Source organism: Streptomyces axinellae (assembly GCF_039532135.1).
GTDB classification, from domain to species: Bacteria; Actinomycetota; Actinomycetes; order Streptomycetales; family Streptomycetaceae; genus Streptomyces; species Streptomyces axinellae.
The window spans coordinates 225846-283516 of record NZ_BAAARJ010000009.1 but is presented as its reverse complement, the minus strand read 5'-3'; the positions used below and the strand labels follow the sequence as shown (position 1 = coordinate 283516).

Annotated in this window: 44 protein-coding genes and 5 pseudogenes; 30 read left to right on the top strand and 19 right to left on the bottom strand. The window is 72.0% G+C overall.

Annotated features, from left to right (window positions below; translation table 11 throughout):
* Window positions 1-182: 182 nt before the first annotated feature.
* The 5 genes from ABD339_RS16170 to ABD339_RS16150 all read left to right on the top strand — a co-directional run bounded on the left by ABD339_RS16170 (window position 183) and on the right by ABD339_RS16150 (window position 3980).
* Complete coding sequence (locus ABD339_RS16170; RefSeq protein ID WP_344566572.1) at window positions 183-398, top strand: hypothetical protein; 216 nt, start codon at window positions 183-185, stop codon at window positions 396-398.
* Between the two features lie 60 nt (window positions 399-458).
* Window positions 459-1748: a DUF1266 domain-containing protein gene (locus ABD339_RS16165; protein WP_344566571.1), complete on the top strand. Its 1290-nt coding sequence runs from the start codon at window positions 459-461 to the stop codon at window positions 1746-1748.
* 100 nt (window positions 1749-1848) lie between these two features.
* Window positions 1849-2568, top strand: coding sequence for a hypothetical protein (locus tag ABD339_RS16160; protein WP_344566568.1), 720 nt, complete (start codon window positions 1849-1851; stop codon window positions 2566-2568).
* A gap of 29 nt (window positions 2569-2597) precedes the next feature.
* Window positions 2598-3596, top strand: coding sequence for a hypothetical protein (locus tag ABD339_RS16155; RefSeq protein ID WP_344566566.1), 999 nt, complete (start codon window positions 2598-2600; stop codon window positions 3594-3596).
* Between the two features lie 33 nt (window positions 3597-3629).
* On the top strand, window positions 3630-3980 hold the full coding sequence (locus ABD339_RS16150; protein ID WP_344566564.1) for a hypothetical protein: 351 nt from the start codon (window positions 3630-3632) through the stop codon (window positions 3978-3980).
* Window positions 3981-4013: 33 nt separating this feature from the next.
* On the opposite strand, the gene ABD339_RS16145 is transcribed toward ABD339_RS16150, so the two are convergent.
* The 7 genes from ABD339_RS16145 to ABD339_RS16115 form a co-directional block, all read right to left on the bottom strand.
* Window positions 4014-4862, bottom strand: coding sequence for a M55 family metallopeptidase (locus ABD339_RS16145; protein WP_344566560.1), 849 nt, complete (start codon window positions 4860-4862; stop codon window positions 4014-4016).
* A gap of 1194 nt (window positions 4863-6056) precedes the next feature.
* A complete protein-coding gene (locus ABD339_RS16140; protein ID WP_344566558.1) occupies window positions 6057-6584 on the bottom strand; it encodes a hypothetical protein in 528 nt (175 codons plus the stop codon).
* 40 nt (window positions 6585-6624) lie between these two features.
* Window positions 6625-7353: an alpha/beta fold hydrolase gene (locus ABD339_RS16135; RefSeq protein WP_344566556.1), complete on the bottom strand. Its 729-nt coding sequence runs from the start codon at window positions 7351-7353 to the stop codon at window positions 6625-6627.
* Window positions 7350-8252, bottom strand: a complete 903-nt coding sequence (locus ABD339_RS16130) for a helix-turn-helix domain-containing protein (RefSeq protein ID WP_344566554.1) — start codon at window positions 8250-8252, stop codon at window positions 7350-7352. The genes ABD339_RS16135 and ABD339_RS16130 overlap by 4 nt, the downstream gene beginning before the upstream one ends.
* Before the next feature lie 231 nt (window positions 8253-8483).
* Complete coding sequence (locus ABD339_RS16125) at window positions 8484-9503, bottom strand: GlxA family transcriptional regulator (RefSeq protein ID WP_344566552.1); 1020 nt, start codon at window positions 9501-9503, stop codon at window positions 8484-8486.
* Window positions 9500-10120: a cysteine hydrolase family protein gene (locus ABD339_RS16120; protein WP_344566550.1), complete on the bottom strand. Its 621-nt coding sequence runs from the start codon at window positions 10118-10120 to the stop codon at window positions 9500-9502. The genes ABD339_RS16125 and ABD339_RS16120 overlap by 4 nt, the downstream gene beginning before the upstream one ends.
* A 202-nt stretch (window positions 10121-10322) precedes the next feature.
* Window positions 10323-10805, bottom strand: coding sequence for a hypothetical protein (locus tag ABD339_RS16115; protein WP_344566548.1), 483 nt, complete (start codon window positions 10803-10805; stop codon window positions 10323-10325).
* 209 nt (window positions 10806-11014) lie between these two features.
* Here ABD339_RS16115 and ABD339_RS16110 point away from each other — a divergent pair.
* Window positions 11015-11395 (top strand): annotated as a pseudogene (locus tag ABD339_RS16110) (DegT/DnrJ/EryC1/StrS family aminotransferase); the annotation flags it as partial.
* Between the two features lie 43 nt (window positions 11396-11438).
* Here the strand turns inward: ABD339_RS16110 and ABD339_RS16105 are convergent.
* Window positions 11439-11747: pseudogene (locus ABD339_RS16105) on the bottom strand (glycosyltransferase); the annotation flags it as partial.
* Window positions 11748-12072: 325 nt separating this feature from the next.
* Between ABD339_RS16105 and ABD339_RS16100 the strand changes: the two are divergent.
* The 7 genes and pseudogenes from ABD339_RS16100 to ABD339_RS16070 all read left to right on the top strand — a co-directional run bounded on the left by ABD339_RS16100 (window position 12073) and on the right by ABD339_RS16070 (window position 24813).
* Entirely contained in the window at window positions 12073-13326 is a 1254-nt protein-coding gene (locus tag ABD339_RS16100) for an extracellular solute-binding protein (protein ID WP_344566692.1), read from the top strand.
* A 560-nt stretch (window positions 13327-13886) separates the two neighbouring features.
* Window positions 13887-14738: a carbohydrate ABC transporter permease gene (locus tag ABD339_RS16095; RefSeq protein WP_344566690.1), complete on the top strand. Its 852-nt coding sequence runs from the start codon at window positions 13887-13889 to the stop codon at window positions 14736-14738.
* An 85-nt stretch (window positions 14739-14823) separates the two neighbouring features.
* The gene (locus ABD339_RS16090) at window positions 14824-15681 is read left to right on the top strand and encodes a carbohydrate ABC transporter permease (protein ID WP_344566546.1); all 858 of its coding nucleotides are present in this window, start codon (window positions 14824-14826) and stop codon (window positions 15679-15681) included.
* Window positions 15682-15810: 129 nt separating this feature from the next.
* The gene (locus tag ABD339_RS16085; RefSeq protein ID WP_344566544.1) at window positions 15811-17514 is read left to right on the top strand and encodes a beta-N-acetylhexosaminidase; all 1704 of its coding nucleotides are present in this window, start codon (window positions 15811-15813) and stop codon (window positions 17512-17514) included.
* 357 nt (window positions 17515-17871) lie between these two features.
* Window positions 17872-18807, top strand: coding sequence for an FAD binding domain-containing protein (locus ABD339_RS16080; protein ID WP_425575999.1), 936 nt, complete (start codon window positions 17872-17874; stop codon window positions 18805-18807).
* A 2282-nt stretch (window positions 18808-21089) separates the two neighbouring features.
* A pseudogene (locus ABD339_RS33830) lies at window positions 21090-21869 on the top strand ((2Fe-2S)-binding protein); the annotation flags it as partial.
* A 571-nt stretch (window positions 21870-22440) separates the two neighbouring features.
* Window positions 22441-24813, top strand: a complete 2373-nt coding sequence (locus ABD339_RS16070) for a xanthine dehydrogenase family protein molybdopterin-binding subunit (protein ID WP_344566540.1) — start codon at window positions 22441-22443, stop codon at window positions 24811-24813.
* Window positions 24814-25001: 188 nt separating this feature from the next.
* Here the strand turns inward: ABD339_RS16070 and ABD339_RS16065 are convergent, their stop codons facing one another.
* Entirely contained in the window at window positions 25002-25961 is a 960-nt protein-coding gene (locus ABD339_RS16065; RefSeq protein WP_344566538.1) for an alpha/beta fold hydrolase, read from the bottom strand.
* A gap of 181 nt (window positions 25962-26142) precedes the next feature.
* Here ABD339_RS16065 and ABD339_RS16060 point away from each other — a divergent pair, with 181 nt between their 5' ends.
* Together ABD339_RS16060 and ABD339_RS16055 are read left to right on the top strand one after the other, a co-directional pair.
* Window positions 26143-27627: an FG-GAP-like repeat-containing protein gene (locus ABD339_RS16060; protein WP_344566536.1), complete on the top strand. Its 1485-nt coding sequence runs from the start codon at window positions 26143-26145 to the stop codon at window positions 27625-27627.
* 527 nt (window positions 27628-28154) lie between these two features.
* A pseudogene (locus ABD339_RS16055) lies at window positions 28155-29288 on the top strand (N-acetylmuramoyl-L-alanine amidase); the annotation flags it as partial.
* Between the two features lie 213 nt (window positions 29289-29501).
* Here ABD339_RS16055 and ABD339_RS16050 read toward each other — a convergent pair.
* Window positions 29502-30227 carry a hypothetical protein gene (locus ABD339_RS16050; protein ID WP_344566534.1) on the bottom strand — a complete coding sequence of 242 codons (726 nt, stop codon included), beginning with the start codon at window positions 30225-30227 and terminating at the stop codon, window positions 29502-29504.
* 358 nt (window positions 30228-30585) lie between these two features.
* Between ABD339_RS16050 and ABD339_RS16045 the strand changes: the two genes are divergently transcribed.
* The 6 genes from ABD339_RS16045 (at window position 30586) to ABD339_RS16020 (ending at window position 38052) form a co-directional block, all read left to right on the top strand.
* On the top strand, window positions 30586-31602 hold the full coding sequence (locus tag ABD339_RS16045; protein WP_344566532.1) for a hypothetical protein: 1017 nt from the start codon (window positions 30586-30588) through the stop codon (window positions 31600-31602).
* A 438-nt stretch (window positions 31603-32040) separates the two neighbouring features.
* Window positions 32041-33051 carry a hypothetical protein gene (locus ABD339_RS16040; RefSeq protein ID WP_344566530.1) on the top strand — a complete coding sequence of 337 codons (1011 nt, stop codon included), beginning with the start codon at window positions 32041-32043 and terminating at the stop codon, window positions 33049-33051.
* A gap of 376 nt (window positions 33052-33427) precedes the next feature.
* Window positions 33428-35044: an MFS transporter gene (locus ABD339_RS16035; RefSeq protein ID WP_344566528.1), complete on the top strand. Its 1617-nt coding sequence runs from the start codon at window positions 33428-33430 to the stop codon at window positions 35042-35044.
* 183 nt (window positions 35045-35227) lie between these two features.
* On the top strand, window positions 35228-36133 hold the full coding sequence (locus ABD339_RS16030; RefSeq protein WP_344566526.1) for a LysR family transcriptional regulator: 906 nt from the start codon (window positions 35228-35230) through the stop codon (window positions 36131-36133).
* Between the two features lie 111 nt (window positions 36134-36244).
* A complete protein-coding gene (locus tag ABD339_RS16025) occupies window positions 36245-36853 on the top strand; it encodes a cysteine dioxygenase family protein (protein ID WP_344566524.1) in 609 nt (202 codons plus the stop codon).
* On the top strand, window positions 36853-38052 hold the full coding sequence (locus ABD339_RS16020) for a YeiH family protein (protein WP_344566523.1): 1200 nt from the start codon (window positions 36853-36855) through the stop codon (window positions 38050-38052). The genes ABD339_RS16025 and ABD339_RS16020 overlap by 1 nt, the downstream gene beginning before the upstream one ends.
* Window positions 38053-38163: 111 nt before the next feature.
* Here ABD339_RS16020 and ABD339_RS16015 read toward each other — a convergent pair whose 3' ends face one another.
* Complete coding sequence (locus tag ABD339_RS16015; RefSeq protein ID WP_344566522.1) at window positions 38164-39228, bottom strand: aldo/keto reductase; 1065 nt, start codon at window positions 39226-39228, stop codon at window positions 38164-38166.
* A gap of 115 nt (window positions 39229-39343) precedes the next feature.
* On the opposite strand from ABD339_RS16015, the gene ABD339_RS16010 reads away from it, so the two are divergent.
* The 4 genes from ABD339_RS16010 (at window position 39344) to ABD339_RS15995 (ending at window position 44693) form a co-directional block, all read left to right on the top strand.
* Entirely contained in the window at window positions 39344-40180 is an 837-nt protein-coding gene (locus tag ABD339_RS16010) for a helix-turn-helix domain-containing protein (RefSeq protein ID WP_344566520.1), read from the top strand.
* Between the two features lie 684 nt (window positions 40181-40864).
* Window positions 40865-42676, top strand: coding sequence for a DEAD/DEAH box helicase (locus tag ABD339_RS16005; protein ID WP_344566518.1), 1812 nt, complete (start codon window positions 40865-40867; stop codon window positions 42674-42676).
* A gap of 417 nt (window positions 42677-43093) precedes the next feature.
* Window positions 43094-43747 (top strand): IclR family transcriptional regulator, encoded by a 654-nt coding sequence (locus ABD339_RS16000; RefSeq protein ID WP_344566516.1) that lies wholly within the window; start codon window positions 43094-43096, stop codon window positions 43745-43747.
* 136 nt (window positions 43748-43883) lie between these two features.
* Window positions 43884-44693: a S16 family serine protease gene (locus ABD339_RS15995; RefSeq protein ID WP_344566514.1), complete on the top strand. Its 810-nt coding sequence runs from the start codon at window positions 43884-43886 to the stop codon at window positions 44691-44693.
* A gap of 222 nt (window positions 44694-44915) precedes the next feature.
* On the opposite strand, the gene ABD339_RS15990 is transcribed toward ABD339_RS15995, so the two are convergent.
* The 5 genes from ABD339_RS15990 to ABD339_RS15970 all read right to left on the bottom strand — a co-directional run bounded on the left by ABD339_RS15990 (window position 44916) and on the right by ABD339_RS15970 (window position 49337).
* The gene (locus ABD339_RS15990) at window positions 44916-45923 is read right to left on the bottom strand and encodes a glycine betaine ABC transporter substrate-binding protein (RefSeq protein WP_344566512.1); all 1008 of its coding nucleotides are present in this window, start codon (window positions 45921-45923) and stop codon (window positions 44916-44918) included.
* On the bottom strand, window positions 45920-46801 hold the full coding sequence (locus ABD339_RS15985; RefSeq protein ID WP_344566510.1) for an ABC transporter permease: 882 nt from the start codon (window positions 46799-46801) through the stop codon (window positions 45920-45922). The genes ABD339_RS15990 and ABD339_RS15985 overlap by 4 nt, the downstream gene beginning before the upstream one ends.
* A complete protein-coding gene (locus tag ABD339_RS15980) occupies window positions 46798-48084 on the bottom strand; it encodes a betaine/proline/choline family ABC transporter ATP-binding protein (RefSeq protein ID WP_344566508.1) in 1287 nt (428 codons plus the stop codon). Before ABD339_RS15980 ends, ABD339_RS15985 begins: the two co-directional genes overlap by 4 nt.
* Complete coding sequence (locus ABD339_RS15975) at window positions 48077-48724, bottom strand: ABC transporter permease (RefSeq protein ID WP_344566506.1); 648 nt, start codon at window positions 48722-48724, stop codon at window positions 48077-48079. Before ABD339_RS15975 ends, ABD339_RS15980 begins: the two co-directional genes overlap by 8 nt.
* A 103-nt stretch (window positions 48725-48827) precedes the next feature.
* Window positions 48828-49337: an Lrp/AsnC family transcriptional regulator gene (locus ABD339_RS15970; RefSeq protein WP_344566504.1), complete on the bottom strand. Its 510-nt coding sequence runs from the start codon at window positions 49335-49337 to the stop codon at window positions 48828-48830.
* 150 nt (window positions 49338-49487) lie between these two features.
* On the opposite strand from ABD339_RS15970, the gene hppD reads away from it, so the two are divergent.
* Window positions 49488-50633: a 4-hydroxyphenylpyruvate dioxygenase gene (hppD, locus tag ABD339_RS15965; protein ID WP_344566502.1), complete on the top strand. Its 1146-nt coding sequence runs from the start codon at window positions 49488-49490 to the stop codon at window positions 50631-50633.
* A gap of 381 nt (window positions 50634-51014) precedes the next feature.
* Window positions 51015-52382 (top strand): FAD-binding oxidoreductase, encoded by a 1368-nt coding sequence (locus ABD339_RS15960; RefSeq protein WP_344566500.1) that lies wholly within the window; start codon window positions 51015-51017, stop codon window positions 52380-52382.
* Window positions 52383-52451: 69 nt separating this feature from the next.
* Here the strand turns inward: ABD339_RS15960 and ABD339_RS15955 are convergent, their stop codons facing one another.
* Window positions 52452-52853 (bottom strand): hypothetical protein, encoded by a 402-nt coding sequence (locus ABD339_RS15955; RefSeq protein WP_344566498.1) that lies wholly within the window; start codon window positions 52851-52853, stop codon window positions 52452-52454.
* Window positions 52854-52945: 92 nt separating this feature from the next.
* Window positions 52946-53434: an SsgA family sporulation/cell division regulator gene (locus ABD339_RS15950; protein ID WP_344566496.1), complete on the bottom strand. Its 489-nt coding sequence runs from the start codon at window positions 53432-53434 to the stop codon at window positions 52946-52948.
* A 332-nt stretch (window positions 53435-53766) separates the two neighbouring features.
* On the opposite strand from ABD339_RS15950, the pseudogene ABD339_RS33825 reads away from it, so the two are divergent.
* From ABD339_RS33825 to ABD339_RS15940, 3 genes and pseudogenes are all read left to right on the top strand, one after another.
* A pseudogene (locus ABD339_RS33825) lies at window positions 53767-53853 on the top strand (DUF2510 domain-containing protein); the annotation flags it as partial.
* 72 nt (window positions 53854-53925) lie between these two features.
* The gene (locus ABD339_RS15945) at window positions 53926-55707 is read left to right on the top strand and encodes an RDD family protein (RefSeq protein WP_425576008.1); all 1782 of its coding nucleotides are present in this window, start codon (window positions 53926-53928) and stop codon (window positions 55705-55707) included.
* 134 nt (window positions 55708-55841) lie between these two features.
* The gene (locus ABD339_RS15940; protein ID WP_344566492.1) at window positions 55842-56573 is read left to right on the top strand and encodes an RDD family protein; all 732 of its coding nucleotides are present in this window, start codon (window positions 55842-55844) and stop codon (window positions 56571-56573) included.
* A gap of 82 nt (window positions 56574-56655) precedes the next feature.
* Here the strand turns inward: ABD339_RS15940 and ABD339_RS15935 are convergent, their stop codons facing one another.
* Complete coding sequence (locus tag ABD339_RS15935) at window positions 56656-57000, bottom strand: hypothetical protein (protein WP_344566490.1); 345 nt, start codon at window positions 56998-57000, stop codon at window positions 56656-56658.
* Window positions 57001-57671: the final 671 nt, after the last annotated feature.

The following is a 57671-nucleotide window of genomic DNA, read 5'->3' as shown; positions in this document are numbered from 1 at the left end:
GGATGAGCGAGGCTTCCTCTCTGCGAGAGCACAGCCAAGGCCCGGTCCACGGGCCCGCACCTGCTGTACCGGCGCATGAACTCCGAACAGGGGCATGGCGCTAGCATGCCTCGTGCGCTGATCTGCGCGTTCGGGCATGTGCCCCGCTCCCTGCCCTCCCCCTCCTTGGAGACCGCCGACCGATGTCCAAACTGCTGCGCCGTACTCGCAGGCTGCCCGTTCCGCCCGCGAACCCCTACGGCGCGCATCCCGGCGCGGGGTGGGCACCGCCGGCGCCGTTGCCGGGAACGGTGCCGCGCCGCAAAGGGGTGACGACGGGGCGGGTCTTCGGCACCCTCGTGGGCGGTTTCGCGGCCTATGTGTTCGTTGTGGCGCCGCTTCTCCGCTGGCTGCTGTAAGGCATTCGTCAGCGCGGATCACGTCACCACCACGAGGCACGAAAGGCACGAGGTCACAGGATGGGGCAGGGAACGGGGGAGGCCACCGGGGCGGGCCCGGCGGCAGACCCGACGGGTTCGGCGGCGGGCGGGGGCGAGGCGTGGCAGGCGCCCAGCGAGGTCGAACAGCGGCTCTACGAGGCCAAATCGCGCATGGACTGGGGCGCGTACCTGGACGTGCTGGCCGGCGAGTACCTCTACCACGCCGCCTCGCGCCCCTGGCTGGAGGCGAACCCCGGCAAGGCCCGGCTCACAGCGGTCTGGCGCCCCGAGATACAGGCCCTGTGCGCGGCCGTCTACACGACGGCCATGCTTCCGGCGCCGGTCGAGGACCCGGTGTTCTTCTCCGAGGACCTGGCCTGGTACGCCCGCCAGTGGCAGCCGTCCGACCCGCCGTGGCTGGCCGTCAACCCGGGCTCGCCGTGCGAGGCGTACTTCCCGGCGGGGCGCGCGTACTGCGACCTGTGGCGGCAGCACGCGGACCGCGCGCCCGCCGTCAACGCCGACCTGACGCTGCGCACGCTGTGGCGCGGCGGCCCGCGCACCGGCACCGTCGCGCACGGACTGGCCTGCGGCGCGCTGTTGCGCGTACGGAACGGTATGTACTGGAACGCCATGGCCTGCCACAACCTGGGCTACCGGGACGCGAAGCACTCCCTGGAGCGGTGGTGGAGCATCACCACCCACGAGCAGTGGCGCGAGACCCAGGAAGAACTGCTCCGCAACGAAATGTCCAGCAGCGTATGGGACTTCGCCTTCCGCGTGCGCCGCAGCCTGCACCACGACTTCGGCGGACCGGTGCCCGCCGAGCACTGGCGGGAGGCCGCCGAACGCGTGCTGCGGCGCCAGGCCGCCACGACCATCACGCTCTCTCCCGACGGAGTCACCCGTTCCGAGGGGACGGGCGACGCCGAACTGGAACACCAGGTCGCGGGCGTCAAACGGCTGATCGGCCGCGTGACCCGCTACGAGGCGCGCTTCCGCGCCGACGGACTGCTCGCCGAGGGCGGCTGCGTCACCTCGATCGCGGCCTGGGACTACGGCCGCGCCCCGAACGTCGCCCGCATGGCACTCGGCGCGCGCCTGTGCTCCCTGGAGGAGGCCGAGACCGCCGTTGTCCGCGCGGGGAGAGTGAGCGCGGTCGAATACAAGACGTGGGAGGAGTTCTCCGCCGCCCACATCCTCGGCCGCTGCCTCCACTTCGACGACGAGGAGTTCGGCTCCTGGTACCAGGACGCGCTTGAAGCGCACCGCATCCTGACGACAGACACGTCGAGTCCCTGGCGCACCATTCCGTTTCGCCACGCGTGAGTTCGCGGCCGGACTCGGGAGGTCCCGAACGGCGGGGATACACAGGGCGATTGGCCGGTCACGCTGTTACGGTCATGTGCACGACCGTCGCCTGACTCCCATGGAGCACGCTGTGCAATTCCCCCGCCACGCCCTCTCGCTGGCCGCCCTCGCGGCCGTCTCGTCGCTGGTGCTCACCGGGTGCGGCGGAGGCGACGACGGCGACAAGGACGGCAAGATCGAGGGCGCGCAGTCCTCGAAGGGGACCCCGAAGGAAAGCGTCACCGGTCAAACCGGTGACGGAAAGGGGGAGGGGGAGAAGGGGGAGCGGGGTGACTTCCGGACCTCCGACATCAAGCTCCCCGCCGACATCGACCTCGTCTTCGACTGGCAACAGCCCTCCGACCCCGACAAAGCCGCCGCCCTCTCCGGCGCCGCGGACTACATGCGTGCCCTGCGGCATGGGACGGTGAAGCAGGACCCGAAGGATCCCGTACTGGCCCGGCATACGGTTCCGTTGCAGAGCGCTGAAACGTACGCGACCACCAAAATCAAGATGGACGTTGACGACGGGTACACGCTTACCGGCAAGGAACGGTTTTACCGGGAGAATGTCGGAGACGTGGCCGATGGCAGGTTGGTCGAAGTCTCATTCTGTTCGGACCAAACCGACTTCTTCGGTAAGGAGGTCAAGGGCGGGAAGGTGCTTCGCACGGGTAAGAGTCCGCTGAACTACACGCACCTGAGCCTTGTGATGCAGAAGCCGACCAAGGCCACAGACCCGTGGAAGGCCCGGACTTTGGAGCGGGAGGGGAAGGCGGTGAAGAAGTGCAAGGAGTAGCAGCACGGGGCCTGGCCGCCGGAGTGTGTGTGCTGGGGCTTGTAGCGACAGCGACGCACGCATATGCCTGGGAGCCGAACGGAGATGTCAGCGGAGCTCTGAAAAGTAAGCAAGTAGAGGCAAAGGCATCGCAGAAGATCCATTTCTCCGGCCACACAAAATCCACCGGCACCGGTGGCGGAAATCTCAAGGCCACCGGCGGGAACTGGGCGCCGCCGCCGTGTTGGTATGCGCCCACGTACACCCCCAAAGCGCTCAAGAAGAAGGTCGGCGACTCCCCGTACTCCCTCACCGGCCGTGCCCCGGACAACGGCCGCAAAAAGCAGGAGGTGGACGAGTCGATCAGGCACTACTACAGCTCCGGGGAGTACAAGGACTTCAACCTCAAGAAACAGGGCGACGGCAGCTTCTGGGCGGCCGTGCCCAACCCCAACGAGAAGGACGCCGCCAAGCGCGAGTCCTGCACCGATCTGCCCTTCTGGGTCCCCAACGGCGAGCAGCCGGACAGACCCGACGCGCTCAGCCCTAGAATCCTCGCCGCGCTCGCGTACGAAAGCATCCGCGTACCGGACACAAAGGTGGAGCTGAATCCGTCGCAGCGGCAGACCGTGAACCTGCCCACCTGGGTCTGGCTCGACAAGGGCACCTATCACCCGCTCCATGTGACGGCCACCGCCGATCTCGGCGCCGGACACAGCATCTCGGCGACGACCACCGTGAAACCCGACCGGCTCCGCCTCCAGCCGGGTACCGGGAACGCCGCGCTCCACCCGGCCTCGGGTGAATGCGTCGTCAACGGTGAGGGCGGCATCGGTACGCCGTACTCCAAGGGTAGGGCGAAGGACACTCCGCCCTGCGGTGTCACCTACCAGCGCGCTACCGGGGGGAATGCGACCTACCCCCTCAAAGCGTCCCTCACCTGGAAAGCCTCCTGGCACGGGACCGGTAACGCCGGTAGCGATCTGCCCAGTGGCGAGTACGGTGGCGAACAGGACCTCACCGTCCAGGAGGTCCAGTCCGTCAACTGAGGACGGGCCGTCGATCGAGGATGGAGCAGCGGCATGATGTCCTACAGCCCGGCCCTGGCCCGACTGCGTCCACGGCCGGTCGCCTGGGTGAGAGGACTGTGGGCCGCGCCGCTCGTCGCGTTGCACGTTCTGGCCGGCACGTTCGCCTACTACGCGCTCACCCTCCATCCGCACGGGGAGGGTGACGAGAACACGCTGAGCGGCGTGGGTCTGGCCTGCTTCCTCGCGCTCCTCATCGCCGTTCCCTCCTCGATCCTGACCGGTATCGCCGTCGAGAAGCGGATCCTGGGCCGGTGGTGGTTCGTCTTTCCCGTCTGCTTCTTGGCGGCGTGTGCCGGGCGCTGGGCGTACATCGCGCACACCTACCCCGTGCCGGTGGGGTAGAGGGTCCGCGCCCGCGCCGGGGCCGGACGCGGCTCAGCAGTACGGGGCCTGGCCCGTCAGCGCGTAGGCGACGTTGACGAAGACCCCGAAGAGGCGGAAGAGGCCGGGGAGATCGCCCGTGGCGCGCACCGTGCGGTCGTCCTCGGTGTCCGGCGAGATCGTGACGCCGGGGATGCCGGCCAACTGGGAGGCGACGGAAGCGGACTGCCAGCGCACGGCGAGCGTGTGGGGGGCGGTGTCCGGCGCCGGGCGGGAGCCGGAGGCCGCGTCCCGTACGCCGCCTGCCGTCGCCTCCTCGATCGCGGCGCGGGCCTCCTCCGCCGGGCGCAGGCGCGCGGCGAAGCGGTCCCGGGCGTACTTGACGGGGGCGGTGCGCAGTTCGTGGCCCCACTCGCGGGCCTCGGCGCAGGCCACGTCGTCGCCGGTCAGGGCGACCACGGGGACGCCGAGTGCGGTGGCTGTCGCGTAGGCGAAGCCGATCTCGCCCATGGGGCGGCCATCCAGCCACATGTCCTCGATCTCGTGGCCCATGTAGCTGTGGCTGAGGACGCCGAGCGCGCCGGCGCGCGAGTGGTAGCCCACGCACACGACGGCGTCGAATCCGGCGTCGAGGTCCTGGAGCATCCCCATCGGCTTGGGCTTGCCGCGCACCAACTCCACGCCGGGGTGCAGGTGTTCGACGAGGAGATTGCGCATCGAGCTGTGTGTGTCGTTGACGAGAACCTCGCTCGCACCGCCCGCGAACGCGCCCCGCACGGCGGCGTTGACGTCCTCGGTCATCATCACCCGGCCGCGCTCGTAGTCCCGGCCGCCCATCTGCACGTCCTCCGCGCCGACGAGACCGGTGACGCCCTCCATGTCCGCAGTGATGTAAACCCGCACGCGATGTCCTCCGTACTGCTCATGGCCACTCATGGCCACTCATGACTACTCGTGACCCACTCATTGGCTGCCCATGGCTGCCCATGGCCACCTGCCCATGACTGCTTGCCATGGCTACCCGCGGCGTACACGCCCGACCGGACGCGCACGCTTCCGGACACCCTCTCACCCGGCCCGGAGGGCCGAGTCGATCACCCTGTCCGGCTGGGGGCCCGCCCCGGTGCGGCGGGGCCGGGGCGGGGTGGACGATTCAGGCCGGATTTCCGCGACGTGTTCCCGGTTTCCCCGGATCCCCTCACGGGATATCTCGTACGGCTGGCCTCGCAGGCCGTCTCCCGAAGGGCACAGCGATCTCCCACAACGTGCTCCAGAACGGGTGGCCGGAATCGATAGAGCTGCGGCCTCCTCGGTGTAAGGGGGGAAGAGGGTCAGCGGCCGATCCCGGTCAAGAGCCGCGGTCCGCCGGGGCGGGCCCGTACACGGGGAGGAGCTTCCGCCGACGGCGAGTTGACCAGGGAGGACAGTCCCGAAGGGGCTTCCCTCACGTGGCTGTGGGCGTCCTCGCGCAGCTCCGGGGCGCCCTCGCGGCGGGGTTCCGATGCCCTCGATGCCCCCCCTGCTCCCCGCTCCCGGGACCGGAGGGGAAGTCCGTGTCAGGAAAGTGCGGATCGAATTCGCGAATCGCCGGTCCGGGGCCACAATGGCTGGCCAAGGCAGAGAAAACCCGCCCCGGCCGGACAGGTTTCCAGGCGTGCGCGGCAGGGCGGGTACCGAACCTCCGGGAGGCTCAGGATGAGTGTGTCGTTCACACCATGGTGTGTGTCAAACCCCGGTGTCAGGTCGCGGCTTGGCGCGGTGATCATCGTGGTGGTGGTCGTATCGGTAGCCGTACCCGAGACCGTCACCACATGCGCGGACGCCGTCGCGGCTATCAGCTTGTTGCTGGGGTGGGCGCGGTACGGGGAGGGCGCACCCGATGGCCGCTCGCGTACGCCGGGCGCCGACGAATGCCCGACACGACCGCTTTGACCCCTTCCTGTCCGGAGCGCCCGGACACTCGGGGGCCACATCCGGGGTCGCGTCCGGGGGTCACGTCCGGGGTCACGACTGGGGCACGTCCGGGGGTCTCGTCCGGGGCCCATCTGGGGCCACACCCTGGGGGCTGGGCCGCGGGGTGCCAGCCCCCAGGGCGCCTCAGACGCCGAGGTCCCCGATCGTCTCTCGCACCCGGCGAGTCATCGAGAGCGCCCACCCGCCGGACAGGGACGCCAGTCGGACGACGGCCGCCCCCAGCCACTCCGCGTCGCCCAGGCGGTGCAGTGCCCTCGCTTCGGACAGGGTCCGGAAGAGAACGCGCACCGCGTGGACGTGGTTGCCCGAGTAAGCGCGTGCGTGGTGGGCGTAGTTCACCGACCAGGGCTCGTACGGGTGGCGGCGGATCCCGCCCACGGAACAGCCGTCGCGGCCGGCCTCCATGTAGCCGCCGCCGACCCCGTTGAGCACGCCCATCGTGCGCGAGGCGTGCCACGCCTTGTAGGTGGCCCGGATGCTCAGCTCCACGAATATGGACCAGGGGAAGAAGGCGAGGGGCTCGGGCGCTCCGGGCCGGTGGTGTTCCATGCCCTCCGGGGTGAGGACCAGGCAGGAGCCGCCCTCCCGCTTCGGGTCCCCGATGATCCACCGGTCTCCGACCAGTTCCAGCGGCCCCAGATATTCCGCCATGCGCCACGAACCCCCGCCGCTCATGTGTTCGCCCAGCTCGTCAGCGTACCTCGACCGCTGCGGCGGCGATCTCCGTCAGCAGGCCGGTGACAGCGTCGGGCTCGCTGATCATGAGATCGTGCCCGCTGTCGATCTCCCAGAACCGGCCCTCGGCGCGCGATGCGGCCAGCAGTTCCCCGTCATGGACGCCAAGGCCCAGGCTCGCGCTGGAGACGATCCGGTACTGCGGAATCGCCTTCAGCGCGGGCTCGTTGTGCAACTCCAGCGGCTGCTCAAGAGTTTTCCAGGGGTGCGGGGTGAGGCGGGGCAGCGCCCATTCGATGTCCTCGGGGTCCGTGATCCCGAAAAACCTCACCAGTTCCTCGCTGGGAAAGAGTACGAGTTCGACGCCGTCGATGATCCGGCCTTTTTCCCGCTCCTTGAGGAGTACCGGGAATGCCTCGATCTGCGACCGGCCGTCGGGGGCGTCGAGGAACACGAGCTTTCCGACCCGGCCGATGGCGCGGTCGGCGGCCCCCCGCACCACCGTGCCGCCGTAGCTGTGGCCGACGAGCACCACGTCTGTCAGGTCCTCGTGGAAAAGGAGGTTGGCCACTTCGGTGATGTGCGTGTCCAGATCGATATCGGGGCTCACGAGATGCGACCGGTCGCCCAGCCCCGTGAGGGTCGGGGAGTACACGGTGTGGCCCTCGGCCGCCAACCGCCGGGCGACCCTCTGATAGCACCAGCCGCCGTGCCCGGCGCCGTGTATCAGTACATAGGTGGTCATGATCTTTCTCCTGCTCTGCTCTGGTGACGGGTGAGGCCGTCGTGCGGCGTGGTCTCGCTGGTGGCCTGGGCGAGCAGTGCGAGCGCGGCATGCGAGGGCGAGCCCGCTTCCGTGGTGGCGACCACCAGGTTCGGCCCCGGCCCGCTGCTCAAGGTCTGAAGGGTGACGGTCAGGGGCCCGACCAGCGGATGGCGCATCTCACAGGGGGCGACCGTGCAGGGCTTGACGCGGTGTTCGGCCCACATCGAGGCGAACTCGGCACTCTTGGCGGACAGTTCACCCAAGAGCGCGTGCAGCGCCACGTCCTCCGGATGCTGGGCCGCCACCACGCGCAGGTTCGCGACCACAGCCCTGGCCCGGCCCGGCCAGTCCGCGTACAGGTCGCGGGTATGGGAGTCGAGGAACAGCAGCCTCGCCATGTTGGGACACTGCCCCGGCAGGTCAGGGGCAGCGGGGTCCAGGTGCCCGGCGAACAACGCGTGGCCCGGGCGGTTCCACGCCAGCGCGTCACTGCGCCGCCCGAGCACGAGCGCGGGCAGGTCGCCCAGCCCGTCCAGCAACTGGCGCATCGCCTCCGTCACCCGCTCCGGCGCCGGACGCCGGGCCCGGGTGCGCTGCCTGTCCACCTGGCCCAGGTCGTACAGGTGCCGCCGCCCCGGCTCGTCCAGCCGCAGCGCCCCGGCGATCGCGTCCAGCACCGCGGGCGACGCGCTCAGCGACTGACCCTGTTCGAGCCGCGTGTAGTACGAGGTGCTCACCCCCGCCAGCATCGCCAGCTCCTCACGTCGAAGCCCCGGCACCCGGCGGCGCTCCCCGTAGGTGGGCACCCCGGCATCCTCCGGGCGCAACTGGGAGCGCCGCGCCCGCAGAAAGCTCCCGAGCTGTGCTTTTCCGTCCATGGCTTCGAGTATGGGCGGCTTCGTGACAGCCGGCCTGACCCAGCTGTGGGTAGGCAGCGGCGGGCGCCCGACAGGGGCGCGGGGGACCGCGCGCCCCAGCCACACACAGCCCGCGCCCGGCGTCGCACCACCCTCCGCGCCCGGCGTCGCACCACCCTCCGCGCCCGGCGTCGCACCACCCTCCGCGCCCGGCGTCGCACCACAACCCGCGACGGTGCGCGTAGGTGCGACTCAGCGCGACCGGCCGCGCAGCCGCCGCAGCATGCGCGGGTCCTCGAAGCCGACTTCGCGAGCCGCCGTCTCGGCCGTGGCGCCGTGGCCGATGAGGTGCTCGGCGCGTTCGAGGCGCAGCGTCTGCTGATAGCGCAGCGGGGTCAGGCCGCCGGTGGCGCGGGCGAAGATCCGGGTGAGGGTGCGCTCGCTGACCCCGGCGTGGGAGGCGAGACAGGCCAGCGGCAGCGGCTCGGCGTAGCGCGCGTCGATGAGGTCCTGGACCCGGTGGACGGTGTCGTCCAGGTGCGAGCGGTGCCGCAACATCGCGCTGGCCTGGGGGTCGTGGCCGCTGCGGCGGGCGTAGACGACCATGTCGCGCGCCACCTCGGCGGCCAGTGCCGGGCCGTGCCGTACGGCCAGCAGGTGCAGCGCCAGGTCGAGGCCGCTGGCGATGCCCGCCGAGGTGACCACGCGATCGTCCGTCGTGAACAGGACGTCGCGGACGACGGTCGCGCTGGGGTGGCGGGCGGCCGGCTCGTCCTGGAGCTGGTGGTGTGTGGTGCAGCGGCGCCCGTCCAGCAGCCCGGCCCGGCCCAGCGCCGCCGCGCCGGAGCAGACCCCGGCGACGGTGCCGCCCGCCGCGTGGTGGGCGCGCAGCCGGGCGAGGGTCTTCTCGCCGAGTTCCGGGCCGGTGCCGTGTACGGGCGGGATCCGCAAGCCGGGCACCACGATCAGATCGTCCGGGCCGAGCCCGGCAGCGGGGCCCCGCCCCGCACCGGCTCCGGCGGTGCCGGGCCCCGCCGCGGTGCCGGGTCCCGCCGCGGTGCCGGGTCCCGCCGCGGGGCCGGTGCCGGTGCCGGGCCAGTCCGTGCCCGCCATCAGCGGAAGGCCCTGGGCACTGGGGACCTGTTCCTGCTCCGCGAAGTAGCTGAGCCGGTAGGGCTGCCCGAGACTCGCCGCTGTGTCGAAGACCTGGGCGGGGCCCGCCAGGTCGAGCAGATGGACCCCGGGCAGCAGGACGAAGACGACATGGTTCACATCTGCGAAGCTACCGCTTCTGCCGCGCCGACGGGATCGGCGGCCCCTGCGGCGACCCGGGCCTCCGCGCTGCCCGTCCCCCGCTCCGCCTCCAGTTCGGCCACCGTCGCGATCCGCGCGAAGCGGTCCCGCAGCACCGCCACCGTGCGCTCGATGATCACCTCGGGCGGGAGCCCGCCCGCGCCGTCGGTCGTGGTGGCGTCGGGGACGAAGACGACCTCGTAGCCGAGGTCGCTGCCGACGCGCGTCGTGGTCTCCACGCACTGCTCGGTGCGGATGCCGCAGACCACCAGTTCGCCCGCCCCCTCCCGCACCAGCAGCTGCTGGAGGCCGGTGGTGGTGAACGCGTTGTGCGCCGTCTTGCGCAGCACCGGCTCGGCCTCCAGCGGCGCCTCGACCCCGGCGAGCGGGCGGACGTGACCGCGCTCCGGGTCGAACGCGTTCCCGGTGCCGGGCTCGGTGTGCAGCACCCAGACCACCAGGTCCCCCCGGGCACGGGCGAGCCGTACGAGACGGTTCACCGGCTCGTGGATCCGCTGGTCGGACATCGCCTCCCAGGAGGCGGGGCGGGCACGGAAGGACTCCTGGACATCGATCACTAGCAGCGCTCGTCTCATGCGCCCCAGTCTGTGCGGGCGCACACGCCCGGCGTCAGGCACGAAGCGGGCCGGTTCCGGACCGATCCGGTCACCGGGCGCGAAGTCCGGCCCTGTGCCGGTGGTCGTGGACCAGCCCGCTTCCCTCGGCGTCCTCCCGCCGGCCACGCGTGGCGCTGCCCGGACGAAGTCCAGCGGGTCCGCCGTCTCCCGGACGCGCCCGTCAGGGCCGGCGCGCCTTCTTGGCCTGGTGGCCCGGCGCCTCGTACTTCTTGCCGGCGGTGGCCCGACCGGGCTCCGTACGGGAAGCCGCGCGCGAAGTCGTTTCGTTCTGGGTCGCTTCGTTCTGGATACGGGGCAAATTTTCCCGTACCAAGTCGGCGAAGCGATAGCCGGATCCGGTACCGGAAGTGCGGGATGCCGCGTTTTCGTTCCCGTCGGGCTGCGCGCTGGGCAGCATGGTGCGTATGAGATCGGCCAGGTGGTAGCCGGGTCCGGTGCCATCCGGTACACCCACGCCCTGCCGCATGGCCCTCTGGTCAGCCTGAGACGGAGCCGACGCATCGACGCTAGGGCGCTGAGGCTGCAGCACCCCCGAACTACGCACAGAATCGGCGAAGTTATAGGTGTCCGGCTGCTGATCCGCGGCGGCGGAGCCTTGGGGAGGCTGCGAACTGGAGTTCTGCTGATCGGAGTTCGGTGCCATTTTCCATCCTTTGCTTGAAAAGGTGCAGTTCAGGCCGGCAACCGGCGGGGAGTGCGCGCGGCAAGGAACAAGTGGAACGGACGAGTGGGTGCGACAGCGGTGCGGCAATACCGGTGCGCATCGGAATCGCACCTGATGCCGGACCAGCCTCTCCCCGCCCACCCCCGGCCGCTCCCCCCGGCCACCACTGAGAACCCACAACGGACGAAGTGCCGAAACAGTTCAACTCCGCGTCCCGGCCCACTCTTTCGGCATGCACACGATGGTGCTGGGCCGACGCCTTCGCCCTGCACCGAGATCAGGCTCGTCGGTCCGACGGCACGACCGACCCGCTTACGTCCGCCGCCCACGGGGGGCCGGGACCGACCGGCGTGGATGCGTCGGTCCGTCGGGCCGACGCCGCGATCGGCCTCGTGCGGCTCCAGCACTTCGCGGAGGCGGAGACCCGGCGCCGCGAGCCGTGGCGCGCGTACGCCACCGCCCTCGGCGAGGCCGCGGGCATCGCCCTGGTGGAGGCCGACGTGCCGCGCACCGTGCCCTCCCTGTGCGCCGTTCGCATCCTCGACGGCCGCCGCGACCGGGTATTCGGCGAACTCCGTGAGCGCGGGATCGGTGTCGGCGTGCACTCGCCCCACCACCCGCAACCGCCGCGGACCGCACCGCCTCCGGGAGGAGCGGCAGCGACGACTCCGAGGACACCGCGATCCGCGTCGCGGGCCCGGCGAGCTTCCGGTTCGCGAGCCCGAGCCGGACGGTCTGCTCATGCAGCACCAACGGGATCCGGCACCGCCGCGCAGCAAGACCGGCCGGTACGGCGACGTACCCGCCGGTCGCGAGGACGACATCCGGCCGGAAGCCGCTCGCCGCCTTCCGCGCCTGCGCGACACCGAGCGGCAGGCGTGCCATGTCCTTGGCGTTCGCCGGGGAGACCCTCCGGACGGGCGGCACTCGCACATGGTGGCTACGCGCTCGGGGAGTGCCACTCCCGCGGACCGCGCGGTGAGCCGCCTCCCGTTCGGCCGGCGACCGCAACGGATTGGTCGAGACCTATTGCCGTACGCGGGGCGTGCTCGTAGCCTCCTGCGCAAGTTGTGCAATGCGAAACCGGCGTTGCACGTTCTGCAACGCACCGCAGAGGCTTGGGGGGCTCGTCGTGAAGAGATCGGTACGGAAGACCCGGGTGCAGCTCCGGGTGAAGTTCCCGGTGGGGGGCCTGGCGAAGGGCTCGTTCGCGGTACGGGCCGTCGGCGCGGTGGCGGCGCTCGGCATGGCATCGGCGGTGGCGGCCGGATGCGCCCCGGGCACCTCCGGCGACAGCGGGAAGAAGGACGAGAAGAGCGGCAAGCTGCGCGTCTGGCTCTTCCGGGAGGTCGGCAACCAGCCCAAGGAGAAGGTCGTCCAAGGCGTGATCGACCACTTCGAGAAGCGGCACAGCGGCGTCCGGGTCGATGTCCAGTACATCCCCATCGACAGCCGGGCCGAGAAGATCAAGGGCGCCTTCAACGACCCGGACTCGGCCCCCGACGTCATCGAGTACGGCAACACCGACACCGCCGGGTACGTCGCCGACGGCGGACTGGCCGACATCAGTGCCGAGTTCGGCGAGTGGGGCGCGGCCAAGGACATCGACGCCACGGCCGAGCGGTCGGTCACCGTAGGGGGCAAGCAGTACGGCGCGCCCCTCTTCGTCGGCGCCCGCGCGCTCTATTACCGCACCGACATCTTCAAGGAGATGAACCTCAAGCCGCCCACGACGCTGGGCGAACTGTCCGCGACCGCCCAGAAGATCCGCACCGAGCACAGGGACATGTACGGCCTCGCCGTCGGCGGCGCCTACACCTACGGGGCCATGCCGTTCATCTGGGCCCACGGCGGCGAACTGGCCGAGGAGAAGGGCGGGAAGTTCACCGCCGCCCTCGACAGCCCCGCGGCCCGCAAGGGCATCGCGGCCTACACCGGACTGTTCGGCGACGACAACTGCCCGGCGGCCAAGTGCGCCAAGATGGGCGGCAACGAGACCGTCGAGGCGTTCGCGGGCGGCAAGGCGGGCATGGCCATCGGCGGCGACTTCAACCGCCAGGCCATGGAGAACAGCCAGGTCAAGGGCGACTACGGCGTCGTTCCGCTGCCCGGCGTCAAGAAGGGCGACATCGCCCCGGCCTTCGCGGGCGGCAACAACATCGGCGTGCTCAAAAGCACCTCGCACCGCACGCTCGCCGTCGCCCTCATGAAGGAACTGGCGGGCAAGCGCGCACAAGAGGAACTGTTCGGCGCGATGGGCTTCCTGCCCACCTTCAGCGACGTGCGGGCGAGGGCCGCCAAGAAGGATCCTTTCGTCAAGCCGTTCGTGGAAACCCTCGACGCGGGAACGGAGTTCGTACCCGCCAGCCCCGCCTGGGGCCAGATCGATGCCTCGCTGGTGCTGCCGGGAATGTTCCAGCGGATCGTGAGCGGCAAGCAGGACGTGGCAGGGGCCGCCGCCGAGGCCGCCCAGCAGATGGACGAGGCGTTCAGGAAGTGAGCGGCCCGACCACGGCGCCCGACGACCCCCAGCCGCCCGGCGCATCCGCCCCCGCGCCCGGCGCTTCCGCGCCGGGCGGGTCCGTGTCCGGCGGGTCCGTGTCCGATGCTTCTGCCTCCGGCGCTTCTGCGTCCGATGCGTTCGTGTCCGGCGCGTCCGCGTCCGATGCGTCCGTCTCCGGCGCTTCCGCGCCGGGCGGGTCCGTGTCCGGCGGGTCCCTCTCCGATGCGTCCCTCTCCGATGCGTCCGCCTCCGATGCGTCCGTCTCCGGCGGGTCCGGTTCCGCGGTCGGCGCTTCCGCTTCCGTCTCCGGCGGGTCCGGTTCCGCGGTCGGCGCGTCTGCTTCCGCCTCGGGCGGGTCCGCGTCTGCTTCCGCCTCGGGCGGGTCCGCTTCCGCTTCCGCCTCGGGCGGGTCCGCTTCCGCTCCTGCCTCCGGCGGGTCCGCTTCCGCGTCCGGCGCTTCCGCTTCCGCTTCGGCCGCCGTTTCATCCCGCCCGGCTGCCTTCCCGGCATCCGGCCGCCGCCCGGGGCGGGGGCGGCGCGGCCGGTGGACGCCCTGGCTGTATCTGGCGCCCGCGCTGGTCGTGCTGGCGGGGCTGCTGGTCTACCCCGTCTACCAGCTCGGGCTGATCTCCCTCCTGGAATACACCCAGGCCCAGGTCACCGGCGGTGAGCCCACCTCCTTCCAGGGCCTGGCCAACTACGCCGAACTGTTCGGCGACCCCGAGTTCTGGAGCGTCCTGCTGGCCACGGTGGTCTTCGCCGCCGCGTGCGTGCTGGGCACGATGCTGGTGGGCTGCTCGCTGGCCGTGCTGCTCACCCGCGTGCGGGCGGTGCCGCGCCTGACGCTGATGCTCGCGGCGCTCGGCGCCTGGGCCACGCCCGCGATCACCGGCTCGACGGTGTGGGTCTTCCTCTTCGACCCCGACTTCGGACCCGTCAACCGGGTGCTGGGGCTGGGGGACTTCGCCTGGACCTATGGCCGCTACAGCGCTTTCGCGCTCGTCTTCTTCGAGGTGGTGTGGTGCTCCTTCCCGCTGGTGATGGTGACGACCTACGCGGGAATCCGGGCCGTTCCCGGCGAAGTGCTGGAGGCCGCGGCGCTGGACGGCGCGAGCGTGTGGCGGACGTGGCGCAGCGTACTGGCGCCGATGCTGCGGCCCATTCTGATCGTGGTGACCATTCAGTCCATCATCTGGGATTTCAAGGTCTTCACCCAGATTTATGTGATGACGGGCGGCGGCGGCATCGCCAAGCAGAATCTCGTGCTGAACGTCTACGCCTATCAAAAGGCGTTCGCGTCCTCGCAGTACAGCCTCGGCTCGGCGATCGGAGTCGTCATGCTGGTGATTCTGCTGGGGGTCACGCTGCTGTATCTGAAACTGCTGCGCGGGAAAGGGGAGGAACTATGATCCCGAACGGTGCCGGGCGGCGCCGAAGAGTGGGCGCGAGCGGCGCGGAACGGCGCCCAGCGGTGAGCACGAGCGGTGCGCAACGGTGAGCGCGGCCGTCCCCGGCGCCCGGCGCCGGCCCCGCAGGCCCTGGCGGCTGGCCGCCGAGTGCGGGACCGTGCTGATCGCCGCCGTGGTCGCCTTCCCGCTGTACTGGATGGTGCTCTCCGCGTTCAAGCCCGCAGGTGAGATCCGCTCCGACCGGCCCGTGCCGTGGACACTCGCGCCGTCGCTGGACGCGTTCCGGCGGGTGTTCGGGCAGCAGGAATTCGGGCGCTATTTCCTCAACAGCGTGCTCGTCGCCGGAAGTGTCGTCATCGCCTCCGCGCTCATCGCCTTTCTCGCGGCGACCGCCGTCACCCGCTTCCGCTTCCGGCTGCGCACCACACTGCTCATCCTCTTTCTCGCCGCGCAGATGGTGCCGGTGGAGGCGCTGACCATCCCGATGTTCTTCCTCATGCGGGATTTCGGCGCGCTCAACACCCTGGGCTCGCTGATCCTGCCGCACCTGGCGTTCTCGCTGCCGTTCGCGATCTGGATGCTGCGCGGATTCGTGAAGGCCGTGCCCGAGGCGCTGGAGGAGCAGGCGTTCATCGACGGGGCGAGCCGTGCCCGCTTCCTGTGGCAGATCCTCTTTCCGCTCGTTCTCCCCGGGCTCGTCGCCACCAGTGTCTTCTCCTTCATATCCACCTGGAACGACTTCCTGTTCGCCAAATCGTTCATCATCAGCGCGACGGAGAACTCCACCTTGCCGATGGCGCTGCTGGTCTTCTTCGACACCGAAACCCCCGACTGGGGCGGGGTGATGGCCGCCTCCACGGTCATGACGCTGCCGGTGCTCGTCTTCTTCGTCTGCGTCCACCGGCGGCTGGTCTCCGGACTCGGCGGCGCCGTCAAAAACTGACCGCCCGAGGGCCGAGGACCCCCCAAGGGCCGCCCCCAAGGACTGCCCCCAAGGGCTGACCGCCCCCGAGGACCGACCACTGCCCAAGGGCTGACCGCCCCGAACTCCCGCTCCGGAGAGGAGCACGTGATGAGCTGGACCGGTCTCGTGCCGCGCCCGTCCGACGTCCAAGAGCGCGCGGGCGCCCCGTTCGTGTGGGACAGCGGCACCGCGCTCCTCGCCCGCCCCGGCACGCGCGCGGTCGCGCGCTGGCTGCGCGCGCAGGCCGCCCTCCCCTTCCACGAGGCGTCGGAGGAGCCGTTGCAGGAGCGGCAGCCCCGCACCACCGTCGAGCTGCGCCTCGGCTCCGGACTGCCCGACGGCGCCTACCGGCTGGACGTCACAGCCGAGCGCGCCCTGATCGAGGGCGGCGACGCGGCCGGGGTCTTCTGGGGCGCCCAGACCCTGCGCCAGGCGCTCCCGCCGGCCGCGCTGCGCCGTGCGGCGTCCACGGCCGCGTGGGAACTGCCCCCGGCCCGCGTCCAGGACGCGCCCCGCTTCGCCTGGCGGGGCCTCATGCTCGATGTGGCGCGGCACTTCACGCCCAAGGACGGGGTGCTGCGCATCCTGGACCTGCTCGCCGCGCACAAGCTGAACGTCCTCCACTTCCACCTGACCGACGACCAGGGCTGGCGCGTCCAGATCCACCGCTACCCCGCGCTGACCGAGGTCGGTGGCTGGCGGCCCCGCACGCGGGTGGGGCACCGCGCCTCGCCGCTGTGGGACGAGCGCCCGCACGGCGGCCACTACACCCAGGAGGACCTGCGCGAGATCGTCGCCTACGCCGCCGAGCGGCACATCACCGTCGTCCCCGAGATCGAACTGCCCGGCCACTCGCAGGCCGCCATCGCCGCCTACCCCGAACTCGGCAACACCGACGCCGTGGACACCGCCCGGCTCGGTGTGTGGACCGACTGGGGCGTGAGCCCCCATCTGCTGGCCCCCACGGACGACACCCTGCGCTTCTACGAACACGTCCTGGAAGAGATCCTCGACATCTTCCCCTCCCCCTTCATCCACATCGGCGGCGACGAGACCCCGAAGGAACAGTGGCGGGCCTCCGCCGTCGCGCAGGCCCGCCGGGTGTGCGAAGGGCTCGCCGACGAGGACGCTCTGCAGGCGTGGATGGTGCGCCACTTCGACCGCTGGCTCGCCGCGCGGGGGCGCCGCCTGGCAGGCTGGGACGAGATCCTGGAGGGCGGCACCCTGGCCGACGGGCTGACGCCCGGCGCCGTCGTCTCCTCCTGGCGGGGCTACGAGGGCGGTGTCACGGCCGCCAAGTCCGGCCACGATGTGGTGATGTGCCCCGAGCACCACGTGTACCTCGACCGCCGCCAGGCGCCCGGCGAGAGCGAACCGGTGCCGCTGGGGTACGTCGCGACGCTGCGCGACGTACACGGCTTCGAGCCGGTGCCGCCGGAACTCGCGGGCACGGAGCACGCCCGGCATGTGCTCGGCGTCCAGGCCAACATGTGGACGGAGTGCACGGAGAGCGCGCAGCGCGTGGACTACCAGCTCTTCCCCCGGCTCGCCGCGCTGGCCGAGGTGGCCTGGTCGGCGCGGCCCGGGGAACCGGGTGCGGAACCGGAGGAACCGGGTGAGCGGCGGACGTCGGGACGGGCGGGGGAGCGGCAGGAGGGGCGGCAGGTGGAGCGGGCGTACGCGGACTTCGAGCGGCGGATGACGGAGGCCCACTACGCCCGCCTCGACGCCCTCGGCGTCAATTACCGCCCGCCGACCGGCCCCCGCGCCTACGACCGCCGCCCCGGCATCCCGGGCCGTCCCCTGGGCTGAGGCCCTTTGGACCGGGCCCTTGGACTGCGGCCCTCTGGAATGCGCGGTGCCTGCCCCTGGTCGAGGGAAGATCGCCGGGCCGCCGTCCCGGACCCGTGCGCGGGGCGGCGCCCCCATGGCGGGGCGGGCCGGAAGTCCGCGGTCGGCCGGGCCAGGAAGTCCGTGGCGGGGCGGGCCGGAAGTCCGCGGCCGGGCGGGCCGGGAGTCTCCGCGAGACCCCGGGCGCATGCGGCGGGGAGCCGCCCTCGTGTCGTGCACCGGCCGAGATGTGCCAGAGTTGCCTCGTCCGGGCTGTGAGCACGTACCGTACGGCAGTGCAGCCGGGAGCCCGGGGATGTCGGGGAAGGGGCAGCTAGGTTGAGCACGCACGTACGGCACGCACCACACGGCGGCCAGGCCGCGGAGGCTGTGCCGTCTGTCATGCTGCCGACCACTTTGGACGAGGCCGTCTCGGCGCTCTCCTCGGTGCCCGCCGCCGTGCCCGTCGCGGGCGGCACCGACCTGATGGCCGACGTCAACTCCGGCCAGCTCCGCCCCGCCGCGCTCGTCGGCCTCGGCCGCATCAGCGAGATCCGCGGCTGGTCCTACCAGGACGGGCACGCCGTACTGGGCGCGGGGCTCACCCACGCGCGCATGGGCCGCCCCGACTTCGCCGCGCTGATCCCCGCGCTGGCCGCCGCCGCGCGCGCCGCCGGACCCCCGCAGATCCGGAACGCCGGGACGCTCGGCGGCAACGTCGTCAGCGCCTCGCCCACCGGGGACGCGCTGCCGGTGCTGGCCGCGCTGGAGGCCACGCTGTCGATCGCGGGGCCCGAGGGCGCCCGCCGCGAGCTGCCGGTCAGCCACCTGCTCGCGGGCATGGACATGCTCCAGCCCAGCGAGGTCGTCGGCTACGTGCGGGTGCCGCTGCTCTACGCGCCGCAGACCTTCCTCAAGGCCACCAGCAGGACCGGCCCCAGCCGCGCGCTCGCCTCGGTCGCCGTCGTACTCGACCCGGTGCGGCGCGGGGTGCGCTGTGCGGTCGGCGCCGTCGCACCGATGCCGCTGCGTCCGCTGGAGGCCGAGCGCTGGATCGCCTCGCTCATCGACTGGGACGGCGAACGGGGCCTCGCCCCCGAGGCGCTGACCGCTTTCGGGGAGTATGTGGCGATGGCGTGCATCCCCGATCCGGTGCCGGAGGAGGGCCCCGACGGTGCCCCCGGGCCCGTATCCGCGCTTCCGCCCGCGGCGCTGCACTTGCGGCGTACCGTGGCGACACTGGCCCGCCGTGGACTCGGGAGGGCTCTTTCATGAGCGGCACACCACACGACAACGGGAACGGGAACCGGAACGGGGGCGCGGACCCGCACGCAGGCGCGGGCCCGCAGGCGAACGTGAACGCGCACACGGACGAGAACGGCTACCCGTACCCGGACCCGCACCGGGACCGGGAGAGCTACCCCGGCGGTGACGGCTACCCGGGCGGCGACGCCTATCAGGGCGGGGAGGCGTACCAGGGCGGCGAGGGCTACCCGCAGGGCGGCGAGGGCTACCCGCACGCGCCGGGCGGCGAGGTCCACCCGGAGGCGTACGGAACGAACACCGACCCTTATGCCCGGTATGACCCCTACGCGGAACAAGTCCCGTACGGGCAGCATGTGCCCAGGAGTTGGGGTGGCGGCGAGTACGACGTGGACGCGACCGCATTCGTACAGCTGCCCGCCGGCGGCTTCCCCGAGAGCGGCGTCCCGCTCGCCGCGCCGGGCACCGGCCAGGGCGGCTACACCCCACCGGCCATCGACCCCGCCGAAGCGGGCGCGCACACCGCGCCCTTGACCCCCGCCGCGAGCACCGACCCCTCGGACACCGGCCAGTGGGTGCTGCCCTTCGCACCGGAGACGGCCCAGCCCGGTACCGGCCCGGGTGCCGGTGCCGGTGCGGAGTTCGGCCACGGCTACGGAGCGGGGTACGGGCACGGCCAGGGGTACGGGCACGGACCGGACCACGGTGCGGGCCACGACCCGCAGCACGGCGCGCGATACGGCGCGGAGACCGGCCTCGGCCCCCAGGAAGCGGACGCCGAAACGGAATCCGGCCACGGGCCCGGTGCCGGGCCCGGCACCGGCCCTGGTGTTTCAGCAGCCGCCGTGCTCGGACAGGGCGCCGCGGCGGCGCTCGCCGGTTCGCACGAGGCCCGCACCCAGCGCCGCCCGCTCGGCGCGGGCCCCGGAACAGGCGCCGGAACGGCCGCGCCCGATCCGGCCGCCGACGCGACCGGCAGCGGACAGGGAAAGAGTCAACGGCCGGAACCCGGCCAGGGGCAGAGCCGGGTCCGTGGCCACGGTCAGGAACATGGCCACGGCCAGGAGCAGAGCCACGGACAGACGCGGGACGGGCGGCCCGGCCCGGGGGATACGCTCGGTGCCGGAGTGCCGCTCGCCGGAGGACCCGGCGCTGACGAGGGATACACACCGCCCTCGTCCGCCGTACCCGCGCCCGGCCCCGGACACCTGCCCGCCGCCGAATCGCCGGGGCCGTGGAACCCGGCACCGCCACCCCCCGCGCCGCACTGGGGCGAGCCCCCCGTGCCCCACCCGGGCCCGGGGCCAGGCCAAGGCGGCCCCGACACCACCGCGGGCCCCGGCCCGCTGCCGCCGCAACAGCCGGGCCTGGTCTGGCCGTTCGCGCCGTCGGAAGGCGGCCCCGCCGTCGGTTCCCTCGGCGCGCTCGACTCCACCGCGCACCCCCCGGCCGCCCCGGGCGGCCCCGGCGTACCCACAACTCCCGGCGGCCCCGGCGGAACCGGGCCGGCGCCGGCCGAGTTGCCCGGGCAGCGCGACCCGTCGGCCGCCCCGCCCGCCCCGGCCCAGCCGGACGCCCAGGGCCCCGCGGACGGGCACGACACCCCGGTTGCCCCGGACGCCCCGCACACCGCGCGGACCACGGACGACAAGCTCGACCCCGGTACCCCCGCCGCCGGGCTCCCGGCATCCGGCGCCGCGTCGCCGCCCACCGCGCTGCCGCCCGAGCGTGCGCAGCCGGAAGCGGCACCGGGGTCGGATGCGGAACCGGCACCGGGGTCGGATGCGGAACCGGACACCGGGCCGGAGCAGGGCCCGGGTTCGGCGCAGGCGGCGCCGGGTACGGCGACCGGGCCAGTGAGCGTGCCCACGGGCGGCCCCGTGGGCGGGCCCAGGCCGGGCCTGATCCCCACGACCCCCTCGACTCCCGGCAGCGCGCCGCCCGTCGCGCAGGAGCCGTCACCCGCCGCCGAGCACGTCCCCGCGCCCGCGCCGGATCCGGAGCCCGCCTCCGGACCCGTACCGGACGCGGACACGGCAGCCCCGGAGACGGACACCGCGGATGCGTCCCCGGACGCGACGGTGGACGCCGACAGCCGCACCGGCACGGACACCGGGACCGACGCGGGTGCCAACCCCGACGCGGGTGCCCATACCGGCGCCGACGCGTCGGACGTCAACTCCCAGGCGGCGCAAGCCCACACGGCGGCAGCCGCGGAATCGGCATCCCCGGCACCGGAGTCCGGAGAGGCGGGAGAGGCCGGAGAGCCGGGCGAGGCCGGAGAGGGCGAAGACGCCGGGGCCCCCGGGGCGGACGCCACGGAGGCGGAGTCCGAGCGCCCGGAATCCGGGGGAGCGGACACCGACGAGCAGGAGACCCCCGAGGCGGAGGCCAGCGGGGCGGAGGCCAGCGGGGCCGAGGCCCACGCGGCGGACGGCGACCAGGACGCGGACGCAGGCGCCGTCGGGGACACCGAGGACGCCGGGGACGCCGAGGGCGTCGTGGACACCGGGGGCGCTGGGGACGAACACCCCCTGGTCTCCTACGTCCTGCACGTCAACGGCGCCGACCGGCCCGTCACCGGCGCGTGGATCGGTGAGTCGCTGCTGTACGTGCTGCGCGAGCGGCTCGGGCTGGCGGGTGCCAAGGACGGGTGCGCGCAGGGCGAGTGCGGCGCGTGCTCGGTGCAGGTGGACGGCCGCCTGGTCGCCGCCTGCCTGGTACCGGCGGCCACCGCGGCGGGCAGCGAGGTACGCACCGTCGAGGGCCTGGCGGCGAACGGGGTGCCCTCCGACGTCCAGTGCGCGCTGGCCGAGAGCGGTTCCGTGCAGTGCGGGTTCTGCGTGCCCGGCCTGGCCATGACCGTGCACGACCTGCTGGAGGGCAACCACGCCCCCAGCGAACTGGAGACCCGCAAGGCGATCAGCGGCAACCTGTGCCGCTGCTCCGGATACCGGGGCGTGCTCGACGCCGTGCGCACCGTCGTCTCCGAGCGAGCGGCCAAGGCCGAACGCGAAGCGGCCGAGGCCCAGGCCGAGGCGCACGCCCACGGCCCGGCCCCCGAGGCGCCGGGCCCTGCCGCGGCCCCGGCCCCGCACGCCGAATCCGCCAACGACACCTATGGCGGCGGCGGTTACCCCCACGGCCACGGCCCCGTACCCGGGCCCGGCCATGACGGCAACGGCGGCGGCGACGGCAATGGCGCCCACGGCAGCGCCGAGAGCGGCTACGAGACCGGCGCCTACCCGCAGGGGGGCGCGTACCCGCCCGGCGAGTACGGCGAGACCCCGCACGGCGACGCCCAGTACGGCCAAGAGCAGTACACCGAGGGGCAGTTCCCCCAGGGACAGTTCCCCCAGGACCAGTACGGCAGCGAGCAGTACGCCGACGACCAGTACGGCCAAGACCAGTTCGCGCAGGACCAGTTCGCGCGGGACCAGTTCGCGCGGGACCAGTACGGCAACGGCACCTACGGGGCCGGGGCGCACATCCCCCAGCAGGCGCGTCACCAGGACCGGGACGCGTGATGCGAGCAGGCGTGCGGCGAGCAGGACACCCCACCCACACCCGGCGCGCGTCCCACGCGGCAGCGGGCGGCGGGCACCAGCACGGCGCGGCGGGCGCCCGGCACAGAAAGGCGGCGGTATGACGGAGACGGCTGACGGCCACCCCGGCGCCGGCCCCGGCACGGGCTCCGGCGCCGCCACGGCGACCCCCGCCGGAGGCACCCCGTTGCCCACCGGCTCGCGCAACGCGCCCGAGCCGCACGGGCTCGGCGCCTCCGTCATGCCCACCGACGTCTACGCCAAGGCGCAGGGCACCTTCCCCTACGCGGCCGACCTGTGGGCCGAGGGGCTGCTGTGGGCCGCGGTGCACCGCTCCGCGTACCCGCGCGCGCGGATCGTGTCCATCGACACCGAACCGGCCGCCGCCATGCCCGGCGTGCACGCCGTGGTGACGCACGAGGACGTGACGGGGGACTCCTCGCACGGCCGGAAGATCGCCGACCAGCCCGCCTTCGCGCGCGACGAAGTGCGCTACTTCGGCGAGCCGATCGCGGCCGTCGCCGCCGACCACCCGGACACCGCCCGGCTGGCCGCAGCCGCCATCGTCGTCGAGTACGAGGTGCTGGAGCCGGTCAGCGACCCGGAGAAGTCCTTCGAGTCCGAGCCGCTGCACCCTGACGGCAACCTGCTGCGCCACATCCCGCTGCGCTACGGCGACCCGGACGCCACCGGCGAGGTCGTCGTCGAGGGGCTGTACCGCGTCGGCCGCCAGGACCCCGCGCCGATCGGGGCCGAGGCCGCGCTGGCCGTGCCCCGGCCGGACGGCGGCGTGGAGATCTACACCGCCTCCACCGACCCGCACACCGACCGCGATCTGGCCGCCGCCTGCTTCGGGCTGCCGCCCGAGCAGGTCAAGATCGTGGTGACCGGGGTGCCCGGTGCCATGGGCGACCGCGAGGACGCCGCGCTCCAAGTCCCGCTGGGGCTGCTGGCGATGCGCACCGGCTGCCCCGTGAAGGTCGCGCTGACCCGCGAGGAGTCCTTCCTCGGCCACGCGCACCGCCACCCCACCCTGCTGCGCTACCGCCACCACGCGGACGGCGAGGGCAAGCTGGTCAAGGTCGAGGCGCAGATCCTGCTGGACGGCGGCGCCTACGCCGACACCTCCTCCGACGCGCTGGCCGCCGCCGTCTCCTTCGCCGCCGGGCCGTACGTGGTGCCGCACGCGGTGATCGACGGCTGGGTGGTGCGCACCAACAACCCGCCCTCGGGCCATGTGCGCGGCGAGGGCGCCATGCAGGTGTGCGCCGCGTACGAGGGCCAGATGGACAAGCTCGCCGAGCGGCTGGGCCTGGACCCGGCCGAGGTGCGGATGCGCAACGTGCTGGCGACCGGCGACCTGCTGCCCACCGGCCAGACCGTCACCTGCCCGGCGCCGGTGGCCGAACTCCTCACCGCCGTACGGGAGACGCCGCTGCCCCCGCTGCCCAAGGACGCGCCCGAGTCCGACTGGCTGCTGCCCGGCGGCCCCGAGGGCGCGGGCGACCCGGCCGCCGTGCGGCGCGGGGTGGGCTACGCGCTCGGCATGGTGCACATGCTCGGCGCCGAGGGCACCGACGAGGTGTCCACGGCCACCGTCAAGGTCAGCGGCCCCGTCGCCACGGTCATGTGCGCGGCGGTCGAGTCGGGCCAGGGCTTCGACACCCTGGCGCGGCAGATCGTGCAGGAGACCCTCGGCCTGGACGAGGTGCACATCGCCTCCGTGGACACCGACCAGCCGCCCTCCGGCGCCAGCGGGCGCGGCCGGCACACCTGGGTGTCGGGCGGAGCGGTCGAGCGCGCGGCCAAGATGGTGCGCACCCAGCTTCTCCAGCCGCTGGCGGCGAAGTTCGGGATGTCCACGGAGCTGCTGTCGATCGCGGACGGCAAGATCACCTCGTACGACGGGGTGCTGTCCACCACCGTCGCGGAGGCCCTGGAGGGCAAGGAGCTGTGGGCGACGGCGCAGTGCCGCCCGCACCCGACCGAACCGCTGGACGAGGCGGGCCAGGGCGACGCGTTCGTCGGCCTCGCCTTCGCCGCCGTCCGCGCGGTCGTGGACGTCGATATCGAACTGGGCTCCGTGCGCGTGGTCGAGGTCGCCCTCGCGCAGGACGTGGGCCGCGTCCTCAACCCCCGCCAGCTGCGGGCCCGTCTGGAGGCGGGCGTCACCCAGGGCATCGGCACGGCGCTCACCGAGCACCTGCGGGTCGCCAAGGGCGTGGTGCGCCACCCGGATCTGACGGCCTACGCGCTGCCGACCGCGCTGGACGCGCCGGACATCCGCATCGTGGAACTGGTCGAGGAGCGCGACGTGGTGGCCCCGTTCGGCGCCAAGCCCGTCTCCTCGGCGCCGGTCGTCACCACCCCGTCCGCGGTGGCGGCGGCGGTACGGGCCGCCACCGGCCGCCCCGTCAACCGCCTCCCCATCCGTCCCCAGGCGGCGGTCGGCGCCCAGCAGCACTCCGGCTGAGCACGCCCTCTTCGGGCCCGAAGAGGGCGATCCGAAGGGGGCGCGGGGAACTGCGCGGCCGGCGACTACGGACCTGCACGCTCCATGGCGGGGTCGGGGGCAGCCCCTGCTCAGCACCGGATCGTGAGCAACAGCTCGGCACCGGGAAAGAGAGCAACAGAAAATCTGCCGGGCCCGCCGGCCAGGCATCACCGCTCCGGCGCGTCCGCGAGGAAATCCTCCACCAGCGGACGCAGCATCTCCGGCTCGTCCACCCACGGATAGTGGCCCACCCCGTGCAGGGGGCGCAGCCGCGCGTGCGGGAAGCAGGCCGCGACCGCCTCGCCCGCGCGCATCCCGGTGATGGCGTCCAGGTCGCCCGTGACGACCAGCACGGGGGCGCGCACCGCGCTCAGCCTGCCCAGCAGCGCCAGCCGCTCCTCCTCGCCCACGCCCTGCCAGAACGCGGCGCGCGGCACCGGGTTGAGCTGTTCGCCCTCGGCCGCCGCGTGCTCCTGCTGGGGCAGCTCCCAGCGGCCGTACGCCATGGGCGCGGCGCGCAGCAGCAGTCCGCGGATCTCGTCCAGGTCGGTGGCGTGGCCGAGGAGTTGTACGGCGACGTAGGCGTCCTCCCACCAGTCCTCGTCGGCGGCCCGCGACTCGAAGATCTGCCGTGCGTCGTCGGGGAGTTGGTTCTGGAGGCGGGAGCCGGGGTTGAGCAGTACGAGGTGGCTGAGGCGGTCGGCGTAGCGAGCCGCGTACGCCTGCGCGGTGGCCGCCGCCGCGTCGTGCGCGAGGAGCGCGAAGCGCTCCAGGCCCAGGTGTGCGCGCAGGGCCTCCAGGTCCTCGGCGTGGGCGGTGAAGGCGTAGGCGGCTGGGTCGGCGGCGGGTGGGGAGTCTCCGGTGCCGCGCATGTCGGGGACGATCAGCGTCCGGTAGGCGCCGAGCCCGCCCAGGTCTCCCAAGTAGGCGGCCTCGCGCGCCGGGCCGCCCGCCAGGCAGACCAGGGGCGGGGTGCCGGGCGCGCGGCCGTCCCCGGCTCCGGCCCCGGGGTGGGCCCCGATATCAGGGCGGGTTCCGGTGTCGTGGCGGGTTCCGGTCCCGGCCGGGTCGGCGGTCCGGACGTGGTAGGCGAGCCGTGCTCCGTCGTAGGAGGTGAAGTGCGGCATGCGTACCAGTTTGCCGCCAGGGATGCGAAGGCCGTGCAACCAAAGGTGGTCTTCGTGTGTCTGAAGTGTCGTACGTTCAGATTGCAATGGGCGTACGATTACCGTGCGCTCCCGGTACCATGCGGGCTGACCCCCCGTCACACACTTGCCGGATCCCGCGCTTCGACCAGCAGGAGGACAAGTGGCTCAACGGACACACGCCGCAGCCATCCGCACCGTCGCCCGCGTCGTAGGCGTGTCGGCGCTGGTGGCCGGAACCGCGTTCGCCGCCGTGACATCGTCGGGCGCCGGGCAGCAGAAGGACACCGCCCTCGCGGCGAAGGGCAAGGCCGGCAAGGCGGCGGCCTTCAAGACCGACTTCAACGGCGACGGCTACGCCGACACCGTCAGCTCCGCCCCCCGGGCGCCCATCGGCAAGAAGCACGACGCCGGCTTCATCACCATCTCGTACGGCTCCGCCAAGGGCGCCAGCACCACCCACCGCCAGATCTTCAGCGCCAACACCAAGGGCGTGCCCGGCGAAGCCACCAACAGCGGCCGGTTCGGCGAATCGAGCGTGGCCCGCGACTTCGACGGCGACGGCATCACCGACCTCGCCCTCACCGACGCGGGCAAGGTCATCATCCTGTGGGGCGCCAAGGGGAAGACCCTGAAGTCCGCCGCGGCCGAAGAGGCCGGCGTCGTGGTCCCCGGCGTCAACTCGGTACGCGCCCTGGCGGCGGGCGACTTCAACGGCGACGGCAAGGCCGACCTGGCCGTGGACGGCAACGGCAGCAAGGTCAACGTGCTGTACGGCGGCTTCGGCCGGGACGGCAAGCCTGCCAAGACCTCCGAGTCCGACACCGGCCACGAGTTCGGCGCCGACAAGCTGATCTCCGGCGACGTGACCGGCGACGGCGTCGATGACCTGGTCACCACCCACTCCTTCGAGGAGAAGTCCGAGAAGAGCGAGTTCTTCAAGGGCACCAAGGACGGGCTGGAGGCCAAGTCCAAGCCCACCGACGACGCGGAGACCGGCGTCATCGCCGACGTCAACAAGGACGGCTTCGGCGACCTCGTCATCCGCACCGTGCCCGGCGGCGTGCTGGAGGACCTCCCGTACGACCACGGCACCCTCAAGGTCATCTACGGCACGGCCGACGGCCTCGGCACCAAGACCACCAAGATCACCCAGAACAGCCCCGGCGTGCCCGGCTCCAACGAAAAGGGCGACGAGTTCGGCAAGGCCCTCGCCGCCGGTGACGTCAACGGCGACGGCTACGCGGACATCGCCGTCGGCGCCCCCTATGAGGACATCGGCAAGAGCAAGGACGGCAAGGACACCGGCGCCGTCGTCCTGCTCCTGGGCGGCAAGAAGGGCCTGACCGGCACCGGTTCGCAGGCATTCCACCAGAACACCAAGGGCGTGCCCGGCGCCATCGAGGCCGACGACCGCTTCGGCTCGGCCGTCTCCCTCGGCGACACCGACAACGACGGCCACGACGACCTCGCGATCGGCGCACCCGGCGAGGACGGCTCCGGCGACGAGGCGACGGACGCGGGCGCCGTGTGGGTGCTGCGCGGCTCGGGCTCCGGCCTGACCACCAAGGGCGTCATCTCCTACGGCCCCAAGACGCTGGGCGCCCCGGAGGACCACTCGGCCCTGGGCACCAGCTTCTCCCACTGATCGGGGTGAGTTGATCCCGCCGCGTTGATCCCGTCGGAGGCGGTTCGCGATGAACCGCCTCCCGGCCGCGGAGCCTTGAGCCCCCGCCCACCCTCAACCGGGGTGGACGGGGGCTCACTTGTGTGCGGGGGCGGTCGCTGTTCCCGTCGCCGGGGTGATCCTGGGAGGCGTACCGTCCGAGTGCCCAGGCGTGCGAAGAGCCCACCCCCGAAAGGGACCACCCCTCATTTTCGTCACCGGTTTGACCGGTGACGCTCGCGCGCCCTACCTCGGCCGACGACGAGCAGGAGGTTCGGGCCCCGTGCCCGTGACTGCCCGCGGTGGAACCGTTGCTGATGGTGCGTCAGTTGCTCCGTGAGGGGCGGGACGCGCGTAGATTTCATTGTCATGTTTCGGCCATCTCGTTAGTCTGACCGGGCTCGTGGCGTCCGGAGCCGCGTCCACTGGCCGTCGCCGTGCACGCGTCGGCCCCGTCCCCCCACGGTTCGGTCCATCACCGCTTCCCCCCACCACCTTCGGGAGCAGTCATGTCCCCCCTGCCCTCCACGCGCTCAGTCACCGGATCGCGGAGATCCGGCCGAGTGCCCGCCGTCGCGGTGGCACTCGCGGTACTCGCCTCCGGAGCGCTGCTCGCCACCGGCACCACGGCGACGGCCGGGCCGGCCGAGAAGGCGCGTCCCGCTGGCCCCACCATGAACGACTCGTTCGCCTCGGCGGCCGAGGAGTACGGCGTTCCGCGCGACGTGCTCGTCTCCCTCGGCCACAGCGAGACCCACCTCGACGGCCACGACGGCAAGCCCAGCCAGGCCAACGGGTACGGCGTGATGCACCTGGTCAGCAACCCCGCGCGGCACACCCTGGAGAAGGCGGCGAAGCTCACCGGCCGGCCGGTGGCCGAGCTGCGCGAGGACACCGACGCCAACATCCACGGCGGGGCCGCCGTACTGCGCGCCTACGCCGACCAGCTCGGTATGGACGCGGCCGAACGCGGCGACACCGACGCCTGGTACCCGGCCGTCGCGCGCTACGGCGGTGCGAGAGGGGCGACGGCGCGGCTGTACGCGGACGATGTCTACACGTTCCTCGCGAAGGGCGTGCGCGGGAAGGCGCCCGACGGTGAGCGCGTCTCGGTGCGCGCGCGGCACATCGCCCCCGACACGTCGAAGGTCGCCAAGTCGGGCCCGGAGGCGAAGAGTCCGGACTACCCGGACGCCAAGTGGGCCGCCGCTCACGCCAACAACTTCGCCACCGGCCGGACGGAGCAGCTCAACAAGATCATCATCCATGTGACCCAGGGCTCCTACGCCGGCTCCATCAGCTGGTTCCAGAACCCGGACGCACAGGTCAGCTCCCACTACGTGGTGCGCTCCAAGGACGGCGAGGTCACCCAGACGGTGCGCGACGGCGACACCGCTTACCACGCGCGCAGCGCGAATGCCTCCTCGGTGGGCATAGAGCACGAGGGCTACGTCGATGACCCGTCCTGGTTCACCGACGCGATGTACCGCTCCTCCGCCGAGCTGACCCGCCACCTCGCCGACGAGCACGGCATACCCCTGGACCGCGACCACCTCATCGGCCACAGCGAGGCCCCCGGAAACGATCACACGGACCCCGGGCCGCACTGGAACTGGGACACGTACATGAAGCTTGTGAAGGGCTGAGAGCAGGGGCGCGCCGAAGAGACGGGGCTCGTACGCCGACGGCCCGGACCGACTGGGCCGGGCCGTCGGCGTACGAGCATCACCGTCGCGCGGCAGGAGACTCGCTGTCCCGCAGCCGGAGGCCCACCGTCCCGCGGGAGGGGGGGCCGTCGCCGCCGCAGCCGTGCAGCCGCGGCCACCCTCCCCCCACCACCCCGCCTGCGGCTCCGGTCAGGACCGGCCTCCTCGCCCGCGCCCTCGCCCGTCCCCTTCCGGGGGCCTCGGCGCAGCGCCAGGGGGGTGTGCCGTGCCCTGGGAGGGGGACGGGGGCGACTGGGGCGGCCGTTGGTTCGAAGAAGGCACCGGGAAGGGGATGCCGACGAAGGTCTGAGGCAGGGCCGCCGCCCTGGCCGCCGCGGCCACGCTCGGGGACATGGGGGGCGGAGGGCCCACGGGTCCTTGCAGGGCCGAGTTGAGGGAGGGCAGGGTGTGCTGAGAGGCCCCCGACCGGTATCCCCGGGCCCGGACCTGCGGCTGCACCCGTGGATCGTTCGCCCGGTCGAAGACACTCATGTCCAGGCCCGTGAACTGCGGGTCCACCGGTCTGACGAGGTAGATCTTGTGGTAGGCGGCATTGCGCATGTACGCGCGCGAGGCCGCCTGGGGCGAGGCCCGCAGACTGCCGCCGTCGGTCAGCATTCCGTCCACAGCGGCAAGGGCGGCAGACGCGTCGATGAACTCGGCCGGGCTGGTCATCACACGCCCCTTGAAGCACCAGTTCTCCAGAGCGTTCTTGAGTAATACCGTGTTGCCGGGGACGCTGACATTGCCCTCCATGGGGTGGAGCTCCAGCTCACCTATTCGGTATGCGGGAGTCCCGGGGACTCCGATCTGCTGCAAGTTGTAATCAATTTTCAGAGCGTTGATCACGTCTTGTGTCGAGTAGTCCACCGGCATGCGGCCAAGCTCCTCAAGCGGTCGGCGTCGTGTTGCTCCGTCAACCTCTCCCAACGGATCCGCGGCCGGGAGGGTTCAGGCGGTCCCGGCGGCGCAACCGGAAGGGAGGTCCGTTGCGGTACCGGTCGCCGCCGGCCGCCTCGGCCCCGGCCTCGCCGACCTCCCTGACGGGTGCCGCGTCAAGGCGACTGCCGGCCGTTCTGTTACCTGTTACTGGTTACCCGTTGAACCAGTTCCCGCGCGGGGACGTTGTGGCCTGGGGAAGGGTCACACGAAGTCGGCGGCCCCGAAGCTCCGAGCAGCACGCCCGGCACTTCTCGGGTATCCGGCTGCGGCATGAAAAGGAGAGTCGGCGACAATGGATTCTCGCGGCGGCGGTTCCAGTGGTTCCGGCGGTTCCGGCGACCAAGGCCGATCGAACTTTTACACCCCTGAGCAGCGAGCTGCTCTCATGTACGTTAACCGGCTGCGCTATGAAAATGTGCAGGAGCGCGGTCTTGAGCGCTACATTAGCGACAACGGGCTGGGCGTCATGCAGCGCCATTTCGATGGCGCGGAGGCGGCGATGGAGGGTGTCAGGCAGACCCTGTCCGACGTTGTACATGCCGGCGAAAGGAGGGACCAGGAGGCTCACGCGGAGGCAGCGACCCGGCACCATCAAGCCGTTGCGGAGTGGGTGGACCGCGGGACGGTCTTCCACGAACGTGCGAGGCGACATCTGGATGCCCGGGACGAGCAACAGGGTGTCACCCAGCGGAACGCCACCCAACCGGAGGCCGCCGAGCGGCAGATGGCCCAACAGCCTGCGGCCCCGCAGTTCGGAGCGGGAGGAGGGAATCCCCTGGCCCAGTACCAGGCCGACCTCTGGGGTATGTACGAAGACAACGCGGCACGGCTCGCAGGGATGGAGGCTGATCAGCCCCCGGGACAGAGCCAGTGGCCCGCCGAGCGCTTCGCGCCAGCCAATGCGGTGATGTCGGGTGGATTGGTGGACCCACAGCCCGCGGATGAACAGTTCCTCAGCGCTGAGGACTACGCCTCCCTCTTTGAATCCATGCGTTTTGACGCGGCGGCTCCGGCCCAACCGTCGGTGGACCAAGCGCCCATGACTCCGGGGATCGCGGCACCCGTTCCCGTCTTCCAACCGCCCATGGATTCAGGCATTCTGGCAACAGCGCCTGTGCCCGCAGCTCAAGCAAATGTGGCGCAAGCGCTGGCGGGAGAGCAGAATTACTACGGCCGGCAACCGCGAAATCCGCGTGTCCGAACGGATAACGCCGGCAATGCCAATGGCTCCGGCAACAGCTACGCCAATGCTCCCCATCGCCCCTCATCGAGCACGTCACCGCGCCGCAGCTCTTCCCCGGGCAGGTGAGCGCCTGACCGGGCTCCGGAACGGCCCGCCGGGGCCAGGCGGCCCCTTCTCGCCGGATCGGGCGCCCCCGGTGGGCGGGGGTCGAATCCCCACAAATGAACACGTGGCCCCCGGCCCGAATGAGAAGTGGGGCATGTGCATGAAGCCCGTGAGGGCTCAACGGAAAGTCTTGCAGCGGCCCGTTATCAGTGCAGCATTCCTGGTCACGGGCCGCTTCGGCTCCCGGATCCGCGCTCTCCGCTTACGCGGCCACCGCGCCAATGCGAGTGCTTCCGCAGCCAGTTGAACCGGCTTTCGTGCGGGGACGTAGTCGCACGTGCAAGGTTCCCGCGGAGATGGCGGGTCCGAAGCCCCGGAGAGTGCCACCGGGAGCTTGCGGGAGTCCGTCCGCATCAAGGAGAAGGAGAATCAGCGAGAATGCCTCCCCCCGAAGGATCCATGTATTCCAGCGGTTTGGAAAATACGGGCATGTATGACGCTTCACAGGAAGATGACATACGTCTCGTTGCTGAGTATGCCGAGCGAAACGAGAGGCGCGGTTTCCGGGCTCGTTACGCGGGTGAGTATGAGCAGCCGGATCCAGAAACGCAAAGACTGTGGGACAATGCGGATGCAAGCTTGCAGCAGTTCCGGGAGACAGCGTGGGATGTTAGATATGCCTGGAACGCCCGGAATCAGGCCGCACTCGATCTGCAGGATCACCCACGGTCGAGGACCAGGAGGGAGAACTATGATCAGGCCGATCGTGAGTATAACGAAGCAGGGAGGGTGCATGATCGAGCCTCTTTGCGGTGGATCACAGACGGATGGAATTTCCATCAAGCTGTAGAGCAGGCCCTCGACGTGCGGGACAGGGACATCCGCCAGACCCTGACGGACCCGAACGCGAACGATAGGATCCGGCAGTGGGCGACCACACAGTGGGCATCGATCCCGGATCCGAATGAGCGCGCGGCCGTGTACTCACAGCCCACCGCTCAGCAGTTCGCGGTGTCCCAGCAGTTCACGCCGCAGCAGCAAATCAGTCCCGCCCTTGCCGGGTACAGGGCTGCTCTCACAGAGTTGGCGAACGAGAATGAGGCCGCGCTGCAACGAGAGCTGCAACGAGAGTCGGCGGCGGGCGCCGACGCTCCGCAGCCTTTCGCGGACGTCGGATCGGCCTCGCCCATGCAGGTGGACGGGAATCCTCTGGCTGCCTACATGGCCTCCATAGGGCGACGGCGGGCTGAGGTCGCGGCGGAACTGGCGCAACTGCCGCCCGCGCCGACGAACGTGGCCCGAACGCTGACGAGCCAACGGGAGGCAACTCCGTCGGCCCCGCCACAGGAGCGGGAACGGCGTAACGCTCGCGATCCTCGCGACGGGGAGCGCCACCACCGCCGCAACCGCGACCGTCGCGACAACAACGGATCCTCACAGAACGGATCACGTCGCTCCCGGCGTAGCTGAGGCGGCGTCGGCGGAAGCCGATGAAAACCGGTAGTCCCCGTACCAGCACAACCGCGCGGCTGGAAACCCGCGCGATCGACAACGGGCGGCACCGCACGTGTCCACCGACAGAGGGCCATATGACCACCGGCCGCCGGCCATGGACCGTGCGGCCCTGATACCTGTGTGCGGCGTACGGCGCAGACCACGTCGGGCCCGCACCGGCCGGTGACTACGGTCACACCAATCCCCGGGCCCGCGTCGGCCACGACGCCCCGCACCCGCCACCGCGTACGACCAGCGCGGTAGCGGGTCGTAGGGGTCTAGGTCCAGCGGACCAGGGATTCCGGCCCCCCGGTAGGAGCCAGCGGCCACGTGTGCCTCTTACCTTGGGGGCATGGCAGCGAACGAGAACGGGGTCGCCGGGGACGCCCGGATGGAGAGCGCGCAGGCGTGGGGCGCGCCTCCGGGGCCGGGGGCCACCTCTTCGGGCCCGGGAGCCTCGCTCCCGGGCCCGAAGGACATACCTCCGGTCCCGGGAGCCTCCCCCGTACCGGAGAGCACGAAGGTGCCGGAGAGCACGCCGGCGCTGGAGACCACCTCGGCCGCACTCCGCACGGAGACCGTGCTGAGCCGCCCCTACCGAGCGCTGACGTCCGGCATCGTCTCCGTCGTGCTGCTGATCGCCTTCGAGGCGACCGCAGTGGGGACGGCGATGCCCGTCGCCGCCGACGAGCTGAACGGCATCTCTCTGTACGCGTTCGCGTTCTCGGCGTTCTTCACCACGTCCATCGTCGGCATGGTCGGCTCGGGGCAGTGGTGTGACCGGCGGGGGCCGCTGCCGCCGCTGGCGACCGGGATCGTCGGCTTCGCGGCCGGGCTCGTGCTGTCCGGGACCGCCGCGACGATGTGGATCTTCGTGCTGGGCCGGGCCGTTCAGGGTGTCGGCGGCGGGCTGGTGATCGTCGCGCTGTACGTCACCGTCAGCCGTGCCTTTCCCGAGCGGCTGCGGCCGACCGTCATGGCCGCGTTCGCCGCGTCCTGGGTGGTGCCGTCGGTCGTCGGGCCGCTGATCTCCGGAACGGTTACCGAACACCTGGGCTGGCGCTGGGTGTTCCTCGGTATTCCGGTGCTGGTGGTGCTGCCGCTCGTCGTGATGCTGCCGCCGCTGCGGCGGGCGGCGTCCGGGCCGCCCGAGGGGGCGAAGCCGCCGGGGCCCGCCGACCGGCGGCGGGTGCGGCTCGCCGTCGCGGTGGCGCTGGGTGCGGCGCTGCTCCAGTACGCGGGGCAGGACCTGCGGTGGATCGCCGTGGTACCGGCCGCGCTCGGCGCCGCGCTGCTCGTACCGTCCGTACGGGCGCTGCTGCCGCGCGGCACCGTACGCGCCGCGCGCGGGCTGCCCGCCGTTGTGCTGCTGCGCGGCATGGCCGCCGGGGCCTATGTCGTGGCGGAGAGCTTCATACCGCTGATGCTGGTGACGCAGCGGGGGCTGTCGGTCACCATGGCGGGGCTCACGCTCGCGGCGGGGGGCGCGTTCTGGGCGCTGGGCTCCTTCGCCCAGTCGCGGCCCCGCCTGGAGCCGCAGCGGGAGCGGCTGGTGCGCACCGGCATGGTGCTGGTCACCTTCGCCATCGCCTACTCGCCGCTCGTGCTGGTGCACTCCGTTCCGGTGTGGACGCTGGCCCTCGCCATGGCGCTGGGCTGCCTGGGGATGGGGATGGTCATCTCGTCGCTGAGTGTGCTGCTGCTGCGGCTTTCCGCTCCGGAGGAGGCGGGGCGCAATTCCGCCGCGTTGCAGCTGTGCGACGGGTTGTCCAATGTGCTGCTGCTCGCCCTGACGGGGGCGGTGTTCGCCGCGCTGGGCGGGGGAGCGGTGAGTGTGGGGGCCGGTGCGCATGGGGGCGGGGCCGGGGTTGCGGATGGCGCTCGGCCCGGGGCGTTCGTGGCCGTCTACGCCGTGTCGGCGGTGGTCGCCCTGGCGGGGGTGGGAGTGGCGGGGCGGATACGGAAGTAGGCCGCCGCGGCGTGCATCCCGTGCATCCCGTGCATCCCGTGCGCGCCCGTACGGATCCGTGGTGGCTGCCGGGCGGAGGCCCGTACGGGCCGGTCGGGGGCGCCCGGGCGCCGCTGCCGGGGTGATCCAAAAGCTGAGGGAGGGGGTTGTCGCGGGGGGTGAAAATTCGCTTATGGTTCGGGCATGTTCGACTCGCGGCACATCAAGACCTTCCACGAAGTGGTGCGCGCCGGTTCGTACTCCGCTGCCGCGCGGGCCCTCGGCTACACGCAGCCCGCCATCACCCAGCAGATGAAGGCGCTCGAACGGTCCGTGGGCACGCCCCTGTTCGTGCGGGTCGGACGGCAGATGCGGCTGACCGAGGCCGGGGAGACGCTGGCCCGGCACTCCGAGGTGATCCTCGACAGCATCAGCACCGCCCAGCAGCAGATGTCCTCGCTCACCAGGCTGCGGGCGGGCAAGGTCAGCGTCTGTGCGTTTCCGAGTGCGGGTGCCACCCTCGTGCCCGAGGCGCTCGCCCGGCTCGCGAGCGGACACCCCGGCGTACGGGTCGAGCTTCAGGAGGGCGAGCCGCCCGAGTCGCTGCGCCGGGTGGTGCGCGGGGAGTGCGACATCACGCTCGCCTTCACCTACCCGGGGCTGCGCGAACAGGTGCCGCCGGAGCTGGTGGAGATCCCGCTGCTGGAGGACCAGCTCACCGTGCTGCTGCCGACCGGTCACCCGATGGCCCGGCGCCGCGCCGTCAAACTGGGCGACCTGGCCCAGGAGCGCTGGATCGCGGGCTGCCTGCGCTGCCGCGCCAACTTTCTGCACGAGTGCGCGGAACTCGGGTTCGCGCCCGATATCGCCTTCACCACCGACGACAACCTCGTGGTGCAGAGCCTGGTCGCCGAGGGGCTGGGCATCGCGATGATGCCGGGGCTCGTGCTCTCCTTCCTCGTCCACCAGAAGGTCACCGGGCGCGCCCTGGACCCCGCCTCGCGCCGCCGGGTGTCCGCGTACGTGCTGCGCGAGCACCTGGAGATACCCGCGACCGCGCTGGTGCTGGACGCGCTGCGGGGGGTGGCGGAGCGGCGCGTCGGCTGTTGAGGGGGCGCGGGGCCGACTGCTGAGGGCCTGCGGCGAACCATAAGCGCGAGGCACGGTCGGCCCAACAAAACGTCGTTGGACGTGATACGTGACCGGCACCACGCTGCCGGTATGGCTGCGACGACCGAGACCTCACCCGCCCGCGTGGCGCCCGCGACGGAGCGGCTGCGCACCCTCGTCGAGGACGTGCGCGAGGCCGTCGGGCGGGGGCTGCCCCCGGACGTGACCGCCTACCTGGTCGGCGAGCGGCTCGCGCCGCACCTGGGCGCCGGGGATCTGCTCACCCCCGTCCAGTGCGAGCCCGACCCCGCGCGCTACCGCCAGCACCTGCTGCACGCCGAGAGCGACGGCAGTTTCTCCGTCGTCGCGCTGGTGTGGCTGCCGGGGCAGGGCACCTCCATCCACGACCACGTCTCCTGGTGCGTGACCGGTGTCCACCAGGGCGAGGAACACGAGCGCCGCTACCGGCTGCTGCCCGCCGAGACCGCCGGGGGCACCGCGCGGCTCGTCGCCACCGAGGACGTGGTCAACCCGGCCGGCTCGGTGTGCGGGTTCGCGCCGCCCGGCGATATCCACCGGGTGTGGAACGGGTGTTCCGGCAACGGGAAGGGGGGCGGGGACGAGGCCGCCGTCGCCGTCTCGCTGCACGTGTACGGGGCCGACATCTCGCGGCTCGGCAGCAGCGTCCGCCGGGTCTACGACCTGCCCGCCGACGCCTGATGGCGCTGCTGGGACAGCCCGCGCGATCCGGTGGGCCCACCGGGGCCGACGGGTCCACCGGGGCCGACGGGTCCACCGGGGCCGGCGGGTCCACCACCTCCACGGCATCCGGCGGCGGCGGGCGCGGGACGGCGGGCCCGGTGTCCGGTGGGCCCGCGCCGCGCCGCCTCAGCAAGCTTCCCGGGCTCGCGCTGGCGGCGTTCGGCGTCGTGGCGGCCTCGGCCCTCCATCTGCTGGTGCCCGCCGTGCCGATGCTGACGGCCGCCGTCGTGCTGGGCATCGCGGCGGCCCACCTGCCCGGCGTCCGGGGCCTGGTACGCGGCCCGGCACGTTCCGGGCTGACGCTCGCCGGGAAGCGGCTGATGCGGATCGGCATCGTCCTGCTCGGGCTCAAACTCGCCCTGAGCGACGTGCTCGGGCTCGGTTGGGCGACGGTCGCGATGGTGGCGGGCGTCGTGGCCGCCACGTTCTTCGGCACCGTATGGCTGGGCCGCAAGCTCGGACTGCCCGGCGACCAGCCCGTCCTCATCGCCACCGGCTACTCGATCTGCGGGGCGTCCGCGATCGGCGCCGTCAGCGATGTGCGCGGCAGCGAGGAGCGGGACGTCGCCACCTCCGTCGCCCTCGTCACCTTGTGCGGCACGCTCGCCATCGCCGTCCTGCCCCTGCTGCACCACCCGCTGGGCCTGGACGACGGCCAGTTCGGCCGCTGGGTCGGGGCCGGCGTGCACGATGTGGGCCAGGTCGTGGCCACTGCCCAGACGGCGGGCCCTGACGCGCTCGGCCAGGCCGTACTGGTGAAGCTCGTCCGTGTGATGATGCTCGCGCCGCTGGTCGCGGCGATGGTGATGGCCGTACGCCGCCGCGCGAGCGCCACCTCGCCGGTTGCCCCGGACGCCGCCGCGCCGGGCGGAGCCGCCGCGCCGGGCGGGAAACGGCCGCCTCTGGTGCCCCTGTTCGTCCTCGGCTTCCTGGCGATGGTGGGCCTGCGCACCACCGGCCTGCTGCCGCACACCGCACTGGACGGCGCGGCATGGGTCCAGGAAGTGCTGCTGGCCGCCGCCCTGTTCGGCCTGGGCAGCGCCGTCCACCTCCCGTCCCTGGCCAGGACGGGCGTACGGGTCGCCGCGCTCGGCCTGTGCTCCTGGCTCGTCATCGCGGCGGCGTCGTACGGCGGAGTCCTGCTGACGACGCGCTGACGGGGAGCCGACGACGAGCCGGTGACCGGCCTGACGGCGGTATGGCCGGTGACCGGTCTGACGGCGATGTCAGCGGCGGGCCGGGACCTCGGCCTTCGGCTGACGGCGGCGTCAGCGATGGCCTGGGACCTCGACCTTCAGATCGCCGCGGGTCAGCGTGCGGCCGAAGTCGCCGGCGAGCAGATCGTGCGGGATGCCGAGTGGAATCGCGCCGGCCTCGTCGAGGCGGGCCAGTTGGGCGGCGGTGAGATCGACCTCCAGGGCGCCCAGGTTGTCCTCCAGCTGGGCGGGGGTGCGGGCGCCGATGACCGGCGCCGTCACGGCCGGGTTCTGGAGAGTCCAGGCCAGCCCGACCTGGGCGGGTGTGCGGCCCAGTTCCGCGGCGACCTCCGTCACGGCGTCCACGATGGCGAAGTTGCGTTCGGTGAGCGTGCCGTTGGCGACGGTGAGGTCCTTGCGGGTGCTGTCCGCGACGCTCGTCGCCGTCAGGTCGCCGCGGCTGTACTTGCCGGTGAGCACCCCGCCCGCCAGCGGCGAGTACGGCAGCACGCCCAGCCCCGTCTCGCGTGCCATGGGGATCAGGTCCCGCTCCCCGGTGCGCTCGATCAGGCTGTATTCGATCTGCAGCGCGACCAGCGGGGACCAGCTGCGCAGGTCGGCGATCGCCTGCATACGCGACACCTGCCAGGCTGGTGCGTTGGAGATCGCCACGTACAGGACCTTGCCCTGCCGGACCAGATCGTCCATGCCCCGCAGAATCTCCTCGACCGGCGTCGTGAAATCCCACACGTGCAGGTAGAGCAGATCGATGTAGTCCGTGTTCAGCCGTCGCAGACTGGCTTCCACCGACGCGAACAGGCTCTTGCGGTGCGGGCCCCCGGAATTCGGATCGCCGGGCCGGCGCAGCGTCGTGTATTTCGTCGCCAGCACCAGGCTTTCGCGATTGCCGCGGGTGAATTCACCCAGCAGCCGCTCGGAGCTGCCCTCGGTGTAGGTGGCGGCGGTGTCGATGAAATTGCCACCGCGCTCGACGTAACGGTCGAACAGCTTGCGCGCCTCGTCCCGCTCCGCGCCCCAGCCCCACTCGGTTCCGAACGTCGCCGCGCCCAGCGCCAGCGGCGAGACCCGCAGCCCGGAACGGCCCAGCAGCCGGTAGGTGTCGAGAGTGAGCGACATGCGTCCTCCTGTGCTTGTGATCCGCTGTCGGAACCAGCCTGTGCCCGTCGCGAGCCCTGGATAAGGGATGGGAGTTCCTGGGAACGCCAGTCCTACCCGCGCTGTTGGAACGAACATGACGACCCACACCGTGGACGCGACACAGGAGCTGGCCGCGTTCCTGCGGACCCGGCGCGAAAGCCTGCACCCGGACGAACTCGGCCTGCCCTCGCGCCGCCAGGCCCGGCGCACCCCGGGACTGCGCCGCGAGGAGGTCGCCGAACTGGCCGGGATCAGCATCGACTACATCGTCCGACTCGAACAGGGCCGGGGGCTGCGGCCCTCGGCGGACGTGCTGGAGGCGCTCGCCCGGGCCCTGCGCCTGGCCCCCGGCGAACGCGCCTACCTCTTCGGCCTGGCCCAGCAGCGCCCCCGCACCACCGACAAGCCCGCCACCACCGCCGCGCCGTCACTGGTTCGACTGGTCACTGATCTGTCCCCACTGCCGGCCATGCTGATGAACCACCGCTACGACATCCTGGCCTGGAACGACGAAATGGCCGATGTCCTACTGGATTTCGGCACCCTGCCGCTCTCGCAGCGCAATGCGATGTGGCTCTGCCTGATGCATCCACGCATACGCGAGATCTACACCGACCGCGAGCGCGTCGTACGCGAGGGAATCGCCCACCTGCGCGCCGCCTGGGCCGCCCACCCGGAAGATCAGGCGCTGACCGACCTCATCACCGAATTCATGGCAGGCAACGAGGAATTCGCCCGGCTCTGGGCCGAACGGGACATCAACGCCAACGGCCGCGGACACAAGGTGCTGCGCCACCCCGACGCCGGCGAATTCACCCTGCACTTCGAAGTGCTGATGCCTCTCCAGGACCCGGACCAGAGGCTGTTGATCTACCGCCCGGCGGACGAGGAGAGCAGGGCGGCGCTGGAGCGGCTGTGTGCGTGGGGGTAGCCCCCGGGCCGCGCATCCCCGCCCGACCGCGGGGGAGCGCGCCCCGTCGTGGTGGAGCGAACCCCGAGCCTGGTGGAGCGAGCGAGCGTGGTGGGGCGAGCGAGCGTGGTGGGGCGAGTGGTCGGCGTGGGAGCGGCCCCGCGCGCGGGGACCACTATGGGACCGCCACTTCTGGGTAGGCCGGCCGGGGAACGGTCCCGCGTATGCGGGGGTTGGTCCCGCGGTGATCAGCTGCACGGTCCGGTGCGTGTCGTCGTCCCCGCGCACGCGGGGCCGCTCCCGTCGAGTCCGCCGGACTCTGCTCCGGGGCGCTCCTCGCCACACCTCCTGACGTCTCCGGCTGATCGTCAGAGACCCGGCGATCCCGGCGTTGGAGGGACCGTCCGCGATGAGGCGGAGGACTTGGAGCCACCCGGGGGCCGCCGGATGCCCTCCCGCGCGGCGCCGTACCGCCTTCGCGCCTTCCGGCCGAGGCGAAGCGTCAGCCGGAGTGTGATGGGCCCGGACCTCCGGCATCCAGCCCCGGCCCTCAACCTCCAGCTGCCCCCGCCCCGGAGCGGGCGGGCCCCACGGTCGCACGGCCGGGGGGACCCGGCCCCCGGGCGGGTGTCGGGCGCCCCCGGTAGGGTTGCGGCGGCTGTGTCCGCATTGGCGGCCCTGTTCCCGACCCGCGTACCGGAGACCGTGACTACCACCCCCACCACCCCCAGCAACAACACCCACCTGTCCCCCGCCTTTCCGGGCCGCGCCCCCTGGGGCACGGCCAACAAGCTGCGGGCCTGGCAGCAGGCGGCGATGGACGCGTATCTGGCGAAGCAGCCGCGGGACTTCCTCGCGGTCGCGACGCCGGGCGCGGGCAAGACGACGTTCGCGCTGACGCTCGCGAGCTGGCTGCTGCACCACCATGTCGTGCAGCAGATCACCGTCGTCGCGCCGACCGAGCATCTGAAGAAGCAGTGGGCCGAGGCGGCGGCGCGGGTGGGGATCAAGCTGGACCCGGACTACAGCGCGGGCCCGCTCAGCAAGGAGTACCACGGCATCGCGATCACGTACGCGGGTGTCGGTGTCCGCCCGATGCTGCACCGCAACCGGGTCGAGCAGCGCAAGACCCTGGTCATCCTGGACGAGATCCACCACGCGGGGGACAGCCGCTCGTGGGGCGAGGCGTGCCAGGAGGCGTTCGAGCCCGCCACGCGCCGCCTCGCGCTGACGGGGACGCCGTTCCGCTCGGACACCAACCCGATCCCGTTCGTGGAGTACGCGGAGGACGGCGAGGGCATCCGGCGATCCGTCGCCGACTACACCTACGGCTACGGTGACGCGCTGGCCAACGGCGTCGTGCGGCCCGTCATATTCCTCTCCTACAGCGGCAACATGCGCTGGCGCACCAAGGCGGGCGACGAGATCGAGGCCCGGCTCGGCGAGCCGATGACCAAGGACGCGATCTCCCAGGCGTGGCGCACCGCGTTGGATCCGCGCGGCGAGTGGATGCCCGCCGTGCTGCGCGCCGCCGACCGTCGCCTGGCCGAGGTGCGCAAGGCCGTACCCGACGCGGGCGGCCTCGTCATCGCCGCCGACCAGGACTCGGCCCGCGCCTACGCCAAGCTGCTGCGCGAGATCACCGGCAGCGGCCCGACCGTGGTGCTCTCCGACGACACCGGGGCCTCGCAGCGCATCGAGGACTTCCGGACCTCCGAGAACGGGGCGGACCGCTGGATGGTCGCGGTCCGCATGGTCTCGGAGGGCGTGGACGTGCCCCGGCTCGCCGTCGGCGTGTACGCGACGACGGTCTCCACGCCGCTGTTCTTCGCCCAGGCCGTCGGCCGCTTCGTCCGCTCCCGGCGGCGCGGCGAGACCGCCTCCGTCTTCGTGCCGACGATCCCCACGCTGCTGACCTTCGCCAACGAGATGGAGGTCGAGCGCGACCATGTCCTCGACAAGCCCAAGAAGGGCGACGACGAGGACCCGTACGCCGAAGAGGCGGACCTGCTCAAGGAAGCCGAGCAGGAGAAGAATGAGGAAGACGGAGACGCCGGGGACCAACTGCCGTTCGAGGCACTGGAGTCGGACGCCGTCTTCGACCGGGTGATGTACGACGGCGCCGAGTTCGGCATGCAGGCGCACCCCGGCAGCGAGGAGGAGCAGGACTACCTGGGCATCCCCGGGCTGCTGGAGCCCGACCAGGTGCAGATGCTGCTCCAGAAGCGGCAGGCCCGGCAGATCTCGCACAGCAGGAAGAAGCCCGACGACGAGGCCGACCTGCTGGAGATGCCGGCCGACCGGCGTCCGGTCGTCACGCACAAGGAACTGCTGGAGAAGCGCAAGCAGCTCAACACGCTGGTCGGCGCCTACGTCCACCAGAGCGGCAAGCCGCACGGCGTGATCCACACGGAGCTGCGCCGGGTGTGCGGGGGGCCGCCGAGCGCGGAGGCGACGGCGGGGCAGCTCGACGCGCGGATCGCCAAGGTCCGCGAGTGGGCGACCCGCATGAAGTGAGTCGCCCTCGCGTGCGGCCCTGTCGCCTGCGGCGCTGTCGCGTGCGGCTCTGTCGTGTGAGGTGCCGTGGCGTGCGGCGCTGTCGCGGGGAGAAGACGCGCTGTGTCCCGGGTCACCGGACAGGTGGGATGTTTCGGGTGACAAGGGGCGCTCGGGGACCGGATTCTGGACAAGCTCTTCCGGTCAGCGGTGCCGCTCGCTAAGTTTCCCGTCACACTCGCCCCGCGGCGTCCTCGCCTCGGGCGGAGCCGGTTCCTCGTCAGCACGCAATGCCACAGCTTTTGCCAGTGCCACCGCGACCGGCGGCCTCCAGCGCAGCGCTCGGGGTTCCGACCCAGGCCCCGGGCCGTGGGGAGGTGACTTCGGACGCTCCCGCCTCCGCGGCTGCCGTCACTCACCCGAGGGAGGGAGGGCGTCGTGACCGCGGAGACCTCTCAGACGCTCGATCGTGGACTGCGAGTCCTCAAATTACTGGCCGACACCGACCACGGGCTGACGGTCACCGAGCTGTCCAGCAAACTCGGGGTGAACCGCACCGTGGTCTACCGGCTGCTGGCCACCTTGGAGCAGCACGCGCTCGTCCGCCGCGACCTGGGAGGCCGGGCGCGGGTGGGGCTCGGGGTGCTGCGGCTGGGACGGCAGGTCCACCCGCTGGTACGGGAGGCCGCGCTGCCCGCGCTGCGCGCGCTGGCCGAGGACGTCGGGGCCACGGCGCACCTCACCCTCGTGGACGGCACCGAGGCACTGGCCGTCGCGGTGGTCGAGCCGAGCTGGACCGACTACCACGTCGCCTACCGCACGGGCTTCCGGCACCCGCTGGACCGGGGCGCGGCGGGCCGGGCGATACTCGCCGGCCGCGGGCAGGGGCCGGACCGGCAGGAGCACGGGCCCGGGTTCATCCTGACCCACGGCGAGCTGGAGGCCGGTGCCAGCGGCGCGGCGGCACCCGTGCTCGGGGTGGGCGGCATCGAGGGCAGCGTCGGCGTGGTGATGCTGTCGGAGTCGGTGCCCGAACGCGTCGGCCACCGCGTGATGCGAGCGGCGAACGAGGTCGCCGAGGCCCTGCGCTGACCGAACGCGCAGGGGCGCGCGGGCGCGTGCGGGGCACGTGGAGGAGGGCGGACGGGCGTGCTGCCGGGCAGGCGGACGGGCGTGGTGCCGGGCAGGGGATTCGTCGGGCCGCGGGGCCAGTCGATAGATTGCTCGGGTGTCCGAGACCTCTCGCCCCCGACTGCCCGCGCGCCGCCGAACCCTCGCGCTCTGCGCGCTGCCCGTGGTGCTGCTGCTCGCGCTGACGCTGTTCGCGCCGCTGCCGTACACCCTGGCGCAGCCGGGTGAGACGGCCGATGTGCTGGGATCCACCGGGGGCAAGCCGGTGATCTCGTTCAAAGGCGCCAAGCCGCGCGGCAAGGACGACGGCAAACTGCTGTCGGTGACCATCGCCGCGACCAAGCCGAACGCGGTCGTGCGGGTGGGGGACGTGGTGGACGCCTGGTTCCGCGACGACCAGGCCGTGATGCCCCGGCAGGCCGTCTTCCCCGAGGGCGGCGACACCCGGAAGGCCGAGAAGCACATCGCCAAGGAGATGCGGGAGTCCCAGGACACGGCGGTCACCGCGGCACTGCGCCAACTGCACAGGTCGCCCAAGGACGTGGACGTCACCCTGCGCCTGGCCGATGTCGGCGGACCCAGCGCCGGGCTCTTCTTCGCGCTCGGCATCATCGACAAGCTGGACGGCGACGGCACCGGCAAGGGCGGGCTCACCGGCGGGCACACCATCGCCGGCACCGGCACCATCGACGCCAAGGGGAAGATCGGCCCGGTCGGCGGCGTACCCCTCAAGACCCAGGCGGCCCGGCGCGACGGGGCCCGCGTCTTCCTGGTGCCCAAGTCGCAGTGCGCCGAGGCCAGTACGCGGCGCCCGGCGGGACTGCGGTTGGTGCCTGTCGGCACGTTGGACGGTGCGCTGGGCGCCCTGAAACAGATCCGTAGTGGTGGCAAGCTGCCCAGTTGCTGAGGCTCCGGCCCGCCTGGGCCTGCCCGGCGGCCTTCTGTTGCCCCCCTTTCCCAGTTGCTGAGCAGGGGCTGCCCCTGGCTGTGCTTCGCAGGGTGCGGACGCGTGTGGGTTGAGCGCCCAGTTCCCCGCGCCCCTTCGGGGCGCCCCTTTCGGGGCGCCCGCGCGGTGGAGCCGCACATGAACACAGCCCGGGCCCCTTCGGGGCGCCCCGCAGGGTCCCGTTCAGGACGTCTTGAGGAAGCCCTTCTCGGCCATCCAGTCCTTGGCGACCTGGTGCGGGTCCTGGCCCTCGACATCCACCTTGGCGTTCAGCTCCCGTGCGACCTTGTTGTCGAGGGCCCTGGTGACCGGTGCCAGGACCTGGGCGATCCGCGGATACTTCCGCATCGTCGCGGCGTTCATCTCGGGGGCCGCGTTGTAGTTGGGGAAGAAGTGCTTGTCGTCGCGCAGGATGTTCAGGCGCATGGCCTTGATGCGGCCATCGGTGGTGAAGACCTCGCCGAACGCGCAGGGCGAGCCCTTGGCCGCCTGGGTGTAGACGACGCCGCCGCTCATCTTGCTGACGTTGCCGGAGGGGATGCGCATGCCGTACGCCTTCTCCATGCCGGTCAGCCCGTCGTCGCGGGAGGCGAACTCGTTCTCCACGCACACGGTGGCCGCCGCCCGCCGCTTCCTGGAGAGCGCGGCGACGTCGGAGAGGGCGCGGACGCCGTACTTCCTCTGGAGCCGGTCGTTGACGGCCAGCGCGTAGGTGTTGTTCAGCCGGGAGGGCGCCAGCCAGACGATGCCGTTGGCGCGGTCCGCCTTCCGTACGGCCAGCCACTGTTGGTGCGGGTCGGTCACCGGGGCCGTGTTGCCGAGGTAGGTGATCCAGCCGGTGCCGGTGTACTCGTACATCCCGTCGGCGGTGCCGCCGCGTACGGCCTCCCGGGCGCCGATGGAGCCCTGGATGCTGGTGCGGTCCACGACCTGGGCGCCCGCCGCCTGGAAGGCCAGGCCCATGATCTGGCCGAGAATGATCTGCTCGGTGAACTCCTTCGAGGTCACGGTCAGCTTGGCGCCCTGGAGCGGCCGGCCCTTGCCGATGCTGCCGGGCTGGACGGAGTCGGTCATCGGGCTGCCGCTGACCAGCCCGCACCCGCCCGCGGCCGGCGCCAGCGCCACCAACACCAATGCCGGCGCCGCGTACCGCACGGCGGCCCGCCGGGGTCTCGTACGGCTGCCCCTCATGCCTGGCCCTCCAGGCCGCGGGGCCGCAGCAGCAGTTCGGCCAGCGAGGCGAGCCAGTCGACCACCAGCGCGAGCGCGACGGTGAGGACCGAGCCGAGGTAGAGCACCGGCATGCGCTGGTTGGTGATGCCGTCCGAGATCAGGTCGCCCAGGCCGCCGCCCCCGCCGAAGGTGGCCAGGGTCGCCGTGCCGACGTTCAGCACGAGCGCGGTGCGCACCCCGGCGAGGATCAGCGGTACGGCCAGCGGCAGTTCGACCTTGAGCAGCACGCCCACCGGCGACATGCCGATGCCCTGGGCGGCCTCCACCAGCGCCGGGTCGATGGCGCGCAGCCCGGCGAGGGTGTTGGCGAGCACCGGCAGCACCGCGTAGATGACGATGCCGACGATCGCCGTGTCCGCGCCCACGCCCAGCCAGATGACCAGCAGGATCAGCAGGCCCAGCGCGGGTACGGCCTGGCCCAGGTTGGCGAAGATCATCGCGACGGGGGCGGCCTTGCGCAGCCGCCGGCGGGTCAGTGCGATGCCGAGCGGAATCGCGATGATCAGCACGAAGAACGTGGAGATCACAGTGAGTTCGATGTGCTGGCGCAGCCGCAGCTTCACGTTGGCGGGGGTCAGGGAGTTGCGCGCGATCGAGTCCAGCCGCGCGCCCCGGAACCACAGCCACGTCCCCAGCAGGGCCAGCGCGATCACCAGCGGCAGCACCAGCAGCTTGGACCAGGTCAGCCGCGCGAGGCGGCCCTCGGCGGGGGCGGGGGGAGGGGTGTGGTGGTCCTCGGGGCCAGGGTCCTCCACACCGTCCGCCTCGTGTTCGAGCGCCTGGAGCAGCGGTGGCTCGCTCTGCATGTCGGGCGCGCGAGGCCGCTCCCCGCTCATGACCCGGCCCCCGCGCCCGCCCCGTCCGCCCCGCTCGCCCGGTCGGGCCCGTCCTCCGTGTCCGCCCGGGTGGCTTCCGCCGTACGGGGGCCACCGAGCTGTTCCTGGGTCTCCTCCAGCCGGTGCTGCTGGTCGATGGCCTCCATGCGGTCCTCGTCCAGGAGTTCGTGTACGGAGGTCATCAGCGTCTCCATGTCCACCACCCCGGTGTACTCGCCGCGCTTGCCGGTGACCGGGACGCGGCCCGCGTTGTCGGTGAGCACCGCTTCCAGCGCGTCGCGCAGCGTCGCGTCGCGGGTCACCGTGTCGTTGACGAGGGCACCGGCGCGGGCCAGCGAGCCCTTGGCCCGCATCAGGTCGCCGCGCCGCAGCCACTTGTAGGGCCGCCGGTGCCGGTCGAGGACCAGCACCTCCTTGTGGGTGCCGGAGCTGAGCAGGTCGAAGATGTTGCGCAGCGGGTCCGCGACGGTCACCGTCGGGAAGTCGACGATGGCCACATCCCGCACCCGGGTCAGATTGAGCCGCTTGAGCGCCGCGCCCGCGCCGACGAAGCCGGAGACGAAGTCGTCGGCGGGGTTGGTGAGGATGGCCTCCGGGGTGTCGAACTGCGCGATGTGCGAGCGTTCGCGCAGCACCGCGATCCGGTCGCCGATCTTGATGGCCTCGTCGAAGTCGTGGGTGACGAAGACGATGGTCTTGCGCAGCTCGCGCTGGAGGCGGATCAGCTCGTCCTGGAGGTGGTCGCGGGTGATGGGATCGACGGCGCCGAACGGCTCGTCCATCAGCAGGACCGGCGGGTCGGCGGCCAGGGCGCGCGCCACCCCCACCCGCTGCTGCTGTCCGCCGGAGAGCTGGCGCGGATAGCGGCCGTGGAACTCGGCGGCCTCCAGCCCCACCAGATCGAGCATCTCCGCCACCCGGCCCCGGACCCGGGAGGCGGACCAGCCGAGCATTCTGGGCACCAGCGCGATGTTCTGCGCGACGGTCATGTGCGGGAAGAGACCGGACGCCTGGATGGCATAGCCGATCTTGCGGCGCAGCTTGACCGCGTCCATCCCGGTGACGTCCTCCGCACCGATGCGGATACGGCCGGAGGTGGGTTCGATCAGCCGGTTGATCATCTTCAGGAGGGTGGTCTTGCCGCCGCCCGAGGGCCCGACGAGGACCACCGTCTCCCCGGCCTCGATCTCCATGCTCACGTTGTCCACGGCGGGCGCGGGGGCGCCCGGGTAGCGCTTGGTGAGCCCTTCGAGCCGGATGGGGGCGCCGGAAGCCTCAGACACGGATCCCCCTGGAGATGGTCAGCCGCCCGATGACGACATACCCGGCGTCGAACAGCAGGGCGAGGACGACGATGCCGAGGGTCCCGGCCAGCACCTGGTTGAGGGCGTTGGCACTGCCCAGCGAGGCGACGCCGCGGAAGATGAGGTTTCCCAGCCCCGGGCCCGAGGCGAACGCGGCGATGGCGGCGATGCCCATCAGCATCTGGGTGGCCACCCGGATACCGGTGAGGATCGGCGGCCAGGCGAGCGGGAGTTCGACCTTGAGCAGCCGCATCGGCCGCGACATCCCGATCCCGCGCGCCGCGTCCACCAGCGAGGGATCCACCCCGCGCAGCCCCACGATGGCGTTGCGCACGATCGGCAGCAGCCCGTAGAGGGTGAGCGCGATGACCGTAGGGGCCACTCCGAGGCCGACGAGGGGGATGAGCAGGCCGATCATGGCGAGCGACGGCACGGTGAGGATGGTGGACGTCGCGGTCGTCGCCAGGTTGCCCGCCCACTCGGAACGGTAGGTGCACACGCCGAGCAGCACCCCGATGACGGTGGCGGCGACCATGCACTGGAAGACGGCACTGGCGTGTTGGAACGAGTCGGCCAGCAGCTGGGCGCGCTGGTCGCCGAGATACTCCCAGAAGCTCATTCCCGATCCCTCCTGTGCGCTCTCCGCTCTTTCGATCTGCTGCTCTGCCTTGTCCTGCCGCCGCTCTGCCCTCCTGCCGACGGCGCCGGCTACGCCGTCCCGGTCATCCCGTCGTCGGCGTGGTCCGGCCCGGCCGTACCGTGTCGCTGTCCCGGGCCGCCTGCCGTACGAGCGGCACGATCCGCAGCGGTACCGGGTTCTCCATGACGATGGCCGTGGAGGCGCGGACGATCCCATCAAAGCCGACAACCAGATCGATCACCCGTTGAAGATCGGCATTCGAGCGGGCCACGAGCCGGCACAGCATGTCCCCCATTCCGGTTGTCGTATGCAGCTCAAGAACCTCCGGCACCGAGGCCAGATGCGCCCGCACATCGGCCCCCTGCCCCTGCTTGATCTCCAGCGTCGCGAACGCCGTGACCGGATAGCCGAGCGCCGCCGGGTCCACCTCCGGGCCGAACCCGCGGATTACTCCGCCCGACGTGAGCCGGTCCAGCCGCGCCTGCGCCGTACCCCGCGCGACCCCGAGCCGCCGCGAGGCTTCCAGCACCCCGATCCGGGGCTCCTCGGCGAGCAGTTCGAGCAGCTGCCCGTCCAGCCGGTCAATACCCATGGCTTGCCTTTCCGTGATTTCCGGGGCCGGGGCCCCGTGGCGTGAACAGCTTGTACACATCGCCCGGTGAAACGCGAGATCTGCTGAACAAAATGCCCAGTGAAAACGCGAACTATTGCGCACCTTGTTGTTCGGCGGGAGCCTGCGACTATGACAGAGACCACATCAGCGGCAACCCCGCAGACCGCCCGGCAGGCCGATCCCTTCCCGGTCAAGGGGATGGACGCGGTCGTCTTCGCCGTAGGCAACGCCAAGCAGGCGGCGCACTACTACTCCACGGCCTTCGGCATGAAGGCCGTCGCCTACTCCGGCCCGGAGAACGGCAGCCGGGAGACGGCCAGTTACGTCCTCGAATCGGGCGGCGCCCGCTTCGTCTTCACCTCCGTCATCCGCCCCACCACCGACTGGGGCCACTTCCTCGCCGACCATGTCGCCGCACACGGCGACGGCGTCATCGACCTGGCCATCGAGGTCCCCGACGCACGGGCCGCCTACCACTACGCCGTCGAACACGGCGCCCGTGGCCTGGTGGAGCCGTACGAGGAAAAAGACGAGCACGGCACCGTGGTGCGCGCCGCCATCGCCACCTACGGCAAGACCCGCCACACCCTCGTCGAGCGCACCGGCTACGACGGCCCCTACCTGCCCGGCTTCGTCCCCGCGACGCCCATCGTCGAGCCGGGCAAGCGCTACTTCCAGGCCATCGACCACTGCGTCGGCAACGTCGAACTCGGCAAGATGGACGAGTGGGTCGCCTTCTACAACAAGGTGCTGGGCTTCACCAACATGAAGGAATTCGTGGGCGACGACATCGCCACCGAATACTCGGCACTGATGTCGAAAGTCGTCGCCGACGGCACCCGCAAGGTCAAATTCCCCATCAACGAACCGGCCATCGGGAAGAAGAAATCCCAGATCGACGAGTATCTGGAGTTCTACGGCGAAGCCGGCGTCCAGCACATCGCGCTGGCGACCAACGACATCGTCGCCACGGTGCGCGCGATGCGCGCCGCGGGAGTCCAGTTCCTGAACACCCCCGACTCCTACTACGAGACCCTCGGGGAGTGGGCCGGTGAGACGCGAGTGCCGGTGGAGACCCTGCGCGAGCTGAAGATTCTCGTCGACCGCGACGAGGACGGATACCTGCTCCAGATCTTCACCAAGCCGGTTCAGGACCGGCCGACGGTCTTCTTCGAGATGATCGAGCGGCACGGGTCCATGGGATTCGGCAAGGGGAACTTCAAGGCGCTTTTCGAAGCGATCGAGCGCGAACAGGAACTCCGCGGGAATCTCTGACCCCCGGACTTCTCCCCCGGACTTCTCCCCCAGACTTCTCCCCCAGACTTCGTCCGGGGGGACCCCCGTACGTCTCCCGCACCCGTTGGTTTCCGTTCCTTCGAGCCCTCTTGCTCAATGACCCGGCATCCAATGGTTCAGATGTTGCGTTCAGGAAACATGGGGCGCGCGAAGGCGGGGAGGGGGGCTTGGGCTTGGGGCTTTTTGGGGGGGGCGGAACTCGTGTAGCCGGGGGGGAGTTGGGTGGGGCCCCGGGTGGGGCCCCGGATGGGGTCCCCTGGGTGGGGGCCCACCCCGGACGGAGTCTGGGGGAGCCGCCCCAACGCCCGGTCGGCGAGGACAGGGGTTTCAACACGCGTGGGGGCCTGCCACGCTGACGGGATGAGCGAGCTGACCACCGCGCTGAGGGGACAACTGCCGGACGACGCAGTCCTGACAGACCCCGACATCCTCGGTACCTACGCCCACGACATGGCCAGCTTCTGCCCGGCCGGTACCCCCGCCGCCGTCGTCCTCCCCCGCACCGTCGAAGAGGTCCAGCACACCCTGCGCACGGCGGACGAACTCCGTGTCCCGGTCGTCCCGCAGGGGGCCCGTACGGGACTGTCGGGGGCGGCCAATGCCACGGACGGCTGCGTGCTGCTCTCGCTCGTGAGGATGAACCGGATCCTGGAGATCAACCCGGTGGACCGGATCGCGGTCGTCGAACCGGGTGTCGTCAACGCGACGCTCTCCCGTGCCGTGAACGAGCACGGTCTCTTCTATCCGCCGGACCCTTCCAGCTGGGAGGAGTGCACCATCGGCGGCAACATCGGTACCGCGTCCGGCGGCCTGTGCTGCGTCAAGTACGGGGTGACCGCCGAGTACGTGCTCGGCCTCGATGTCGTCCTCGCCGACGGGCGGCTGCTGTCCACCGGGCGCCGCACGGCCAAGGGCGTCGCCGGATACGACCTCACCCGGCTCATCGTCGGGTCGGAGGGCAGCTTGGGCGTCGTCGTGCGCGCCACGCTCGCGCTCAAGGCCGAGCCGCCGCGCCAGCTGGCACTCGCCGCCGAGTTCCCCTCGGCGGACGCCGCGTGCGACGCCGTGTGCCGGATCATGGCGGCGGGTCACACTCCCTCGCTGCTGGAGCTGATGGACAGCACGACGCTCCGCGCCGTCAACGAGATGACCAGGATGGGTCTCCCGGAGACCACCGAGGCCCTGCTGCTCGCCGCCTTCGACACCCCGGATCCGGCCCCGCGGCTGCGGGCCGTGGGGGAGCTGTGCGAGGCGGCGGGTGCCTCGGCCGTGGTGCCCGCCGAGGACTTCGCCGAGTCGGAACTGCTCCTCCAGGCACGCCGCGCCGCGCTGACGGCGCTGGATCGGGTCAAGGGGGCGTCGATGATCGACGACGTGTGCGTTCCGCGCAGCAGGCTGGCCGACATGCTGGACGGCGTCGCGCGGATCGCCGCCGAACACAGTCTGACCATCGGGGTCTGCGTCCACGCGGGGGACGGCAACACCCACCCGACGGTGTGCTTCGACGCGGCCGACGAGGAGGAGGCGCACCGGGCGCGGGTCTCCTTCGACGAGATCATGGCCCTCGGGCTGAGCCTGGGCGGCACCATCACGGGTGAACACGGCGTGGGCGTCCTCAAGCGGCGCCGGCTGGCCGAGGAGCTGGGCCCGGTCGGGCTGGAGCTGCAACGGGGCATCAAGAGCGTCTTCGACCCGCACGGCATCCTCAACCCGGGGAAGGTGCTCTAGAAGGTGCTCCAGGCCGAGGGCCGGGCCGGATTCACGTCCCGGCCGGGCCGGGCTCACGTCGCGGCCCGGTCAGGGAGCGTCCGGCGGGCAGTCGTCCGTGTGCACCAGCTGGCGCGGGAAGCACGCCAGCTCCAGCAGGCTGACCAGTTCCCGCTGCAACGCGGGGGTGTAGAGCGCGCGTTCCCGTGGTGTCATCTCCAGCTCGATGTGCTCGTTCCGCCGGGCGAACGCGGCGTTGACTCCACCGAGCACGCGTAAGAGCAGGTCGTAGGAGGGCCGATCGAGCTGGTCGGACAGCTCCCGCAATCGCAGTCCCACCCGCTGCCGTACCTCGCGTTCGCGTACCTCGCGTTCGCGTACCTCGCGTTCGCGTACCTCGCGTTCGCGTACCTCGCGTTCGCGCTGCTCGCGGCGGGGCTGCTCCCGGCCTCCGCCGTCGAGGCTCTCGTTGTGCGAATCTTCCCGTGGCATGGGCGTGATGATGGTGGCTTTCCCTTTGCTGTCGGTCGCATCCGTCATTTCTTCAGCAGGATGAGTGCGCCGCTCTTGCGCGGGCGATGTCTTCACCAGGCGCACTCACCGCCTTCATCGCTCGCCCACGGCTCGGCCTGCCCCGGCGTGGACCGGGGGCCGTCGCCCGGGATCGGGCGCAGCAGGGCGCCGAGTCCCTCCTCGATCCCGAGCGCTTCGGTCTCGCTGCCCGGCGGCACCACCCGCAACGTCCGCTCCAGCCACGCGGACAGCGCCATGGCCGGTGCCTCCAGCAGCGCGTCCCCGCCGGGCGAGGTGAGCGCCAGGCAGATGACCTCGCGCCTCTCGATCTTCGTCGGCCACACGCGCACATCGCCGTGTCCACAGGGCCTGAACACCCCCTCCACCAGCAGCTCCCGGGCGAACGTCCAGTGCACGGGGCACTCCGAGCCGAGGTGGAAGGTGACATGGACGGCATACGGATCGTCCGAGCGGAACCGCACCCGCGCGGGCACGGCAACGCTGCGCTCCGGCGAGAGGACGAGCCTCATCTCCATCTCACGTTCGACGACGGTGTGCATACGGCGCCCCTTTCGTGCTCCCGGTGCGGCCGTCGGGTGACGGCACGTACCGGAACAGAGCGCGTCGGCAGCGGTTCGTTACACGGGTTCGGGGGGTTTTCCGCGGAAGCTTTCCCGCCTGCCCCCGGGGCCGGACCGGAGCTGCCGGGGAAGCCCGCGCGGGTCGCCCGATGGCAGGCTTCCCCGCCGTCTGCTTCTTCGCCGCCGGGTCTTCTTCGTTACTGTCCTCTTGGACAGGCGGAGGTACCCGCCGCGCCGCGAACGGGGGCCCCACGGGGCCCGCGACGCTGCGGACAGGTCAAGTGTGTCGCACATGATGGGAGTTGGGGGCAGTGGGACCCTCCGGTGTGAGTGGTGAGGTACCCCGTTCAGGGTATTACCCGGATCCGTCCATCCCCGGATATATCCGCTACTGGAACGGTTCGTCATGGGTGCCCGGCACCAGCCGGCCCGAGCCGCGTGAGGGCGAACCCATGCCCGCGCCCCCACCCGTGGCTTCTTCCCCGTCTTCCCCCTCCACCCCCGCCAAGTCCGGCGGCCCCGCCGCCCTGCCGCGCCGCACTTCCGACGAGACGGGCCCCGTCTTCCTCGACGAGGAGGACGAGAGGGACGGGATCGACGGGGTTGGCGGGGTTGGCAGGGTTGCCGGGGCAGATGGTGCGAGCGCGGCGGGCGCCGCGAGTGCGGCGAGCGAGCGGGGGGTCGCGGAGGGCCGCTCCGCTGCGGGCGGCGCGAGTGACGGGGACGGCGGGCAGCCGGACGGCGCCGGGGCGCTCCCCGAACTCTCCGCGCGCACCCCGGAGACGGGGCCCGCGCCCACCTGGCAGGCCGACCCCGCCCGCCAGGCCGGCTTCGGCCCGCCCGGCTCCGGCGATCCGCGTGGCAGCGATCCGCGCGGCGGCGACCCCCGTGGCGACTGGGGCAACGACACCCCGGCAGACCCGCCACCGGCCCAGGGCGGACGCGAACACACGGTCGGCCTGCGCCGTTCCGAAGTCCTCCGCGACCAGGGGTCGGCAGGGCAGGTCCCGGCCCAGGGCACCCCGTCCTCCTCTCCGTCCCCCGGCGGCCAGGCGCAGCCCGGTCAGCGGGTGCCGGGCCAGAGCCACCACGGTGCGGACGCGGGTCCCGAACAGGGCCAGGGCCGACGGGTGCCCGCCCAGGGCCAGAGCCAGCCGGGGCCGGGCAGTGCCTCCGCCCAGGGCCCGCAGGGGGCGGGCGGCGGCGTCCCCGCGCAGGGCCGAGTGGGGCCGGGCGGCAGCGGTCCGGCCCAGGGCCAGCAGGCGCCGGGCGGCGGCGTGCCCGCGCAGGGTGCACCCGCCTCGCCCTCCCCGGGGCAGGGGGGCGGACGGCCGCAGCAGCCCGCCCCCGGTCAGCCGCAGCCGCAGCCCGACCAGTTGGGGCCGGGCGGCGCTCCCGCGCAGGGTTCGCCGCTGCCGGTCACAGGGCCCGCGCAAGCGGCGCCCACGACACGGGCTCCGGCGTCCCAGACACCACCGGCCCAGGCAACGCCCGCGCAGACTCCCGCAACGCTCGCGCAGAGCCCCGCAACGCCCGCGCAGGCCCCGGCACCGGCTGCCGGGCCCGTTCCGGACGCCGGGCTCCCGGGCGCGCAGCCCTCGTGGTCCCAGCAGCCGACCGCACTGTCGGCCGGATTGCCGGGCGGGGCGGGGCTGCCGGCACCGGGTCCGTCCGGGGAGCCGGACGCCGTGGTGCCCTGGCGGCCCCCGGCGAACGACCCGTTCGCACAACTGGCCGCCGCCCGGCAGGCCCGCCCCGCCGGGCTGGGCAAGCGGTTCGGCGCGCGGCTCGTGGATCTCGTGCTGACGCTCGCGGTGGGCGCGGGTGTCACGTTCCCGTTCGTGGGCAAGGTGACCGACCACATCGACGCCAAGGTCGATGCCGTCGAACAGGCGGGGGAGACCAAGCAGGTGTGGCTGCTGGACGGCACCACCGGCGGCTACCTCGCCCTGGTCATCGGCGTGCTGCTGGTCTTCGGGGTGCTCTACGAGGTGCTGCCGATGGCGCGTTGGGGCAGCACGCTCGGCAAGAAGCTGTTCGGACTGTCCGTGGCGGACATCGAGAGTCACGACAAGCCGAGCTTCGGCAAGGCGTTCTTGCGCTGGCTGGTCTACGGGGTACTGGGCGTGCTGGTGGTCGGCGTCGTCAACCTCGCGTGGTGCCTGTTCGACCGGCCGTGGCGCCAGTGCTGGCACGACAAGGTAGCGGGCACCTTCGTCGCCAAGCGGGGCGCGGGCGGCAGCCGGGGATAGGGCTCCGCCCCCTGGGCCACCTCTTGGGCCGCCCCTCAGCCGCCCCGGGTCCGGCGTCCGCGCCCGCGCCCGCTCGCTCCCTCGAACGGGTCACCCCGGATGCGGCGTCCCCGGCGGGGCGGTGCACTCGGGCCATGAGTGCGGAGCAACCGGACAACGATCCGTTCCGGAAGCCGGAGCAGGGCCAGGGCGGCGGCCAGGACCCGGGCCAGGGCGGCGGCCAGGGGCCGGGCGGCCCCGGGCAGGCGCCGGGGTCCACGGGCAGCCCGCCGCCCCCACCGCCCCCACCCGGGGGCGGTGTTCCCCCCGGAGGGGGCCACGGCCAGGGACCCGGTTACGGCCAAGGTCCCGGCTACGGATACGGCCCCGGCTACGGGAGTCCGTACGACAACCCCTACGGCGGGACGGCCGGGGCCGCCGACCCGTTGGCGGGGATGCCGCCGCTGGCCTCGCGCGGCAAGCGGCTGCTGGCGCGGATCGTCGACGCGCTGATCATCGGCATCCCGCTGGGCGTGCTGATCGGCCTGGCCCAGAGCGGGGTGTCCTCGGACACCGGGCGGACGTACTGGCAGCAGGCCCTCTACGTCGTCGTGTATCTGATCTACGAGGGCCTGATGCTGACGAGTTCGGGCCAGACGCTCGGCAAGAAGCTGATGCGGATCCGGGTCGCCATGCTGCGGGACGGCGCCATTCCGGTGGGCTCGCCCGGCTGGAGCCGGGCGGCGATCTACTCGCTGCCCATGCTGGTGCCCTGTCTGGGCTTTCTGTTCTGGCTGGTGAACGTGCTCTTCTGCACCTGGGACCAGCCGTATCACCAGTGCCTGCACGACAAGGCGGCGCGGACGGTGGTGGTCGCGGCGGACTGACCTGGCGGGGCCGGGCCGCCGCCGCGCGCGGAGGGGGCGGACGAAGGGGCGGACAGTGCAGCCGCCCCGGACGCCGGGTGGCTCAGCGGCGGGCTCCCGCACCCGCGTGCGCCGCGGGCACCGAGGGCGCCGACGCGATGTGCTGTGCGGGCCGGGTGTGCCGGCCGGACTGGATGTGCCGCGCGGGCTGCTCGGCCGGGAGAGCGCCGCGGTGGGCGGCTGCGGTCTCAACGGCCCTGCGGCGCTTGAGGGTTGCCCGCGCGGTGGGCGCGGTGAGAGCGACCAGCAGGCCAAGTGCGAGTGCCGCGAGCGCGATCACTACGATCCCCGGGCCCGAACGGACCTGGGTGAGCAGCAGCATGGCGAGCGACGAGCAAATGACGGTGACCGATCCGTAAGCGATCTGGGCGGGGTTCGGACGCGGCATGGCGGATCCGTCCTCGGGGGTGTGGTCAAGATCTGGACGTCGAACAGGTCGTTACGCGCTGCTCGTTGGCTCAGTACGAACGGGCGCCGTCGAACGACTCTACGGTCCGGAATGCCCGTGTGGAAAGCGCGGCAAGCGTGAGCCGACCCACGCCTCCGTTGCACAGGGGGCGCACTGGCGCACATCGCTCCGCCCGTCCCAACTGGCGGACAGGGCGCGGCCCTTGGCAGGCTCCCGGCGCGCCGCCTCGTGAGCGCCGCGCACAGGGGGCGTACCGATGTTCGCATCCGCTATCTGATGGGGAGTTGGGATGCGGCGTTCACGTGCGGACGCGGGGGAGTGGTGGGAGTGCCAGCGGTCCGGCCAATGGCGACGAGGAAAGACCGGAGGGGGTCACGCTGGGCAATGATGGCTTGACAAAGTGCTTTAAAATCGGGTGAAGCGGACGCTTTGGCTGGGTGGGTACGGACGGTGAGACCGTCACCAAGAGCCACGAAGGGGTTGCTGAGCACGCATGACCGAGTGGTGTGCAACCCAGGAATGAATTTATTTGCATCGTTGCAGGTCAAAACATGATCCCCCGTTACCCCCCTGGCGATCGGCGCGCGATCGCGTTTAGATGCCTGGTGTGGGGTCGTCCCGGACGGCCCCGCTGACCTACCCGAAACGAG

Coding starts and splice junctions, on each gene's coding strand:
- ABD339_RS15960 (WP_344566500.1), top strand. CDS start 51,015: ATGAGCGAGCTGACCACCGCGCTGAGGGGACAACTGCCGGACGACGCA.
- ABD339_RS16010 (WP_344566520.1), top strand. CDS start 39,344: ATGACGACCCACACCGTGGACGCGACACAGGAGCTGGCCGCGTTCCTG.
- ABD339_RS16015 (WP_344566522.1), bottom strand. CDS start 39,228: ATGTCGCTCACTCTCGACACCTACCGGCTGCTGGGCCGTTCCGGGCTG.
- ABD339_RS16100 (WP_344566692.1), top strand. CDS start 12,073: ATGGCATCGGCGGTGGCGGCCGGATGCGCCCCGGGCACCTCCGGCGAC.
- ABD339_RS16135 (WP_344566556.1), bottom strand. CDS start 7,353: ATGACCACCTATGTACTGATACACGGCGCCGGGCACGGCGGCTGGTGC.
- ABD339_RS16140 (WP_344566558.1), bottom strand. CDS start 6,584: ATGGCGGAATATCTGGGGCCGCTGGAACTGGTCGGAGACCGGTGGATC.
- ABD339_RS16120 (WP_344566550.1), bottom strand. CDS start 10,120: ATGAGACGAGCGCTGCTAGTGATCGATGTCCAGGAGTCCTTCCGTGCC.
- ABD339_RS16025 (WP_344566524.1), top strand. CDS start 36,245: ATGGCTGCGACGACCGAGACCTCACCCGCCCGCGTGGCGCCCGCGACG.
- ABD339_RS16160 (WP_344566568.1), top strand. CDS start 1,849: ATGGAGCACGCTGTGCAATTCCCCCGCCACGCCCTCTCGCTGGCCGCC.
- ABD339_RS16070 (WP_344566540.1), top strand. CDS start 22,441: ATGACGGAGACGGCTGACGGCCACCCCGGCGCCGGCCCCGGCACGGGC.
- ABD339_RS16150 (WP_344566564.1), top strand. CDS start 3,630: ATGATGTCCTACAGCCCGGCCCTGGCCCGACTGCGTCCACGGCCGGTC.
- ABD339_RS16085 (WP_344566544.1), top strand. CDS start 15,811: ATGAGCTGGACCGGTCTCGTGCCGCGCCCGTCCGACGTCCAAGAGCGC.
- ABD339_RS16130 (WP_344566554.1), bottom strand. CDS start 8,252: ATGGACGGAAAAGCACAGCTCGGGAGCTTTCTGCGGGCGCGGCGCTCC.
- ABD339_RS16020 (WP_344566523.1), top strand. CDS start 36,853: ATGGCGCTGCTGGGACAGCCCGCGCGATCCGGTGGGCCCACCGGGGCC.
- ABD339_RS16115 (WP_344566548.1), bottom strand. CDS start 10,805: ATGGCACCGAACTCCGATCAGCAGAACTCCAGTTCGCAGCCTCCCCAA.
- hppD (WP_344566502.1), top strand. CDS start 49,488: ATGACAGAGACCACATCAGCGGCAACCCCGCAGACCGCCCGGCAGGCC.
- ABD339_RS15935 (WP_344566490.1), bottom strand. CDS start 57,000: ATGCCGCGTCCGAACCCCGCCCAGATCGCTTACGGATCGGTCACCGTC.
- ABD339_RS16040 (WP_344566530.1), top strand. CDS start 32,041: ATGTATTCCAGCGGTTTGGAAAATACGGGCATGTATGACGCTTCACAG.
- ABD339_RS15990 (WP_344566512.1), bottom strand. CDS start 45,923: ATGAGGGGCAGCCGTACGAGACCCCGGCGGGCCGCCGTGCGGTACGCG.
- ABD339_RS16035 (WP_344566528.1), top strand. CDS start 33,428: ATGGCAGCGAACGAGAACGGGGTCGCCGGGGACGCCCGGATGGAGAGC.
- ABD339_RS16170 (WP_344566572.1), top strand. CDS start 183: ATGTCCAAACTGCTGCGCCGTACTCGCAGGCTGCCCGTTCCGCCCGCG.
- ABD339_RS16050 (WP_344566534.1), bottom strand. CDS start 30,227: ATGCCGGTGGACTACTCGACACAAGACGTGATCAACGCTCTGAAAATT.
- ABD339_RS15955 (WP_344566498.1), bottom strand. CDS start 52,853: ATGCCACGGGAAGATTCGCACAACGAGAGCCTCGACGGCGGAGGCCGG.
- ABD339_RS16045 (WP_344566532.1), top strand. CDS start 30,586: ATGGATTCTCGCGGCGGCGGTTCCAGTGGTTCCGGCGGTTCCGGCGAC.
- ABD339_RS16065 (WP_344566538.1), bottom strand. CDS start 25,961: ATGCCGCACTTCACCTCCTACGACGGAGCACGGCTCGCCTACCACGTC.
- ABD339_RS16030 (WP_344566526.1), top strand. CDS start 35,228: ATGTTCGACTCGCGGCACATCAAGACCTTCCACGAAGTGGTGCGCGCC.
- ABD339_RS15940 (WP_344566492.1), top strand. CDS start 55,842: ATGAGTGCGGAGCAACCGGACAACGATCCGTTCCGGAAGCCGGAGCAG.
- ABD339_RS15970 (WP_344566504.1), bottom strand. CDS start 49,337: ATGGGTATTGACCGGCTGGACGGGCAGCTGCTCGAACTGCTCGCCGAG.
- ABD339_RS15975 (WP_344566506.1), bottom strand. CDS start 48,724: ATGAGCTTCTGGGAGTATCTCGGCGACCAGCGCGCCCAGCTGCTGGCC.
- ABD339_RS15985 (WP_344566510.1), bottom strand. CDS start 46,801: ATGAGCGGGGAGCGGCCTCGCGCGCCCGACATGCAGAGCGAGCCACCG.
- ABD339_RS16165 (WP_344566571.1), top strand. CDS start 459: ATGGGGCAGGGAACGGGGGAGGCCACCGGGGCGGGCCCGGCGGCAGAC.
- ABD339_RS15950 (WP_344566496.1), bottom strand. CDS start 53,434: ATGCACACCGTCGTCGAACGTGAGATGGAGATGAGGCTCGTCCTCTCG.